The organism is Bacillus luti (assembly GCF_001884105.1).
In the GTDB taxonomy this organism is placed as follows: Bacteria; Bacillota; Bacilli; order Bacillales; family Bacillaceae_G; genus Bacillus_A; species Bacillus_A luti.
The window spans coordinates 57,143-114,813 of the sequence record NZ_MACI01000093.1; the positions used below are offsets into that span (position 1 = coordinate 57,143).

Below are 57,671 nucleotides of genomic sequence, written 5' to 3' on the forward strand. Positions count from 1 at the left end.
TGCTGCTCTATTGATATAATCAGTGCTAGTGTATATTGGCGAGACTATTAGGAGTTGAGAACATAGATGAACAAAGAAGAAAGAGCAAAAAGACAGTCCAAAATCCGTAATTTCTCTATCATTGCTCATATTGACCACGGAAAGTCAACGTTAGCAGACCGTATTTTAGAGAAAACAAACGCGTTAACACAACGTGAAATGAAAGCTCAATTGCTTGACTCTATGGATTTAGAGCGTGAGCGTGGTATTACAATTAAATTAAACGCAGTACAATTAAACTATACAGCAAAAGACGGTGAAGAGTATATTCTTCACTTAATTGATACACCAGGACACGTCGACTTTACGTACGAAGTATCTCGTAGTTTAGCGGCTTGTGAAGGCGCGATTCTTGTAGTAGATGCAGCGCAAGGTATTGAAGCGCAAACGTTAGCAAACGTATACTTAGCGCTTGATAATAATTTAGAAATCCTACCGGTTATTAATAAAATCGACTTACCAAGTGCAGACCCAGAACGTGTGCGCCAAGAGGTAGAAGATGTAATTGGTTTAGATGCATCAGAAGCAGTACTTGCTTCAGCAAAAGCTGGAATCGGTATTGAAGAAATTTTAGAACAAATCGTTGAAAAAGTACCAGCACCAACAGGTGATTCGGAAGATCCGTTACAATGTATGATTTTCGACTCTTTATATGACCCATACCGCGGTGTAATTGCTTACATCCGTGTTGTAAATGGAACGGTAAAAGTTGGCGATAAAGTACGTATGATGGCAACGGGTAAAGAATTTGAAGTAACAGAAGTAGGTGTATTTACGCCGAAAACAACGCAGCGTGACGAATTAACGGTAGGGGATGTAGGTTTCTTAGCAGCATCTATTAAAAACGTAGGCGATACACGTGTTGGTGATACGATTACACACGCGAAACGTCCGGCTACAGAGGCGTTAGCAGGTTACCGTAAATTAAACCCAATGGTATTCTGTGGTTTATATCCGATTGATTCTGCGCGTTACAACGACTTACGTGATGCATTAGAGAAACTAGAATTGAATGATTCTGCTCTTGAGTTTGAACCAGAAACATCTCAAGCGCTAGGATTTGGTTTCCGTTGTGGTTTCTTAGGACTTCTTCACATGGAAATCATTCAAGAACGTATTGAACGTGAATTTAAGATTGATTTAATTACAACAGCACCAAGCGTTATTTATAAAGTTTATTTAACAAACGGTGAAGATGTTATTGTTGATAATCCATCTAATATGCCAGATCCGCAGTCTATCGATCGTGTAGAAGAGCCGTTTGTGAAAGCTTCGATTATGGTTCCGAATGACTATGTTGGAGCTGTAATGGAAATTTGCCAAGGTAAACGTGGAACGTTTATTGATATGCAATATTTAGATGAAACACGTGTTACATTGACATATGACATCCCGTTATCAGAGATCGTATATGATTTCTTCGATCAATTGAAATCAAATACGAAAGGATATGCATCATTTGATTACGAGTTAATTGGTTATAAACCATCTAAACTTGTGAAAATGGATATTCTTTTAAATAATGAACAAGTGGATGCTCTATCATTTATCGTACACCGTGATTCAGCGTATGACCGTGGTAAAGTGATTGTAGAGAAATTAAAAGAGTTAATTCCAAGACAACAGTTCGAAGTGCCAATTCAGGCGACTATCGGAAACAAAGTTGTAGCACGTTCTACAATTAAGGCGATGCGTAAAAACGTACTTGCGAAATGTTACGGCGGTGACATTTCTCGTAAGCGTAAACTTCTTGATAAGCAAAAAGAAGGTAAAAAACGTATGAAGTCTGTTGGTTCTGTAGAAGTACCGCAAGAGGCATTCATGGCTGTACTGAAAATGGATGACAACTAATATTTGAAATAAAAAAGAAGTCGTTTATGCGGCTTCTTTTTTCTGTATAATTACTTTTTAGACATCTTAGCATCTCTCATTTACAATAGTGAGAGAGCTTTTTAGTTCATACAGAGTTAGGAGATTGTTAATGTCCGAAAATATTCGAAAAGATATTCAAGAGAAAATACAAAATGGTAATTTTAATTGTGAAAAGGAATTGACGCTTTCTATTATTAGTGGAAAGTGGAAAGTTGTGATACTGTGGCATCTTGGTGTAGAAGGGCCTCATCGTTTTAGTGAATTACAACGATTATTCCCAAGCATTTCTCATAAAGTTTTGTCGAATCAATTAAAAGAGTTAATGGAGGATGGGATTGTTGATCGAACAGTGTATCCTGAAATTCCTCCTCGCGTTGAGTATTATATGACGGAACTAGGCATGTCACTGTTACCAATCGTTGAAATGATGTATGATTGGGGAAAAATGCGAATGGAACAAATTCGTAATACGTTAGAGAAGTAAAGAATCCTCCGGAGTGCGGAGGTTTTCTTTTTAGAAAGGTAGGAGTTATATTTGGTGCAAGCTGCATATATTCATATTCCGTTTTGTCAGCACATTTGTCACTATTGTGATTTTAATAAAGTGTTTATTGAACGCCAACCGGTTGATCAATATTTAGAGTATTTAGAGAAGGAAATAATAAACACGGTTCAAAAAGTGCCGTTTGATAGTATGAAAACGATTTTTGTGGGCGGTGGAACTCCGACAGCGTTAAATATGGAACAGACGAAAAAATTACTCGATATTATTAACCGTCGTTTACGTCCGTTTGCTCCGAATTGTGAACTAACATTTGAAGCGAATCCAGGTGATTTACCGAAAGAGAAGTTAAATGTATTGTTAGAAGGTGGAGTGAACAGAATTAGTTTTGGTGTACAAACGTTCCGTGATGAACTGCTTGAGAAAATTGGACGCAAGCATACGAGGGAAGATGCGTTTGTAGCAATTCGAGAAGCGCAGGAAGTGGGCTTCAAAAATATAAATGTAGATATTATTTATGCTTTACCAGGACAAACGATAGAAGATGTAAAAGAAACATTAGACATTGCTTTTACGCTTGGTGTACAACATTTCTCGGCATACTCATTAATTGTGGAACCGAAAACTGTGTTTTATAACTTAATGAATAAAGGGAAATTAAGACTTCCAGGTGAAGACCATGAAGCGAAAATGTACGAAATGGTAATGGATGAAATGGAGAAACACGGCTATACCCAGTATGAAATTAGTAATTTCTCAAAAGGTGATAATGAAAGTAGACATAACCTCACATACTGGAATAATGAAGAGTATTATGGATTTGGAGCTGGAGCGCATAGTTATGTAAATGGAGAACGTATTCAAAATGTAGGGCCACTCAAGCAATATTTCAATAAAATTGATGAAACCGGATTTCCGTATTTAGATGTTCACGTGGTGACGGAGAAAGAAAAAATGGAAGAAGAGTTGTTCTTAGGACTTCGAAAAACAAAAGGTGTATCTAAAATAGCATTTCAAAAGAAATTTAAGATGGAGATGGATCAAGTTTTCGCGAAGCAGTTACAAAACAACCAAGAACAAGGATTGCTTGAAGAGAGCGATGGATATGTTCGTTTAACGCGAAAAGGAAAATTATTAGGGAATGAAGTATTCCAATCATTTTTGATTGACTAATTAAATGTTCCATTAACGTGAAAAAGTTTCATTATTTCGTGACGTTTCCGTTGACAATTGAATGTCAATTTTGGTAAGTTATTAATAGATTTAGCACTCGAAGACAAAGAGTGCTAACAGAGGTGATGATGAGATGCTTACGGAACGTCAGCTCTTAATTTTACAAACAATTATTGATGACTTTATTGGATCAGCGCAACCTGTTGGGTCGAGGACGTTGGCTAAGAAAGATGAAATTACGTTTAGTTCAGCTACTATTCGAAATGAAATGGCTGATTTAGAGGAGCTAGGATTTATTGAGAAAACACACAGTTCTTCTGGACGTGTTCCTTCTGAGAAAGGATACCGATTTTATGTAGACCATCTTTTAGCGCCGCAAAACTTACCAAACGATGAAATTGTACAAATTAAAGATTTATTTGCTGAAAGAATTTTTGAAGCGGAAAAGATTGCACAGCAATCGGCTCAAATTTTATCAGAGCTTACAAATTATACGGCCATTGTTCTTGGACCGAAGTTAAGCACAAATAAACTTAAAAACGTACAAATTGTTCCGCTTGATCGTCAAACTGCAGTCGCTATTATTGTAACGGATACAGGGCATGTACAAAGCAAAACGATTACCGTTCCGGAATCTGTTGATTTATCAGATTTAGAAAAAATGGTTAATATTTTAAATGAAAAGCTATCAGGCGTACCAATGTCAGAACTCCATAATAAAATCTTTAAGGAGATTGTTACGGTATTGCGTGGGTATGTTCATAATTACGATAGTGCAATAAAAATGTTAGATGGTACATTTCAAGTTCCTTTATCGGAAAAGATATACTTTGGAGGAAAAGCAAATATGCTTTCGCAACCAGAGTTCCATGACATTCACAAAGTAAGATCCTTGCTGACGATGATTGATAACGAAGCTGAGTTTTATGATATTTTGCGTCATAAACAAGTAGGCATTCAAGTGAAAATTGGTAGGGAAAACTCTGCGACAGCCATGGAAGATTGTAGTTTAATTTCTGCAACATATTCGATTGGAGAAGAACAGCTTGGAACAATTGCTATTTTAGGTCCGACAAGAATGCAATACTCTCGGGTAATTAGTTTGTTACAATTATTTACGAGACAATTTACAGATGGACTTAAAAAGTAAATGAGAGTAATACATTCGCTCAAGTGATGAACTTTTCATTGCTGTGTGTAATATATAATGCTTAGGTAATTGTGTTTAACATGGTACCTAATACCTTTTAAGGAGGTGAATATTGTGGAAGAGCGTAACGAACAAGTGGTAGAAGAAGTAAAAGAAGCGCAAGTTGAAGAAGCTGTCACGCCAGAAAACAGTGAAGAAACTGTAGAAGCAAAAAGTGAGGCTGCTCTTTTACAAGAAAAAGTAGATGAGCTACAAGCGAAACTAACGGAAACGGAAGGTCGCACATTACGTCTACAAGCTGATTTTGAAAATTATAAGCGCCGTGTTCAAATGGATAAACAGGCTGCTGAAAAATATAGAGCACAAAGTCTAGTTTCAGATATTTTGCCAGCTCTTGATAATTTTGAAAGAGCAATGCAAGTGGAAGCAGCTGACGAGCAAACGAAGTCCTTATTACAAGGTATGGAAATGGTGCATCGTCAATTGCTAGAAGCGCTGACTAAAGAAGGTGTTGAAGTGATTGAGGCTGTTGGTAAACAGTTTGATCCTAATGAGCACCAAGCTATTATGCAAGTGGAAGACAGTGAATTTGAATCAAACGCGGTTGTGGAGGAATTCCAAAAAGGTTATAAACTAAAAGATCGTGTGATTCGCCCATCAATGGTAAAAGTAAATCAATAATTTACATAAAAGTAGGAGGATTCGCCATGAGTAAAATTATCGGTATTGACTTAGGTACAACAAACTCTTGTGTAGCTGTTATGGAAGGTGGAGAACCAAAGGTTATCCCAAATCCAGAAGGAAATCGTACAACACCTTCTGTTGTAGCTTTCAAAAATGAAGAGCGTCAAGTTGGGGAAGTTGCAAAGCGTCAAGCAATTACAAACCCAAATACAATCATGTCTGTTAAACGTCATATGGGTACAGACTACAAAGTAGAAGTTGAAGGTAAAGATTATACACCTCAAGAGATTTCTGCAATTATTTTACAAAACTTAAAAGCTTCTGCTGAAGCATACTTAGGTGAAACAGTAACGAAAGCTGTTATTACAGTACCTGCATACTTCAACGATGCAGAACGTCAAGCAACAAAAGATGCTGGTCGTATCGCTGGTTTAGAAGTTGAGCGTATCATTAACGAACCAACAGCTGCAGCGCTTGCTTACGGTTTAGAAAAACAAGATGAAGAGCAAAAAATCTTAGTATATGACTTAGGTGGCGGTACATTTGACGTATCTATCCTTGAGTTAGCAGACGGAACATTCGAAGTTATTTCAACTGCTGGTGACAACCGTCTTGGTGGAGATGACTTTGACCAAGTTATTATTGACCACTTAGTGGCTGAGTTCAAAAAAGAAAACAACATTGATTTAAGCCAAGATAAAATGGCACTTCAACGTTTGAAAGATGCAGCTGAAAAAGCGAAAAAAGATCTTTCTGGCGTAACACAAACACAAATTTCATTACCATTCATTAGTGCTGGAGCTGCTGGTCCATTACACTTAGAATTAACATTAACAAGAGCGAAATTCGAAGAGCTTTCAGCAGGACTTGTTGAAAGAACTCTAGAGCCAACTCGTCGTGCATTAAAAGATGCTGGTTTTGCTCCAAGCGAATTAGATAAAGTTATCCTTGTTGGTGGATCTACTCGTATCCCAGCTGTACAAGAAGCTATTAAACGTGAAACTGGTAAAGAACCATATAAAGGTGTAAACCCTGATGAAGTTGTAGCATTAGGTGCTGCAGTTCAAGGTGGCGTACTTACTGGTGATGTAGAAGGCGTACTATTATTAGACGTAACTCCACTTTCTTTAGGTATTGAAACTATGGGTGGTGTGTTCACGAAATTAATCGAGCGTAACACTACAATTCCAACAAGTAAGTCACAAGTATTCTCAACAGCTGCTGATAACCAACCAGCTGTAGACATTCACGTATTACAAGGTGAGCGTCCAATGTCAGCTGACAACAAAACGCTAGGTCGTTTCCAATTAACAGACCTTCCACCAGCACCACGTGGTATTCCACAAATCGAAGTAACATTCGATATTGATGCGAACGGTATCGTTAACGTGCGTGCAAAAGACTTAGGAACAAGCAAAGAGCAAGCTATTACAATCCAATCTTCTTCAGGTCTTTCTGATGAAGAAGTAGATCGTATGGTACAAGAAGCAGAAGCAAATGCTGACGCTGACCAAAAACGTAAGGAAGAAGTTGAACTTCGTAACGAAGCTGATCAACTTGTATTCCAAACAGACAAAGTTGTAAAAGATTTAGAAGGTAAAGTAGATGCAGCTGAAGTAGCAAAAGCAACAGAAGCGAAAGAAGCATTACAAGCGGCAATCGAGAAAAACGAACTTGAAGAAATCCGTGCGAAAAAAGACGCTTTACAAGAAATCGTACAACAATTAAGTGTTAAATTATACGAGCAAGCTCAAGCAGCTGCAGGGCAAGCGGAAGGTGCACAAGGAGCACAAGACGCTGGTGCGAAGAAAGACAATGTAGTTGATGCTGAGTTTGAAGAAGTAAAAGAAGACAAGTAATTCAACTGTAAACATAATAAGTAAGATGACAAAAAGTCAAAGTCAAGCGTGCCTTGGCTTTGGCTTTTTTCATGAATGAGGAGAAATGTGTGAGGAGCTTAAGTTTTTTATTTTGCATACTGTAAGTGAGGAAACTTTGTTGCAAAGCACTTTCTTTCGGTGTTAAAATTACGTTTATGTGAAAGATTCGGGGGTTGCAAATTTATGAGTAAACGAGATTATTATGAGGTCCTTGGACTTAGCAAGGGCGCTTCAAAAGATGAAATTAAAAAAGCGTATCGTCGTTTGGCTAAAAAATACCATCCAGACGTAAGTAAAGAAGAGAATGCTATTGAAAAGTTCAAAGAAGTACAAGAAGCATATGAAGTATTAAGTGATGATCAAAAGCGTGCGCAGTACGATCAATTTGGTCATGCTGGTGCGAATCAAGGTTTCGGTGGCTTTGGCGGCGGAGGAGACTTCGGTGGTGGCTTCGGTTTTGAAGATATCTTTAGTTCATTCTTTGGTGGTGGTGGCGGCAGACGTCGTGATCCAAATGCTCCGCGCCAAGGTGATGACTTACAATATCAAGTTACTTTAGAGTTTGAAGAAGCTATTTTTGGTAAAGAGCTAAATGTCGAGATTCCAGTAGAAGATCCATGCGATACTTGTAAAGGTAGTGGAGCAAAACCAGGAACTTCAAAAGAAACATGTAAACATTGTTCAGGATCAGGGCAAGTAAGTGTAGAACAAAATACACCGTTTGGTCGTATTGTGAACCGTCAAGCTTGTGGTCATTGTTCAGGAACTGGTCAAATGATTAAAGAAAAATGTACGACATGTCACGGTTCTGGTAAAGTACGTAAACGTAAAAAAATTAACGTTAAAATTCCAGCGGGTATCGATAATGGCCAACAAATTCGTGTAACTGGAAAAGGTGAAGCGGGCGTAAATGGCGGACCAGCAGGAGATTTATATGTTGTCGTTCATGTACGAAATCATGAATTCTTCGAGCGTGAAGGAGATCACATTATTTGCGAAATGCCATTAACATTTGCGCAAATGGCACTTGGTGCGGAAGTGGAAGTTCCTACTGTTCATGGTAAAGTGAAGCTGAAAATTCCAGCAGGAACACAAACAGGAACAGAATTCCGCTTAAAAGGAAAAGGAGCTCCGAACGTACGTGGTTACGGTCAAGGGGATCAATATGTAGTCGTTCGTGTTGTTGTACCGACGAAATTAACTTCACATCAAAAAGATTTATTACGTGAATTCGCGGGACAAGAAGAGCAGGATGATAGTTTATTCGGAAAGCTTAAACGTGCTTTCAAAGGGGAATAATGGAAATAAAAAATGGAGTTGGTAAATTGTGAAATGGTCAGAAATTAGTATTCATACAACAGAAGAAGCAGTAGAAGCTGTCTCTCATATTTTACATGAAGCTGGTGCTAGCGGAGTTGCGATTGAGGACCCAGCGGAATTGACGAAAGAGCGCGAGCAACAATATGGTGAAATTTATGCATTGAACCCAGATGAATATCCGGCGGAGGGTGTATTAATAAAAGCATACTTCCCGCAAACGGATTCTTTACATGAAACGATTGCAGGTGTAAAATCATCTATTGATATGCTTCCATCTTACGACATCGAAATTGGTACTGGAAATATTACCGTTAACGAAGTCAATGAAGAAGATTGGGCTACTGCTTGGAAAAAATATTACCATCCAGTACAAATTTCTGATACATTCACAATTGTGCCAACGTGGGAAGAATATACACCGTCTTCTCCGGATGAAAAAATCATTGAATTAGATCCAGGTATGGCGTTTGGAACAGGAACGCATCCAACAACAACGATGTGTATTCGTGCTTTAGAAAAAACAGTTCAGCCAGGTGACACTATCATTGATGTAGGAACAGGTTCTGGTGTACTTAGTATTGCAGCGGCAAAATTAGGTGCGTCTGCTGTTCAAGCATATGATTTAGATCCAGTTGCAGTGGAAAGTGCAGAAATGAATGTACGTTTAAATAAAACAGATGACATCGTGTCTGTTGGGCAAAATAGTCTTTTAGAGGGCATTGAAGGTCCTGTTGATTTAATCGTAGCTAATTTACTGGCAGAAATTATTCTTTTATTCCCTGAAGATGCAGCACGAGTTGTGAAATCAGGCGGATTATTTATTACATCGGGCATTATTGCTGCGAAAGAAAAAGTGATTTCTGAAGCGTTAGAAAAAGCTGGATTTACAATTGAAGAAGTGTTACGAATGGAAGATTGGGTAGCAATTATTGCACGAAATGCGTAATATAGATTTTAGTTTATAATGAAAAGGGGAGTCTCTCACTATAAGGTGAGGGACTTGCCGTTTGTTATATGAAAAATGATAACGTTTCGTTCTTTTCGTAAGTGTTGGCTTACGAAAGGAACGAAACTCTACTAAGGTGATTATATGCAACGTTATTTTGTAGAAGAGAAATATGTAAATGAGACAAGTATTCGCATTGTAGGTGATGACGTACATCATATCGCAAGAGTGATGCGTATGTCAGCTGGTGATCATATTTATTGCTGTGTAAACGGAAAAACAGCAGTATGTTCAATTGATGAAATTACCAGTGAATTTATTAATACGGCTATTGTAGAATGGGTAGAGGCGTCAAGTGAACTTCCTGTTTTCGTGACGATTGCAAGTGGACTGCCAAAAGGAGACAAGTTAGAGTTAATTTTTCAAAAAGGAACTGAGCTTGGGGCAGCTGCATTCTTACCATTTCAAGCATCTCGTTCTATCGTAAAATGGGATGCGAAAAAAGCTGATAAAAAAGTTGAGCGTTTGAAAAAAATTGTGAAAGAAGCTGCGGAACAGTCACATAGAAGTGAAGTTCCAGAAGTACATGCTCCGGCATCGTTTAAGCAATTGCTTTCAATGAGTAATGAGTATGATGTTTGTCTTGTTGCCTATGAGGAGGAAGCAAAGCAAGGTGAGAAATCCAATTTTGCGAAAGCTTTAACGACGATGAAACCAGGCCAAAAACTATTAATTGTATTTGGACCAGAAGGTGGCTTAGCCGAGGAAGAGATTGCTATGCTTCGTGAACATAAATTTGTACCATGTAGTTTAGGACCGAGAATTTTAAGAACAGAGACAGCGCCGCTATATGCGCTAAGTGCTGCTTCGTATCATTTTGAATTGATGGGGTGATGATCAATGTCAACTGTTGCGTTCCATACGTTAGGTTGTAAAGTAAACCACTATGAAACAGAAGCCATTTGGCAATTGTTTAAACAAGGTGGTTATGAAAGAACTGAATATGAAAAGAAAGCTGATGTATATGTTATTAACACATGTACAGTAACGAATACTGGAGATAAGAAAAGCCGTCAAGTAATTAGACGTGCTGTGCGTCAAAATCCGGATGCGGTTATTTGTGTAACAGGATGTTATGCACAAACATCTCCAGCGGAAATTATGGCGATTCCAGGTGTAGATATTGTAGTTGGTACACAAGATCGTGAAAAGATGTTAGGCTACATCGAAGAGTTCCGCCAAGAGCGTCAACCAATTAATGCTGTCCGCAACATTATGAAAACACGTGTATACGAAGAACTTGATGTACCTTATTTCACGGATCGTACACGTGCGTCTTTAAAAATCCAAGAGGGTTGCAATAACTTCTGTACATTCTGTATCATTCCTTGGGCGCGTGGTTTAATGCGTTCTCGTGATGGAAAAGAAGTTATTAAACAAGCGCAACAATTAGTAGATGCAGGCTATAAAGAAATCGTATTAACAGGTATTCATACAGGTGGATACGGTGAAGATATTAAAGATTATAATTTAGCTGGATTACTTCGTGATATGGAAGCGGAAGTAGGCGGATTAAAACGTCTTCGTATTTCTTCTATTGAAGCAAGTCAAATTTCAGATGAAGTAATTGAAGTGTTAGATAAGTCTGAAGTAGTTGTACGCCACCTGCACATTCCGTTGCAATCAGGATCTAATACTGTATTAAAACGTATGCGTCGTAAGTATACGATGGAATTTTTCCAAGAGCGTTTAGATCGTTTGAAAGAAGCATTACCAGGTCTTGCGATTACATCAGACGTAATCGTTGGCTTCCCAGGTGAAACAGAAGAAGAATTTATGGAAACATATAATTTCATTAAAGAGAATCGCTTCTCAGAGTTACACGTGTTCCCTTATTCAAAACGTACAGGAACACCTGCAGCACGTATGGAAGATCAAGTACCTGAAGATGTGAAGAACGATCGTGTCCATCGTTTGATTGAATTATCTAATCAATTAGCGAAAGAGTATGCGTCACAGTTTGAAGGTGAAGTGCTTGAAATTATTCCGGAAGAGCAATTTAAAGAGGGTGACCGTGAAGGGTTATATGTAGGTTATACAGATAACTACTTGAAAATTGTATTTGAAGGATCAGAAGACTTAATTGGTAAATTAGTGAAAGTGAAAATTACGAAAGCTGGTTATCCATATAATGAAGCGCAATTTGTTCGTGTTCTTGAAGATGATGTAAAAAAAGAATCAGCAAGCGCATAAAGTGAAACTTTAATCAGTGGGATAAAAAAGCATGCAAACGGAGACAGTTTGCATGCTTTATTTTTTATGAAAAAGTTAAATGTTTACAAGATGAGTGTGTTAAGTGAGTAGTTTTTTAGTGAATCCTTGTATTAAAAACGATGTAATGATAAAAATATGGTTGTCTTCAGGGGAAAAGGATAACCATATTTTAAAAAGGAAGAGCATCTATTCTTCTTTTATTCTGTCAAATAGTTGACCTGAAGTGATAAAATGTATTATAATCGTAAAAGACATGCTGAAGAAGTGTTTCTTTTTGCATGCTGAAGTTAGTATGTAAGTGTGATGTTTCGGAGGGAGGGAAAGAGAATGTCAAAAACAGTCGTTCGTAAAAACGAGTCTTTGGAGGATGCACTTCGCCGTTTTAAAAGATCGGTTTCTAAAACTGGTACACTTGCTGAAGCAAGAAAGCGCGAGTTTTATGAAAAACCAAGTGTAAAACGTAAGAAGAAATCTGAAGCGGCAAGAAAGCGTAAATTCTAAGAGAGGGTGTAAGTTATGAGTCTTCTCGGTCGTTTAAACGATGATATGAAACAAGCGATGAAGAATAAACAAAAAGAAAAATTAACCGTTATTCGTATGGTTAAGGCTGCTTTACAAAATGAAAGCATTAAACTGCAACATACTCTTACTGATGAAGAGGAATTAACAGTTTTAGCTCGTGAAGTAAAACAGTATAAGGACTCCCTCCTTGAATTTAAAAAAGCTGGTCGTGAAGACCTTGTTGATAAACTGCAAAGTGAAATTCAGATTTTAAGCGCATATTTGCCGGAGCAATTAACGGAAGAAGAATTAGCGAATGTAATTAAGCAAGTTATTTCTGAAGTTGGTGCTACATCTAAAGCAGATATGGGTAAAGTGATGACTGCTGTTATGCCGAAAGTAAAAGGTAAAACAGACGGATCACTAGTGAATAAGCTGGTTATCCAGCTATTAGCATAAAAAAGCGTCTCATTTCGTATGAGACGTTTTTTTATGCTTTTTTTCAGTTTGGACGTGATATTGCAAGCTCTTTTTTCATACATATGGGATGAGAGGAGGTCTTTTGAGATGAAAAAATTAGAACAAATGAAGAATTGGTTAACGAAGCAAATAGACCTGCCAGTGGATGTGCTAATGGATCTACCTCGGATTACGCTTGTTGGGCAAGTGCATATCTATATAGAAAATCATCGAGGTTTATTAGTATTTTCAGATAAAGAAGTGAGATTGTTGTTAAAGCATGGTCAGTTATTAATTAAGGGGAAATCCTTTGTTATTAAAACAATCCTTCCAGAAGAACTTTTGCTTGAAGGGATAATTGAACAAGTGACTTTTTTAGAAAATGAAAAGAAAAAAGAGTGAGGGAAACTTCCATATGTGAAGTTTTTCTTCTTATTCTTGTGAGTCGACTTTTCTATTCAGTTTATCGTTTTATTTAGGGTTAGGGGCGATAAAATTCCATATTTCATTTTCGTACGAGCTATTTTGTTAATTAACTTGAAAAGTAGTGTGTCTACTTTTGGAAAGGTAGTGAAGGTAGTAGATGAAAAACAAATGGTTTATAAAGTGGCTTGGATATGTGAAAGTACGAATTGAAGGTAGAGGAGCGGAACGGTTCGTTAACGAATGTGTGCGTAGAAAATTATTAGTTTGGGATGTTAAGAAGATTGCTGATGAAACGTTAGTCTTTTGTATGTTATTACGAGATGTGAAGAAAATAAAACCAATTTACAGAAAAAATGAATGTAAATTATATTTTATTGGACGTTACGGTTTTCCTTTTTGGAATAAGCGTTTAATTAAAAATAGTGGATTTTTAATTGGGTTTCTAATTTTCTTCTTTGGTATGATTGCATTATCAAATATGGTTTGGAAAATCGAAATTACAGGAGCGAAACCTGAAACAGAATATATATTGATGAAAGAATTGGACAAAATGGGTATTAAAAAAGGGAAATTACAGTTTCAAATGCCTAGTGTAGAAGATGTGCAACGTCATTTGACAGATAATATTAATGCAATTACATGGGCGGGGCTAGAAATAAGAGGAACGACATACCATTTTAAAATTGTTGAAAAAAATGAGCCGAAAAAAGAGAAAGAACAAAAAGCACAAAATTTAGTGGCGAAAAAAGAAGCGATTGTTACAAAAACATTTGTTGAAGTTGGAAAACCAGTCGTCCTGAAAAATGATCATGTAGAAAAGGGACAGCTTCTTGTATCAGGGATATATGGTAATGAAGAGGATCCGACGATTGTTTCAGCGAAAGGTATTGTATATGGAGAAACGTGGTACACATCTCAGGTGAATGTCCCGCTCAAGACGCAATTTCAAGTATATACAGGTAATGCGTATAATGAATATTTTCTTACATTTGGGAGTGCGAAAATAAAAATATGGGGATTTCAACATGATAAGTATAAACGTTCTCGTACGGAAAATGTAAAACACGATGTGAAATTATTTGGTTTTACATTACCGATTGCATACGAAAAAGATATAGTGCGAGAAGAGGAAGAAGCGAATCGAGAATATACAGAAAAACAAGCGATGAAAGTAGCAAAAGAGATGGCAGAAAAAGAACTAAAGAAAAAATTGGATGAACATGCTATGATTGTAAGTGATAAGATTTTGAGTAAAGAGGTTGAGGCGGATCAACTAAAAGTTACATTGCATTATACGGTAATTGAAAATATTGCAGAGCCACAACCGATATCTGAATCCGATATTCAAGGAGACTGAGTAATGGCAGAACAATTAGTAGAAATGAACCAACAACTGGAAAATCCTAACGAAGCAATCGCTCTTTTTGGAGTAAATGATGCTCATTTAAAAGTAATTGAAAGAGAACTTAATGTATCGATTGTAACTAGAGGAGAAACTGTTCATGTATCTGGAGCAGATGAAACTGTGACACTCGTAGAAAAAATCTTGCAGCAATTACTTGTTGTGATCCGTAAAGGTGTATCAATTACAGAAAGAGATGTCGCGTATGCGATCCAGCTTGCGCAACAAGGGAAAATTGCTCAATTTGAAGAGTTATATGAAGAAGAAATCTTTAAAACTGCAAAAGGTAAATCGATTCGTGTAAAAACGATGGGGCAAAGACGATATATTCATGCAATGAAGAAGAATGATATTGTATTTGGAATAGGACCTGCAGGGACTGGTAAAACATACTTAGCTGTAGTAATGGCTGTTAGAGCTTTAAAGCAAGGGTATGTAAAGAAAATTATTTTAACGAGACCTGCTGTAGAAGCAGGGGAGAGCTTAGGTTTTTTACCAGGTGATTTAAAAGAGAAGGTAGATCCGTATTTACGTCCATTGTATGATGCACTGCACGACATTCTTGGACAAGAATATACGCAACGTATGATGGAGCGTGGAGTAATTGAAATCGCACCTCTTGCCTATATGAGAGGGCGTACGCTCGATGATTCATTTGTTATTTTAGATGAAGCACAAAATACAACGGGTGCCCAAATAAAAATGTTTTTAACAAGATTAGGTTTTAGTTCTAAAATGGTTATTACGGGAGACCCTTCACAAGTAGACTTGCCAAAAGGGGTAAAATCAGGACTTTCTCTTGCTTCTAACATTTTATCTGGTGTATCGGGGCTATCATTCATTACATTAGAACAAACGGACGTTGTAAGGCATCCACTGGTGCAACGTATTATTGAGGCATATGATAAAATGGAATGATCCTATTTGTCAGGATCATTTCTTTTTGTATGATAAGGTTGGCGAATGGCCAATTTTTTACTATCATGAAAGAAGAAGAAAATAAGCGATAGATGACGTGTTATTTCGAAAGCGTCGTTGGTTACAAGAAATGAAAGCTATAAATAGTTTCACTTTATTTCTGGAGAGGAGAAGGTATTGAAATCATGTCAAGATCTCAAGAAATTTCTAAGTGGTTTCGTAATTTACAACATTCGAAAAAACTAAGTTGGATTTCTTACGTTGTATTAGGAGCAGTGCTGTTTTTTGCACTTATGAATAATGTAAAACCGGAGCAATTAGATGTTGAAATATATTCTATTGCGAAAAAGACAATCCATTCTCCTATAAAAATTGAAGATAAAGTTACAACAGACAAAAAGAAAAAAGAAGCGGCTACAAAAGTTGAAGATCAATATACATATAAAAGTGAGTACAAACAAAATAAAGTGGATATTGTGAATGACGTCTTTGCAAAAGTAGATGAAGTGGTGCAAGAGATAAAAGCTATTGGACCAGATGAACAAAAGAAGATAACTGATGCTGAGAAAGTGGACAAGCTGAAAAAGAAATTACCTGTTGAATTAACGAAAGAGTTATCTGATTCAAACTTACTGAACTTGATTAATGCGGATCCTAGCCAGTTAGTATTAGCGAAAGATGCAGCGGTTACAGCTATTAATAGTATTATGAGCGGGCATATTAAAATGGACGAATTGAAGGATGCGAAAGATCGATATGTAAGTGAGATGAATAGTGTTAATGTCGATAATGGTTTAAAGGAATCTATTAAGGCATTAGGGAAGTATGCGATCTCAGCCAACTATTTTTATGATCCAACTTTAACAAAAGAGAAGAGAAAAGCGGAGGAAGACTTAGTTCCGCCCGTTTATATTCTTCAAGGACAAGTTCTTGTTAGAGAAGGTGAAACGATTTCAAGTGATATGTATAATCAGTTGAAATTAGTCGGCTTGTTAGAGAAAGGTAATAGCTTTCAACCTTATGTTGGTTTAGTGGTACTGATCGGTGTGCTACTATACTTTATGCATAAGCAATTTGAAGTGTTTTTACAGAGGAAACGAGAAGATAGACCGTACATTTTAGCGTATATTACGATTTTATCTATCACGATTGTTTTAATGAAGATTATTAGTTTATTTCAAAAGCTTGAATATGCAGGAATCGCATATGTTGTTCCAGTTGCGATGGGGACAATACTAGTAAAACTAATGATTGGTGATCGGTTTGTATTTTTAACAAGTATGATTTTTTCTGTGTGCGGAAGCATTATGTTTAATGAAGGGGTAACAAGTACACTGAATTATAGTGTAGGTATTTATGTGTTATTAAGTTCGTTATCAGTGAGTATTTTCTTGAGAGAGAAAAATCGTCGTACGATGATTTTACAAGCTGGTATACTCGTTTCTGTATTAAATGTGGTCGTATTGGCGGCGTTATTATTATTACGTAATGGGAATTTTTCACCTCTTGAAATTGGTACGCAATTATTAATGGCATCCCTTTCTGGAATTATCTCTTCGGTTCTTGCTATGGGGATTTTACCATATTTAGAGAGTGGGCTTGGAATTGTATCAAGTATGAAGCTGATGGAGCTATCCAGTCCGAATCATCCGCTTTTGCGTAAAATTTTGTTAGAAGCGCCAGGGACATATCACCATAGTGTAATGGTGGCAAACTTGTCTGAATCGGCTTGTGAAGCGGTTGGAGCAAATGGTGTATTAGCTCGCGTAGGGGCATATTATCATGATGTAGGGAAAACAGTGCAACCACGATTCTTTATTGAAAATCAGATGGGGATTGAAAACCCGCATGATAAATTAGATCCTGTAACGAGTAAAGATATTATCATTGCTCATGTAACGGATGGGGTAAAGATGCTCGAAGAATACCATATTCCGCAAGAAATTATTGATATTGCGGGACAACATCATGGTACAACGTTACTTAAGTATTTTTATTATAAAGCGATTAAAGAAGATAAAGAAAAATATACAGAAGAGATGTTCCGTTATCCAGGGTCAAAAGCAACTTCTAAAGAGTCGGCAATTGTTGGTATAGCTGATAGCGTAGAGGCTGCGGTACGTTCCATGAATCATCCTACTCCAGATCAAATTAATAATTTAGTGCAAAGTATTATTAAAGATCGTCTGCAAGATGGACAATTTAGTGAATGTGATTTGACATTTAAGGAACTACAAATCGTTGGAAAAACGTTATGTGAAACGTTAAATGGTATTTTCCATTCGCGTATTACATATCCGGAACCACCGGAAGAGAAGGAGAAAGAATGAGTTTATTAATCGATTTTATTGATGAAACAGAAGAAGTGAAAGAAGAATATGTGAATTTAATTCGTGAGATATTAGGAAAAGCAGCTCAAATGGAAAAAATAGAGGATGGCGCGGAGTTATCAGTGACATTTGTAGATAACGAACGCATTCGTGAGATTAATCGTGATTATCGAGATAAGGATCAGCCTACTGATGTAATTTCCTTTGCAATGGAAGAAATGGGAGAAGGAGAACTGGAAATTGTAGGTGCAGAAATGCCGCGCATGTTAGGTGATCTTATTATTTCTATTCCGAGAGCGAAAGAACAAGCGGAAGAGTATGGACATTCTTTTGATCGTGAACTTGGCTTTTTAGCATTACATGGCTTTTTACATTTGCTTGGTTATGACCACATGACAGAAGAGGATGAAAAAGAAATGTTTGGAAGACAAAAAGAAATTTTAGAAGCATTTGGATTAGGACGATGAAAAAAGGAAAACTTATAGATAGTTTTGGATATGCTATAGCTGGTATATTCTTTTGTCTTCGTCAGGAACGAAATATGAAAATTCATTATTTAGCCGCAGTCATTGTTATGTGCTGCGGCTTTTATTTCCATATTACGAAAATAGAGTGGACAGTATTACTTATTGTAATAGGAATTGTAATGAGTTTAGAAATGGTAAATACGGCTGTGGAAAAAACAGTAGATTTAGCGACTACCGATATTCATCCGTTTGCAAAAATTGCAAAGGATGTTGCAGCGGGAGCGGTTTTATTGTTTGCAATAATAGCTGTTATAATTGGTGCTATTATCTTTTTACCGTATATGGTATAGTTGCATTCCAAAGCTTTTCTTAAGCCTTGGGAGCGCCATAAGGGCCTTTAATGAAAGAATGTATCTATTCACAGCTGTGAACAGGAAGGATGCGGGAATATGAATAGTAAACAATTAATTCAAGAAGCAATCGAAGCGCGTAAACAAGCGTACGTACCATATTCAAAATTTCAAGTAGGTGCAGCATTATTAACGCACGATGGAAAAGTATATCGTGGATGTAATGTTGAGAATGCGTCATATGGCTTATGTAACTGTGCAGAAAGAACAGCTTTATTTAAGGCAGTTTCTGAAGGAGATAAAGAGTTTGTAGCTATTGCGATTGTAGCAGACACAAAGCGTCCAGTACCTCCTTGTGGAGCATGTCGACAAGTTATGGTAGAATTATGTAAACAGGATACGAAAGTATACCTATCAAATTTACAGGGTGACGTTCAAGAGACGACAGTTGGAGAATTGTTACCAGGAGCATTTTTAGCGGAGGATTTACATGAATAGAAAAGGTTATAAATCAGGTTTTGTCTCTATTATTGGCAGACCGAATGTTGGAAAATCTACATTTTTAAACCGTATTATCGGCCAAAAAATTGCTATTATGAGTGACAAGCCACAAACGACTCGTAATAAAATTCAAGGCGTATATACAGAAAATGATTCACAAGTAATTTTCATTGATACACCAGGAATACATAAACCTAAACATAAACTAGGTGACTTCATGGTGAAGATGGCTCAAACGACATTAAAAGAAGTTGATATTGTTCTGTTTATGGTTAATGCAGTTGAAGGATTTGGTCGTGGTGAGGAATTCATCATTGAGAAATTAAAAGAAACGAAACAACCAGTATTCTTAGTAATTAATAAAATTGACCAACTTCATCCAGAGCAATTATTAGAGTTAATTGATCAATACCGTAAACTACATGAGTTTGCAGAGATTGTACCAATTTCTGCATTAGACGGTAATAATGTGGACGCTTTAATTGGAACAATTAAAAAGTATTTACCAGAAGGGCCACAATACTATCCAGATAATCAAGTAACGGATCATCCAGAGAGATTTATTATTGCAGAGCTTATTCGTGAGAAAGTACTACATTTAACACGTGAAGAGGTCCCACATTCTGTGGCTGTTGTGATCGATGCGATTCAAAAGCGCGAGGGCGGGGCAGTTTATATAAATGCAACGATTGTTGTTGAACGTCCATCGCAAAAAGGAATCATCATCGGAAAGCAAGGGAAGATGTTAAAAGAAGTCGGTAAGCGCGCTCGTTTTGATATTGAATCGCTACTTGGTTCTAAAGTATTTTTAGAAGTATGGGTAAAAGTGCAAAAAGATTGGCGTAACAAGATGTCACAGCTTCGTGACCTTGGTTTCCGCGAAGACGAGTACTAAAATAGAGTAAGGCTGTAATCAGTGGATGGTTCGTTCGTCCGCTGATTATTGGTTTTTATGAACTTTGATAAATTAGGAAAAATTTTTCTCACATGAAAATGGACAAAATGGGTCAATTTAATAACAACAAAGGAAATTGGTTTATAGGCTACGCTTATTGAGAAAGGTGGATTCTTATGCTAGATTTTACCTGGAAGTTTTTCTCCAAAACAGGAAGCATTGAAACGTACTTGCTTTTGAAAGAGATGGAAAAAGACGTAAACGATGAGATGGATCAACATGAAGAGGAGCTAGCGCATCTAGACTCTCCAATTTCTTGACCCGTTTTGTTCAAACCTTGGATGGTGACGAACATGTTTCAAAAAGTTGAGGGCATCGTTATCCGTACGACAGATTACGGAGAAACGAACAAGATTGTTACAATATTCTCAAGAGAATTGGGTAAGGTAAGTGCAATGGCAAGAGGGGCGAAAAAACCGAAAAGTCGGTTAGCATCAGTTTCGCAACTTATGACACATGGTCAGTTTCTTATTCAAATGGGATCTGGACTTGGAACTTTACAACAAGGCGAGATTATTTCAACTATGAAAGAAATTCGCGAGGATATATTTTTAACTGCTTATGCATCATTTATTGTTGAGTTAACGGATAAAGCAACAGAAGATAAAAAACATAATCCATATTTATTTGAAATGTTATATCAAACGTTGCATTATATGTGTGAGGGTGTTGATCCAGAAGTATTATCATTAATTTATCAAACGAAAATGCTTCCGGTATTAGGGATGCGCCCGTACTTTGATACATGTGCGATTTGTCATCAAGAAACAGATTTTGTCGCCTTCTCTGTCCGAGAAGGCGGTTTTCTGTGCTCACGTCATGCTGAGCAAGATCAGTATCGTATACCAGTGGGAGAAGCCGTTCATAAATTATTGCGTCTTTTCTACCACTTTGATTTACATAGACTTGGCAATGTATCAGTGAAGGATAGCACAAAAAAACAAATGCGTTTAGTATTGAATACATATTATGATGAATATTGCGGGATTTATTTGAAATCAAGACGTTTCTTAGAGCAACTTGATAAGTTTCAAATATAATTTTGGGCCGTATACGGTCCTTTTTACATACTTTCTTTTTCGAATAGCATATTTAGTATATAATATTTAAGAGATAGTATAACTTTTTTCGTTGTGCATTAAAGGTGGTGATTATCATAGAGCTGAATAAACGGCAAGAACATATCATTCAGATTGTAAAAGATCACGGTCCTATTACAGGGGAATCAATTGCAGCGCAATTGGGTTTAACACGTGCAACGCTAAGACCAGACTTAGCAATTTTAACGATGGCTGGTTATTTAGAAGCGCGTCCGCGCGTAGGTTATTTTTATACGGGTAAAACTGGGGGACAGCTATTATCTGAAGCTGTTAAGAAAATTAAAGTACAAGATTACCAATCTAGACCGGTTGTAATTGATAAAAATGTTTCTGTATACGATGCAATTTGTACGATGTTTTTAGAGGATGTTGGTACATTATTCGTTGTAGATCAATCGACTCTATTAGTTGGTGTTGTATCTCGTAAAGATTTATTAAGAGCTAGCTTAGGGAAGCAGGATTTAACCTCTCTTCCGGTTAATATTATCATGACAAGGATGCCAAACATTGCGATGTGTCGCAGGGAGGATTCTTTATATGATATTGCGATGGAATTAATAGAAAGACAGATTGATGCGATGCCAGTTGTAAAAGATACGAAGCAAGGACTAGAAGTAATTGGACGAATTACAAAAACAAATATTACACGTGCGTTTGTAAACTTAGTAAATAACGAATAAGTGTAATTTGTTTAAAGTGAGGTAATGTAATGGATAATAAAATCGTATATGTCGTATCTGACTCTGTGGGAGAAACGGCGGATTTAGTTGTTCGAGCAGCGATGGGCCAGTTCCCATTTGCTCCTGATATTAGACGTGTACCGTATGTAGAAGATACAGGGACATTAAAAGAAGTGATTTCAATTGCTAAGAGTAATCAAGCAATTATTTGTTTTACGTTAGTGAAGCCTGACATGCGTCAATATTTAGTAACAGAGGCTGCAAAAGAAGGTGTAGAGGCGTACGATATTATCGGACCTCTAATCGATCAAATTGAAAAAATTACAGGACAAGTGCCGAGATATGAGCCAGGTGTTGTTCGTAGGTTAGATGAAGAATACTTTAAAAAGATTGAAGCAATTGAATTTGCTGTGAAGTACGATGATGGTAGAGATGCGCGTGGTATTTTGAAAGCTGATATCGTATTGATTGGAATTTCACGTACGTCGAAAACGCCACTTTCACAATATTTAGCGCATAACAAACGTTTGAAAGTTGCCAATGTACCGCTTGTACCAGAAGTGGATCCGCCTGAGGAATTATATCAAGTGGCAAAAGAAAAATGTTTCGGTTTGAAAATTACGCCAGATAAGTTGAATCATATTCGAAAAGAGCGATTAAAGTCACTTGGATTAAGTGATGGAGCGACATATGCAAACATTAATCGTATTAAAGAAGAAATTGATCACTTCGAGAATGTAGTTAGCAAAATAAATTGTCAAGTAATTGATGTATCGAATAAAGCGATTGAAGAAACAGCAAATATTATTGTGAATGCAGTGCAGAACCAAAAAATGTTTTAGCACATTTACCAAAGGTGAATGTGCTTTTTTCGCTCGCGAGAAATGTGGTACTTGTTATCTTCGTAATAGATTATGGCAGAGTGGTTATACTTATATTCTTCTGCTTTTTTATTATGTTAAAGGTAGGGTTTCGTTATCCTGAAATGTCAGATGAAAAAATAAAGGGATATGTAGCGTAGTTGAAGAAAATATATTATAATAAAAAATTGTGATAAAAACCTATATTTTACGTTTAGACTTTAATTTTTCAGAATAAACTAGGGATAGGATTTACAAAAAGACATGTAATTACGTTAAATCGACAAAATCTATACAAGAAAACGCACATTATGGAAGGATTCACAGAAGGGATGTAGAATACAGAAATATGCAAAACATCAATTAAGATATTAGTTGATGCAGATGCATGTCCCGTGAAGGCTGAAATTGTGCGAGTTGGAACGAAATTTTATGTCGAGATTTTGTTTGTCACATCGTATGCTCATCACTTAGGAAAACAGCAAGGCGATTGGATCTATGTAGATTCTGAACAAGATAAAGTTGATTTTTATATCGATCAACATATAAAAGTAACAGATCTCGTGATCACACAGGATATGTGGCTTGCTAGTCTTCTTGTAAAAAAGGTGTATATGTATTGTCTCAAAGGAGGCACATTTGTAACGGATGAGCAAATGAATACAATTTTATATAGTAAGTATGTATCTGCGCAGTTACGCAGATAAGGGACTGATGTGAAAGGTCCAAAATCGTTTATGAAACATAATCGACAACACTTTCTAACAAATTTAGAAAAAATATTGTCGAATTATAAAGGAATTTTTTAATTTATATCGAATACAAAATACGACACGGAGATGGAGTTATGGGGAACAGAATTCCCGAAGAAGTTGTTGAACAGATTCGGACATCATCCGATATTGTTGAAGTGATTGGTGAATACGTTCAACTTAGAAAGCAGGGGCGTAACTATTTCGGCCTTTGTCCATTTCATGGTGAGAATTCTCCTTCGTTCTCTGTTTCATCTGATAAGCAGATTTTTCATTGCTTCGGATGTGGAGAAGGTGGAAATGTATTTTCCTTTCTAATGAAAATGGAAGGACTGGCTTTTACTGAAGCTGTTCAAAAGCTTGGTGAAAGAAATGGAATTGCGGTTGCAGAATATACATCAGGGCAAGGACAACAAGAAGACATATCTGATGACACTGTCATCATGCAACAGGCTCATGAACTTTTGAAAAAGTATTATCATCATTTATTAGTAAATACAGAAGAGGGAAATGAAGCACTTTCGTATTTGTTAAAACGTGGTATTACGAAAGAAATGATTGAGAAGTTTGAAATTGGTTATGCGTCACCTGCTTGGGATGCGGCAACGAAAATTTTACAAAAAAGAGGTTTATCGCTATCTAGTATGGAACAAGCGGGTCTTCTCATAAGAAGTGAGAAGGATGGGAGTCATTACGATCGCTTCCGTGGAAGAGTTATGTTTCCAATCTATACGTTACAAGGCAAGGTGATAGCGTTTAGTGGAAGGGCGTTAGGAGATGATACTCCGAAATATTTAAATAGCCCTGAGACACCGATTTTTCACAAAAGTAAATTGTTGTATAACTTCCACCAAGCAAGACCGTTCATTAGAAAACGTGGGCAAGTAGTTCTTTTTGAAGGGTATGCTGACGTACTAGCTGCGGTAAAAAGCGGTGTGGAAGAAGCTGTTGCGACAATGGGAACAGCTTTAACTGAAGAACAAGCAAAACTTCTGCGACGTAACGTTGAAACTGTTGTTCTTTGCTATGATGGTGATAAAGCAGGACGAGAAGCAACGATGAAAGCAGGGCAATTATTATTGCAAGTTGGTTGCCAAGTGAAAGTTACATCTTTACCAGATAAGCTCGATCCTGATGAATATGTGCAACAATTTGGAACTACTGCTTTTGAAAATCTTGTGAAATCAAGTATAAGTTTTGTTGGTTTTAAAATAAATTATTTGCGTTTAGGGAAAAATTTGCAAGATGAGTCTGGCAAAGAAGAATATGTGAAAAGTGTTTTAAAAGAGTTATCGTTGTTACAGGATGCGATGCAGGCGGAATCCTATTTGAAGTCATTATCGCAAGAATTTTCGTATTCAATGGAAACACTTTTGAATCAATTGCACCAATATCGCAAAGAACAAAAGGTACAGCAAAAACAAGTAAAGCAGGTTTCTAAGCCGTCTCAAATTGTTCAAACAAAACCGAAGTTAACAGGTTTTGAAAGGGCAGAAAGAGAAATTATTTATCATATGTTGCAAAGTGCAGAAGTAGCCGTTCGTATGGAACCTCATATAGAAGATTTTCATACAGAAGAACATAAAGGGATTTTATATGAACTATACGCATATTATGAAAAGGGAAATGAACCTTCAGTCGGAACATTTTTAAGTTGGCTCTCTGATGAAAAGTTGAAAAATATTATAACTGATATTTCGACGGATGAATTTATTAATCCAGAATACACAGAAGAAGTGTTACAAGGCCATTTGGAGACGCTCAGCCGTCATCAGGAAAAACTGGAGAAGATGGAAATCATCTTTAAAGTGAAACAAATGGAAAAAACAGATCCTGTAGAGGCTGCTAAATATTATGTGGCATATTTACAAAATCAAAAAGCGAGAAAATAGCTTTTTTGACAAAGTTTTAGTATAATGAATGTTTGTATCTCGCGTAAGGAGGGGAACAGATGGCTGATAAACCAGCTCGTTCTAAACAAATTGAAACTGAAATGACCCTTGAGCAAGTGAAAGAACAACTCACTGAGCTCGGAAAAAAACGTGGCGTTCTTACATATGAAGAGATTGCAGAACGCATGAATGGATTTGAAATTGAATCCGATCAAATGGATGAATACTATGAATATTTAGGTGAACAAGGGATTGACTTAGTTGGCGACAATGACAACGACGAAGGCCCTAATAATCGCCAAATAGCAAAATCGGAAGAAGAATTTGATCTCAATGATTTAAGTGTACCACCTGGGGTTAAAATCAACGATCCTGTTCGTATGTACTTAAAAGAAATTGGTCGTGTAGATTTATTATCTGCAGAAGAAGAAATTCGACTTGCAACGCGTATTGAAGAAGGCGATGAAGAAGCGAAACGTCGTCTTGCAGAAGCAAACTTACGTCTTGTAGTAAGTATTGCAAAGCGCTACGTGGGCCGTGGTATGCTTTTCTTAGACTTAATTCAAGAAGGGAATATGGGTCTAATTAAAGCAGTTGAAAAGTTCGATTATCGTAAAGGTTTCAAATTTAGTACGTATGCAACTTGGTGGATTCGCCAAGCGATTACACGTGCCATTGCAGACCAAGCGCGAACAATTCGTATTCCAGTTCACATGGTTGAAACAATTAATAAGTTAATTCGTGTACAACGTCAATTATTACAAGATTTAGGACGCGAACCATCTCCAGAAGAGATTGGTGAAGAAATGGATCTTGCACCAGAAAAAGTACGTGAAATCTTAAAAATTGCACAGGAGCCAGTTTCTCTTGAAACACCAATCGGTGAAGAAGACGACTCCCATTTAGGTGACTTTATTGAAGACCAAGAAGCAACATCGCCTGCGGACCATGCAGCGTATGAATTGCTAAAAGAACAATTAGAAGATGTGTTAGATACACTAACAGATCGTGAAGAAAATGTTCTACGTCTTCGCTTTGGTTTAGATGATGGACGAACTCGTACGCTTGAAGAAGTTGGGAAAGTATTCGGCGTAACGAGAGAGCGTATCCGTCAAATCGAAGCAAAAGCACTTCGTAAGTTAAGACATCCGAGCCGTAGTAAACGTCTTAAAGATTTCTTAGAATAGGTTCTGTTTAAGTTTACTTCACTTTTGTGAAGTAAACTTTTTTATTTTGTTAATTTTTGTTAAAATTTAGCTATCGGCAACGATTACAATTTCTTGTAATTTATTTTACAGAATTGTCTTTTGATTTGCAAATGCTCATTTTTCGATTTTTCGATTAATTTTGTTTATTCTATACAAAATTATATGTAGAAAAGTGAAAAATATGATGAGAAACGTTAATAATTATCGAAATAATAAGCGATATGACAACAAAAAACAATAAACTGAATTTATGGAATATTTTTAACAAGTGGTAGTTTACTCTTTTCTGATAGAGCGTTTTCAAGTACAATGGAAATGACTGAATCATCTAACTATTTAGGGGTATAGAGGGGGGAGAAGAGATATGAAACGTAATCCGCTGATTCCGTTCGCTCTTATTGCAGCATTGGGTATTATCGTTATGTTTGTATTTTCATTTCAGGGGCTAAATAAATCTAAAGAGTTAGCTGATGCAAAAAATGGCGGGAAGCCAGCACAAACAGCATCAAAACCAGAGGATATTGTGAAGCAAAGCTGTACGAGCTGTCATGGTGATCAGTTACAAGGGGCAGTAGGACCTAATTTACAAAAAATTGGTGGAAAGCTTTCGAAAGAAGAGATTCAAGAAGTTATTTCGAAAGGAAAAGGAAATATGCCGCCAAACATAGTTCCGGCTGATCAAGCTGCTAAAGTAGCTGATTGGTTATCGAAGAAAAAATAAAGTTCCGTATGACAAGTCTTTTGCTTATGCAAAGGGCTTGTTTTTCTATATTTTCTAAAATACGATGAATGATAAAGAAGTGAATTGTTGTTATAGGCTTGCAACAACTACTATAAATTCATTATCATGGAGACAGACTGACAAGAGAAGGAGTAATGGAAATACATGAATGAAGTAAAGCTTTCAAAACGATTAGAAGAAGTTGTACGTGAAATACCGGTAGGGTCTACAGTTGCTGATATTGGATCGGATCATGCGTATTTACCGTGTTATACAATTATAAATAATATTGCTACAAAAGCAGTTGCTGGAGAGGTTGTAGATGGACCATTTCGCTCTGCGCAAGCAACTGTAGCTGAAAGTGGCTTACAAGATAAAGTAGATGTACGTAAAGGGAATGGATTAGCGGTAATCACACCAGGAGAAGTAGATGTAATTACGGTTGCCGGAATGGGCGGAGCGTTAATTCGTGACATTTTAGAAAGTGGTAAAGAAAAATTAGAAGGTGTAACGCGTTTAATTTTACAGCCGAATATTGCAGCACATCACATTCGTGAATGGTTTATTGAAAATGGTTGGGAGCTTATCCATGAAAAAATCGTAAAAGAAGATGGGAAAATTTACGAGATTTTAGTAGGTGAGCGAGGAAATGTTGTAGCGCCTTACTCTGAAAATAAACAAGCTGAATTGTTTATGGGATCATTTTTAATAAAAGAAAAAAGTGAAGCTTTCGTTGAAAAATGGGAAGGAGAATTAAAAAACTTCCAAAATATTTTAAAACAGTTAGAACGTGCGGCTGATTCTGAAGAAACAAAAGCGAAGCGTGAGGAAGTAGAAGCGAAAATGAAAATGATAAGGGAGGTTTTATCATGAGTAAAATTCCAAATGGCCATGAAATTATTTCTTTATTTGAAAGTATGTATCCGAAGCATTTGGCAATGGAAGGAGATAAGATTGGCCTGCAGATTGGAGCACTTAATAAACCCGTGCAGCACGTATTAATTGCGTTAGATGTAACGGAAGAAGTTGTGGATGAAGCAATTCAATTAGGAGCGAATGTCATTATTGCTCATCATCCTTTAATTTTTAACCCGTTAAAAGCGATTCATACAGATAAGGCGTATGGGAAAATTATTGAAAAGTGTATTAAAAATGATATTGCAATCTATGCAGCACATACAAATGTGGATGTTGCTAAGGGCGGGGTAAATGATTTACTTGCTGAGGCGTTAGGATTGCAAAATACAGAAGTTTTGGCACCGACATACGCAGAAGAAATGAAAAAAATCGTTGTGTTTGTACCTGAAACTCATGCAGAAGAAGTAAGAAAAGCATTAGGAGATGCAGGAGCTGGTCATATCGGCAATTACAGCCACTGTACGTTTAATAGCGGGGGTACAGGCACGTTTGTACCTCAAGAGGGGACAAATCCTTATATCGGGGAAACTGGGCAGTTAGAACGCGTAAACGAAATGCGAATCGAAACGATTATTCCAGCTTCACTACAGCGAAAAGTGATTAAAGCAATATTAACGGCACATCCATATGAAGAAGTAGCGTATGATGTGTATCCACTGGATAATAAAGGCGAAACATTAGGGCTTGGAAAAATAGGATATTTACAAGAAGAAATGACACTTGGACAGTTTGCAGAGCATGTAAAGCAATCATTAGATGTAAAGGGTGCGCGCGTTGTTGGGAAATTAGATGATAAAGTGCGCAAAGTAGCTGTACTTGGTGGTGATGGTAACAAATATATCAATCAAGCTAAATTTAAAGGAGCGGATGTATATGTAACAGGTGACATGTATTATCATGTTGCTCATGATGCGATGATGCTCGGTTTAAATATAGTTGACCCAGGACATAACGTTGAAAAAGTAATGAAGCAAGGTGTGCAGAAGCAATTGCAAGAAAAAGTAGATGCAAAGAAAATGAATGTAAACATTCATGCTTCGCAGTTACATACAGATCCATTTACATTTGTATAAGAAAAGTAAAAACCGTTGCTCATATAGGCAACGGTTTTTATTATTGTTCTTTTTTCACTTTCACGCGAGGTAATATTTTTTGTAACGGTACTTTTCGAACTCTCTCCCATGTAGCGGGATTCATTGGGTCATATTGATCTAAGAAAGCGATAACTTCTTTTGTAATTGGTGTTGGAGTAGAAGCGCCTGCTGTAACAGCTACGTTTTCTACACCTTGTAGCCATTCTAATTTGATTTCACTTACGTCAGCAACGCGGTATGCTTTCGTACCAGCGATTTCTTGTGATACTTGTGCTAAACGGTTTGAGTTGTTACTTTTCGGATCACCAACAACAATTGTTAAGTCGGCAACATCTGCTTGTTTAGCGACAGCTTCTTGGCGAACTTGAGTTGCTAAGCAAATTTCTTTATGGAATTCTGCTGTTGGGAATTTCTTCTGAATGTCCTCCATTAAATGTTGAACATCCCATTGGCTCATCGTTGTTTGATTCGTAACTAAAATTTTATCAGTTGGAATTTCTAACGTTTTTAAATCATCAGCTCTTTCGATAAGATGAACGATATCAGGTGCAATACCAACCGCGCCTTCTGGTTCGGGATGGTTTTTTTTACCGATATAAATGACATGGTATCCTTCAGCCTTCTTTGCTTCAATAAGATCATGTGTTTTTGTAACGTCTGGACAAGTGGCATCGATTGTTGTTAAACCTTTTTCTTTTGCACGTTGTTTAACTTCTGGAGAAACACCGTGTGCAGTGAAAATAACAGTACCCGATTCGATTTTATCCAAAATTTCTAATCGACTTGGACCGTCTAATGTAATGATGCCATCTTCTTCGAATGCATCTGTTACATGTTTGTTGTGAACAATCATACCTAAAATATAAATAGGTCTTGGTAATGATGTATCTAATGCGGCGTTACGTGCAATAACCATCGCGTCCACAACACCGTAGCAATAACCACGAGGGGAAATTTTAACAATTTTCATATGAGTAATCCTCTCCTTCTAAACAAGGGATACTTTTGTGCATAGTCTTTTACATTATAAAGGAGGAGTGGATAGAAAACAAAGGATTGTTACACATATAGTTTTGGTTTTGTTGCTATTTTTTGAACAGGCTCCTCTCGTACTTCTTTTTCTATGACTGGCTCAATCACTATTTTTTTTCTTTTTCTTTTTTTTTGTGGAGGAGGTGAAGTTGCTACCTCAACCTTTTCTGCTACGTCTTCAGCCTGATTTTCAGCCTGATCTTCTTCCGTACTTTTTCCAGAGGTGAGGATTTTAACAATGCTTGGTAGGTTACGCATAATAGGACCGTACTGTTCGACGACAGGGCTTACAGATTGAACGACTTGGGATACTTTTTCAATATTGTTTATCATATTAGTTGGATTCGAAATTAAGTTCGCAAAAAAACTACCGATGCCGCTACTCGATGCTGCTGTAGTTGCTGCACCGCCGCGCGTTTCATTTGATTCATACATTTGAGGGGGCATCATTTGCTCAGGATGCTGCTGCATGTATGGCTGATATTGCTGTGAGTATTGCTGCGGATATTGTTGTTGGTATTGCTGTTGATATTGCTGCTGGTATTGTTGTTGATATTGGGGTGGCGGTTGCTGCTGATGTTGATGCATCATTGGAGGCCCTTCCATTTGTCGATAAGGTGAGACCATTTGCATGAAAGGCTCGGTTGGATCGTGTTTTTTAAAGAGTTTAGCAAGAAATCCTTTCTTTTTTTGTGCCATCGGTGGTAGTTGTGGAATTGGATATGGTGTGTAAGGTTGCTGTCCTGGATTCGGATACATTTGCCTTATAGGGGATTTCGGAAACATGTGAGAAATCCTCCTTTCTTCAGTTAGGTATATACACATACAATATGCAATGAAAGGGAAGAAGGTTAGTTTTTAAAGGAAAAACCTAAACTAAAGATGGATTTTACTTGTAGATTTCGATATAATGTAGACTTGACTGATTTGTGCGCGCAGTAGAAATTTAGAAAGAAGGTGTAACTTATGACACAACAAACTTTTACACAGTATGATTTTAAACCATTTTTAATAGATGCAGTTCGTGAACTACGCTTTACAGAGCCGACAGGAATTCAACAGAAAATTTTCCCGGTCGTGAAAAAAGGTGTAAGTGTAATTGGACAATCCCAAACAGGTTCTGGGAAAACACATGCATATTTACTTCCTACACTGAACAGAATTAATCCAAGTCGTGAAGAAGTACAACTTGTTATTACAGCGCCTACTCGTGAGTTGGCACAACAAATTTACGAGGAAATCGTGAAATTAACAAAGTTCTGTGCGGAAGATCAACTGATTACAGCGCGTTGTTTAATTGGTGGAACTGATAAACAACGATCAATTGAAAAGTTGAAAAAACAACCTCATATTGTAGTTGGAACACCAGGACGTATTAAAGACTTAGTAGAAGAACAAGCGTTATTTGTTCATAAAGCAAATACGATTATTGTCGATGAAGCAGACTTAATGCTTGATATGGGATTCATTCATGATGTAGATAAAATTGCAGCACGCATGCCTAAAAACTTGCAAATGCTAGTTTTCTCTGCAACAATTCCTCAAAAACTAAAACCGTTTCTGAAGAAATATATGGAGAATCCAGAGCATATTCATATCAATCCAAAACAAGTTGCGGCTGGAAATATTGAACATTATTTAGTACCTTCTAAACATCGTAACAAAATCGATTTAGTGAACAAAATGTTGCTACAATTTAAACCGTATTTAGCAGTTGTTTTTACGAATACGAAGAAGATGGCAGATCAGGTTGCTGACGGATTAATGGAACGTGGCTTAAAAGTTGGACGAATTCACGGAGATTTATCACCGCGTGATCGTAAAAAAATGATGAAACAAATTCGTGACCTTGAATTCCAATATATTGTTGCAACTGATTTAGCAGCACGTGGTATTGATATTGAAGGAATTAGCCATGTTATTAACTATGAGCTTCCATCAGATTTAGATTTCTTCGTTCACCGCGTTGGAAGAACAGCACGTGCAGGTCATTCAGGTATTGCTGTGACAATTTATGATCCAGCAAACGAAGAAGCGTTAGATAGCTTAGAAAAACAACGTCATATCGAGTTCAAACATGTAGATTTACGTGGAGATGAGTGGGCAGATTTAGGTGAACGTCGTCGTCGTAAGAGTCGTAAAAAACCAAATGATGAAATGGACGTTATGGCAACAAAAGTTGTTAAAAAGCCGAAAAAAGTAAAACCGAACTATAAACGCAAACTTGCAACAGAACGTGACAAAGTGAAGAGAAAATATAGCAATAAAAAAAGATAAGGGACTTCCCTTATCTTTTTTTATCCCGCTATTTGCGGGGGCAATAATCAGTGGAGAATGGAAAAAACAATTCACTACATATTTCTACAAATTATGCTATCATTATATCTATTGTATATTGAAGAGGTGATTGTATGTTAAAGATTGGATCTCATGTTTCCATGAGTGGTAAGAAAATGTTATTAGCAGCAAGTGAAGAGGCTGTTTCATACGGTGCAACGACGTTTATGATTTATACAGGTGCACCGCAAAATACAAGAAGAAAACCAATTGAAGAATTGAACATAGAAGCAGGAAGAAAACATATGGAATTAAACGGTATTGAAGAAATTATCGTACATGCGCCATATATTATTAATGTTGGGAATACGACGAAGCCAGAAACATTCCAATTAGGTGTAGACTTCCTTCGCATGGAAATTGAAAGAACATCAGCATTAGGTGTGGCGAAACAAATCGTCCTTCACCCAGGTGCGCACGTTGGTGCAGGAGCAGATGCTGGTATTCAACAAATTATTAAAGGGCTTAATGAAGTATTAACGCCAGACCAGACGGTTAACATTGCGTTAGAAACGATGGCAGGAAAAGGAACGGAATGCGGCCGTAGTTTTGAAGAAATTGCAAAAATTATTGATGGTGTAAAATATAATGAAAAACTATCAGTATGTTTTGATACGTGTCATACGCACGATGCAGGATATGACATTGTAAATGACTTTGACGGTGTATTAAACGAATTTGATAAGATTGTTGGTATCGATCGTTTACAAGTACTTCATATTAATGATAGTAAAAATGTACGCGGCGCAGGAAAAGACCGTCATGAAAATATCGGTTTCGGTCATATCGGTTATAAAGCGTTGCATCACATTGTACATCATCCGCAGTTAATGAACGTGCCGAAAATTCTTGAAACACCGTATGTAGGTGAAGATAAAAAAGATAAGAAGCCACCATATAAATTTGAAATCGAAATGCTGAAAAATGGTACGTTTGATGAGGGGATTCTTGAAAAAATTAAAGCGCAATAATAATAAGGAGGGGGACTTTTCCCCTCCTTATTTTAGTAGTTGTTGAAATAAAGTATTTACTTGTTGAGCGGTAGTAGGAGAGGTTACTTTTGCGATTTGTTTTAAGAGCTCTAGTCTCTCATTGTTATCGTAAATGTTAATATTCTTTCCTTTTATAAGTACAACAATTTGATCAGCTTGTGCAGCCGTAATTGGAACTTCATATTCTTTACTATATTTCAATAACTCTTTTGTGGAAATGTGATTTAATTTTTTATTTACAAGTTGTTTAATGAGGTTCATCGAGTTATCCTCCTTCACACGTTCTTCTATCGAAATATATGAGTACGTAGCTTGTACATATTCGTATAGAGTTTCTTTTTTCATGAGAAAAAGAAGCGTATGTTATAATATAAGGACAAAACTATAGAAAAAGAGTATGGGGAGGATTTATGGAGCAAAAGCAACATCGAAAAGAAAGTGTTATTCATCTTATTTATCGTTTAGTTATGATTGTTTTTGGGGCAGCATGTGCGGCGGTAGCAATTGAACTATTTTTAATGCCAAATAAGATTATTGATGGTGGAATTATTGGTATTTCTCTTATTTTAGATTATCTTACTCCTAATATTTGGTGGTTAAGTTTCTCAACTTTGGTTGTTGTTCTCAATATTCCGTTTATGTATTCAGGTTATAAGCAAATCGGAAAAACATTCATGCTATCTTCGGCGTTCGGTATTGTAGCTTTAGCGTTTATTGAATCAACGTTACATGCTGTTCCGCCATTTACAACAGAGCCTATTTTAGCGACAGTGTTTGGTGGTCTTATTTTAGGGCTTGGTGTAGGACTCGTTATTCGTCATGGTGGATCAATGGACGGAACAGAAATTATGGGTATTTTATTAACGAAGAAATTACCTTTCTCCGTTGGCGAATTTGTAATGTTTGTGAACTTATTCATTTTTGCATGGGCAGCATTTGTATTTGGTGTTGAACAAGCTATGTATTCTGTTATGACGTATTACATCGCATTCAAAACGATTGATACAGTCATTCAAGGGTTAGATGAAACGAAAGCCGTTTTAATTGTATCAGATCAATATGAGGAAGTATCAAATGCGATTTTGCATCGTCTCGGTCGTGGAACTACAAAGCTTGTAGCGAAAGGCGGTTACACGGATAAAGAAAAAGAAGTGATCTATGCAGTTGTAACGCGTCTGGAAGTGACAAAGTTAAAATCAATTGTGTATGAAATTGATGCGAATGCGTTTGTTACGATTATGAGTACACAAGAGACAAATGGTGGTAAGTTTAAATCGGCAATTCACTAAAAATGTATCCGGTAAAAGCCCTCACCAATCGATAGAGGATGGCCTTATCTAATTAAGGTTTCACTTTATAGGAATATTTTTCGAAAGCAGAGAATTTTTCTCTGCTTTTTGTTATAATAGTAAGGTTTCTTGAAATAAATGATATATTTTAGGCAGATTGGTTTACAACTATAATAAGCTGTACTATAATTCAAATAGATATAAATCGGAATCATTCTGAATTAAAATAGGTGAGATGCTATGAATAATATATTGGAAATAGAAGGATTAACGTTTCGATACGAAGATCGCAACGTGTTAGAAGATATTAATTTGCAAGTTCCGAAGGGAGCTTTTTTAGGTTTAGTTGGGCCGAACGGTTCAGGGAAATCGACTTTACTTAAATGTTTATTGGGTGTTTTAAAGCCGAAACAAGGAAGCATTCGATTGTTTGGTATTGATAGTAAGAAGTTTAAAGAATGGAATAAAGTTGGTTATGTATCACAAAAGGCAAGTAGTTTTAACTCAGGTTTCCCAGCAACAGTTTTTGAGGTCGTGTCAATGGGACTTGTTTCGAAAAAAGGTCTTTTTCGCTTCTTTACGAAAGATGATAAGAAAAAAGTAGAAAAAGCAATTGCTGATGTCGGTATGAGTGAATTTCAAGGACGCAATATTGGAGAACTTTCTGGTGGACAACAACAACGTGTATTTATTGCTCGCGCACTTGTAAGTGATCCACAATTGCTTATTTTGGACGAGCCTACTGTTGGGATCGATGTGAAAAATGTAGAAAGCTTTTACGAGATATTAGAGGATTTAAACAAAAGGTTGGGCATCACGTTAATTCTTGTTACGCACGATATGGGAGCAGTTACCGAGAAGGTAACACATGTTGCATGCTTAAACCAACATCTACATTTCCATGGTAATGTAGAGAAATTCCGAGAGTTAGAAGATGCAGAAATGTCTATTTTATATGGGCATCATGTTCACCGTTTAGAACACGAACATGAGCATCACGGGAGGATATAATGATACAAGATTTTTTACAATATGACTTTTTACGTAACTCTTTATATGCAGGGATTTTAATAGGACTTGTCGCGCCACTTATTGGTGTGTTTGTTGTCATTCGCCGCATGTCGCTTATTGCAGATGCATTAAGCCATGTGACGTTATCAGGTATTGCGGCAAGTTTATTACTTGAAAAAACAATTTTTACAGGTGGATTTTTAAATCCTCTATATATGGGGATGATTTTCTCAATAGGTGGAGCGTTACTAATTGAGAAGTTACGAACTGTATATAAGCATTATCAAGAATTAGCGATTCCAATTATTCTTTCAGCGGGAATGGGAATCGGTGTTATTTTCATTTCGCTTGCCAATGGATTTAACACAGATTTATTTAGTTATTTATTTGGTAGTGTAAGTGCTGTTACAAGTACGGATTTAATTATTATCGGTATTGTAGCAATTGTTGTTATTGCAACGATTATTTTATTATATAAAGAGTTGTTTTTACTATCATTTGATGAAGAATATGCTGTATCAACTGGTTTGAGTGCAAAGTGGATTCACTTTATTTTTATTATTTTAGTTGCGCTTGTTATCGCGGTATCAATGCGTGTTGTAGGTGTTCTTCTCGTATCATCTTTAATGACATTACCAGTTGCAGCAAGTATTCGTATTGCAAAAGGATTTAAACAAACCATTTTCTTTTCCATTTTATTTGGTGAAATTGCAGTAATTGGTGGAATGTTTGCTTCGTATCAACTTGATCTAGCACCAGGTGGTACAATTGTTATGATAGCAGTTCTTATTTTAATCGGTGCAATTTTATGGAAGAAGAAAAAAACTGCATAAAGTAGGGATAGGTATGAATCTAACAGAAGCTTTACGCCTAATGAAGGAAAAAGGATACAAACATACGGGGAAAAGGGAAGAGATGCTGAGATTATTCGCAGCTCATAATCGTTATTTAACTGCAAAAGATGTTTTAGAGCATATGAAGGATGATTATCCAGGACTCAGCTTCGATACGATTTATCGTAACTTAACGGTTTTTGCTGAAATTGGTGTTTTAGAGCAAACGGAATTAAATGGTGAAAAGCATTTTCGTTTTACATGTTCAATTATGGAACATCATCATCATTTTATTTGTTTAGATTGTGGAGGGACGAAAGAGATTACTTCCTGCCCAATGGATTTTATGAATAAAGATTTTAACGGTTATGAAGTAACGGGTCATAAGTTTGAAATATACGGCCGTTGTCCAAAATGTGCAAAATAAAAGCTCGTCGGTTATAGAACTGACGAGCTTCTTTTTATTGTTCTTGTGTTTCTTTTTCTTTTTCTCGTTCAGCAGCCATTTCAGCAGCAATTACATCGATTTCTTTTTTCAGTTCTTCTACCATTGTTTCCTCTGGTACTTTACGAACGACTTGCCCTTTACGGAATAATAATCCTTCTCCGCGTGCACCAGCAATACCGATATCAGCTTCACGAGCTTCACCAGGACCGTTTACAGCGCAACCAAGTACTGCAACTTTAATTGGTACTTGAAGTGTAGAAATATATTCTTCTACTTCATTAGCGATGCTAATTAAATCAATTTCAATACGACCACAAGTTGGACAAGAGATCAGTGTTGCTGCATTAGATGCAAGACCGAATGACTTTAATAGTTCACGCGCAACCTTTACTTCTTCAACTGGATCAGCACTTAATGAAATACGTAGTGTATTTCCGATACCTTTGCTTAAGATTGCACCAAGACCAGCGGCACTCTTTACAGTTCCGGCAAATAATGTTCCAGATTCTGTAATACCTAAATGTAATGGATAATCAAAAGCGCGAGCAGCTTTCTCGTATGCTTCGATTGCTAAGTTAACATCAGAGGCTTTCATTGATACGATAATATCATGGAAATCTAGGTCCTCTAAAATTTTAATATGGTGTAGTGCGCTCTCAACCATACCATCAGCAGTTGGATAGCCATACTTCTCTAAAATATGGCGTTCTAATGAACCAGCGTTTACACCGATACGGATTGGAATACCGCGCTCTTTTGCCGCATTTACAACAGCTTCTACTTTATGGCGACGGCCAATGTTACCTGGATTGATACGTACTTTATCAATGCCACCTTCAATTGCTTTTAAAGCAAGGCGATAATCAAAATGAATATCAGCAACAAGTGGAATGTTGATTTGTTTTTTAATATCAGCAATAGCATTTGCTGCGCGTTCATCTGGAACGGCAACACGAACAACTTGACAGCCAGCTTCTTCTAAACGTTTAATTTCAGCAACTGTTGCTTCAACATCATGTGTTTTTGTTGTTGTCATACTTTGTATAATTAATTCATTATTACCGCCAATTGTTAAATTACCGACTTTAACTGGACGTGTTTTTGTACGATGAGTCATTTCATTCACGAATAGATCGCTCTCCTTATAAAAGAAGTTTCTTATTTAGTCCCTCATATCAATGATAGTATACGTGATACAGGGCTATAGAAACCGAAGTGCTCGGTTTCACTTTTACTATTGTATCAGCGCCTTTATGTAATTGACAAGGATTAAGTGATAGCTTATTGATATAACGGGAATTTATAAGACTTTCCAATTTGTATTTTTGTAGCAGTGGTACTTTTATTTAATTGTTTAAAATCATCAATCACTTTTTCAATAGAAGGAATTTTTTTCTTATTAATTTGTTCTGTAATCGAGAGGACTGTTTCACCAGTTTTTACTTCGATTGTTTTATAAGCTACATCAGTTTCTTTTTCTGCTTTAGTATCTTTATTCTGTTTTGTATCTGTGTCTTCTTTTTTTATAGTTTGAGCAGCGGTTGTTTTTTTATATGAACTTAACATCGGTAAAGTGCCGATTTTTATGTCGTAATAAAATATATAGCCGAGAACAAGCACGAATAAGAATATACCTAATCTTTTCATATTCTTCACTCCTTTGCTAGGAATATATGCTTGTCCAAAAAAAAAATGCCTATTTAGGCATTTTTTATTTTTCTTTCGGTTTGGGTACTTCTTTAATCGTTAAGTATAGAACGATTAAAACAACTGCGATATAAATGAACGTTGCCCCAGGTACGACGATCTTAAATAAATCCATAATCATGAAGAAAATGGTTGGAATTGTGTAGCTGTATGCAGTTAGTGTCCAAACTTGTTTATAGGATAGTTTACGTTGACCGCTCATTGCAGAACCGATGAACGCAAGTAAAGTCACGCCTACAAAAGTGATGAATAATTGGAATAGGTACACTAAGAATCCAATAACAAATAATAAAATTGGATAAATATTATCGAATAAAGAAATAAATTCTTGTAGATCTTTTTTCTCGAGAGATGCACCTAACAAATCGTTATAAGAATACGTTTGTATTTGACCATTTCCCGTAGAGACTACTTTATCTTTTAAAACAAATAAACCTGTTTTATTTTGATACTTCTCTATGTCTGTTGAATTTGGATCAAATACGAAAAGTGCATTTCCTTCTTCTTTTTCAATAGGTTGATCAATATCAGCTTTTAGTTCACCATTTTCAATTTTAAAATCAGGTAAATCTTTATCGATGACTTGATTTACCATGCTTACACCATCTTGGATAAAACTACCGTACAAAAAAGTTCTTGGAATAGTAGTGATTAGGCAAAGTAGCATAATATACAAAATGGTTTTACCGATTTTTTGAAAACGGAATAACGCCATATCTTTAGGCGAGTATACACTTTTTGCGAATTGGGTAAATATGGACATGGATTCACTTCCTTTATGTATGTATAAAATCATTGTAACGTACGAATCTAGGGAATCTCAAGTTATATTATATATAGAGGAGGGAACTGAATTTCTCTTTTATTAATTTTCTACTTTTAAAAGAGAAAAATACAATTGACACTTTTCTTTTGTATATGGTAAATTTATCTTACATTTCTTAAAGAATATATCCGATAGGAATTCAGTTATTTGATATATTGTTACATACATAATTGTGGACCCTTAGCTCAGCTGGTTAGAGCAGACGGCTCATAACCGTCCGGTCGTAGGTTCGAGTCCTACAGGGTCCATATCCATTTCATAAGTTTATTACGTTAGCAGGAAGCTTCCTTGTAGAAGGGAGCTTTTTTTTACGGAATATATGAGCATTTTAATTGAAAAGAAATGGGAATTTTGCTACTTTAATGATAGCAAGACAATGTGATTTATTTGTTTGCACCCTATGGCAATTAGGGTAGAATGAAGTTGTATGTCGCATATTAGTGGCAATACATAAACTGGGAGGAATATAACAATGGCAAAACACGAATTACCAAATTTACCTTATGCGTATGATGCATTAGAGCCTCACTTTGACAAAGAAACAATGAACATCCATCATACAAAACATCACAACACGTACATTACAAACTTAAACGCTGCTTTAGAAGGTCATGCAGAATTAGCTGACAAAAGCGTTGAAGAATTAGTTGCAAACTTAAATGAAGTACCAGAAGCAATCCGTACAGCAGTACGTAACAATGGTGGCGGACATGCGAACCATACATTCTTCTGGACAATCCTATCTCCAAACGGTGGCGGACAACCAGTAGGCGAACTTGCAACTGCAATTGAAGCGAAATTTGGTAGCTTCGATGCATTCAAAGAAGAATTCGCAAAAGCTGGCGCAACTCGCTTCGGTTCTGGTTGGGCTTGGTTAGTAGTAAATAACGGTGAGATCGAAGTAACAAGCACTCCAAACCAAGATTCTCCTTTAACTGAAGGTAAAACTCCAGTTATCGGTTTAGATGTTTGGGAACATGCTTACTACTTACATTACCAAAACCGTCGTCCAGACTACATCGGTGCATTCTGGAACGTTGTAGATTGGAACGCTGCTGAAAAACGTTACCAAGAAGCAAAATAATTGTAACAATTATAGAAAAAAGCTAGGAGAATGCTCCTAGCTTTTTTTCTATGCTTTCCTTTTACATAATTGGGCTTGTCTTTGGAAGACTAGAACATGAAGTAAAGGAGAGTTGTGTATGAAGTGGAAACATATAATTGGTGACGTTGAAGTGAATCGGGATTTAGTGTTATTGCTCCTTATTGGAGGCTTATACACGCTCGCAATTTCTTTATCGAATACATTTGTTAACATTTATTTATGGAAACAAACACAAAATTATGTGAATCTTGGCTTGTATAATTTGGCCAGCGTTGTATTACAGCCTCTCACATTTCTTGTAGGTGGGAAATTTGCGAAACGTATTGATCGCTCGATCTTGTTACGAATAGGTGTGGGAACGTTAGCTGTGTTTTTTATCGTTGTTTTAGTGGCGGGAAAAAGCGCTTCTCACTATATTTTATTAATGGGAGCTCTCTTAGGAGTCGGATATGGTTTTTACTGGTTAGCGTTTAACTTATTGACATTTGAGATTACAGAACCAGAAACAAGAGATTTCTTTAACGGGTTTCTCGGGCTCCTTACATCCTTCTCTGGAATGATTGGACCAATAGCGGCAGGATATACAATTTCACGTATGGAAAAATGGAGTGGTTATACTGTCATATTCTTTCTTTCATTAGTGTTATTTGCAATTGCAGTCGTTTTAAGCTTTTTTTTATCTAAGAGGGAATGTGAAGGACGTTATGAAGTCGTGGAAGTATTGAAAGAGCGACGGATTGATAAAAATTGGGGGAGAATTACACGGGCTCATTTTTTTCAGGGATTGAGAGAAGGTACGTTTATTTTTGTCATTTCTGTGTATGTTTATTTAGCAACTGATAGTGAGCTTGCATTAGGGAAATATAGCTTAGTAAATTCTACAGTATCATTTATATGTTACTACTTAGTCACTCGTATGTTAAAGAAAGAGTGGCGAAAAAAAGCAATTTTACTTGGAGGCATTATTTTATATGCTGTCGTATTTTTAGTTATATTCAATGTTACATATACAAAATTACTTATTTATGCAGCATGTATCGCGGTTGCATACCCTATTTTACTCGTTCCGTACGGATCAATGACATATGACGTAATTGGTAGAGCAAAAAATGCGAGAGAGTGGCGTGTAGAATATGTAGTTGTCCGAGAACTATGGTTAAATGCCGGTAGAATTTGTTCCATTTTAAGCTTTTTGTGTGCGGTTCTATTTTTCCCACCTGAAAAAAGTTTACCTTTCTTATTATGCATTTTAGGTGCTGGACATTTTCTTATCTATTTTGCAGTTAAAAATGTCAAATATGAAGAGGGAAATGCGGGGAAAACAAGTGTTGTAGCGCAAGGGAACGCGCAAAATCAAACAGAACCAGAAGGTTAACTTCTCGTTTATTTTATGCTAGAATAGAAAAAGATGTAAGACAGCAGTGAGGACACCTGTATGAAGGTGTCCCTTTCACATTACATAGCTGTTGGTAGAGGGGGTTTGTATGAGTAAGAAGCAGAAGCAACAAAAGAAAAAGACCCACGTTCCATTTCGGTTAAACGTGCTGTTTTTTTGCGTGTTTTTAATGTTTTCCGCGGTTATTGTAAGGCTCGGGTATGTACAAATTGTTCGCGGCGAGGAATATAAGAATGAAGTGGAGAAGAAAGAGAACTCCACGGTAAGTAATCCAGTACCGCGTGGGAAAATATTTGATCGTTATGGGCGACCTGTAGTAGATAATGCAGCCGTTCGTACAATTACATTTACAAAGATGAAGGGATCAACTTCAGAAGATCGCTTAAAAACAGCGGAAAGATTAGCAGAGTTGATTGAAGTACCAACAGATAAATTAACAGATCGTGATAAAAAAGATTATTGGCTTGCTATGCACAAAGAGGAAGCAAAAGAAAAAATTACGAATAAAGATCGTCAAGAATTGAAAGACAACAAAATTGACGATAAACAATTAGACGAGCGTCAAAGAAGTCGTGTGACAGAAGAAGAAGTGAATCAATTATCCGCAAAAGATCTAGAAATATTAGCGATTAAAAGCAAAATGGACGGCGGATATGCAATGACACCTCAAGTTATTAAAAAAGATGCTACAGAAGAAGAATATGCGATTATTAGTGAAAATCTAGCGACATTACCAGGTGTAGATACGAATGTTGATTGGGAACGAAAATACGCATATGATGGTGATTTGTTCCGAAGTGTACTTGGAGGCGTAACAACTTCTGACGAAGGTTTACCGAAAGAGCGATTAGATTACTACCTTGTTCGTGATTATAACCGAAATGACCGAGTAGGAAAAAGTTATCTTGAACAGCAATATGAAGATAGCCTGCACGGTACGAAATCAGAAGTGAAAAATGTTACCGATAAAAATGGTAATATTTTAGAAACAATTAATGTATCACAAGGACAACGAGGCAATGACCTAAATTTAACAATCGACATGGAATTACAAAAGCGTGTGGAAGAAATTATCACTAAAAATTTATTGAAATATAAAGGGGGACAACCTCTTTTAGATCGTGCATTCGTTGTAATGATGAATCCGAAAAATGGTGAAGTTTTATCTATGGCTGGGAAACAGTTAGTGAATGAAAATGGGGAAACGAAAGTACAAGATTTCGCACTAGGAACGATGACAAGTTCTTATCCGATGGGATCGACTGTAAAAGGTGCGACAGTACTTACAGGATATCAAACAGGCGCGATTCAACCGGGATCAGTTCAACTCGATGAACCGATCATATTAAAAGGAACGCCGAAAAAATCTTCTTGGAAGACGATGGGATATATTAATGATTTGACAGCATTAAAAATGTCTTCTAACGTATATATGTTTAAAACAGCGATGAATATTGCAGGTGTTCCATATGTAAGAGGCGGTACGTTAGATATACCACAAAAAGCATATGATACGATGCGTTATTATTTTGGACAGTTTGGACTTGGCGTGAAAACAGGTATTGATTTACCGAATGAATCTTCTGGACAACAAGGTAGAACAGACAATATTCCAGGTTTCTTATTAGATTTATCAATTGGACAGTATGATACGTATACACCGCTTCAATTAGCGCAGTATGTGTCAACAATTGCAAATGGTGGTTACCGTATGCAGCCGCAAGTTGTGAAGGAAATTCGTCAACCATCGGCGAAACCAGAAGAAGTTGGAAAAGTTGTTCAATCTATGGAACCGAAAGTATTAAATCGTGTTGATATGCCTGAATCACAAATTAAACGTGTGCAAGAAGGGTTTAAGCAAGTATTTAACAGCCCGGGTGGTACGGCATTAAGTTACTTCTCGACTGCAAAATATACAGCTGCTGGTAAAACAGGTACAGCTCAAACAGTGTATGGCGGAGATAAAGAGATTGGTAGAAATGCAAAAGGTGAGCGTAAAGAGACATATAACTTAACATTAGTAGGCTATGCGCCAGCTGATGATCCAGAAGTAGCGTTCTCTGTAGTTGTACCTTGGGTAGATGATAAATCAGGTATTAACGGTTATATTAGCCGTGATATTATGGACGCTTACTTTGAGTTGAAAAAGCAAGAAAATGGCGAAGCTCCAAAAGATGAAAAAGATAATAAAAATAAAGAGCAAGATGCTGAATAAAATAGTTGTAAAAAAAGCACACTATCTGAAAAGATAGTGTGCTTTTTTTTATAGTTTATGCATATCGTGTAATAAATGTGGACAAGTATAAAAGATTGAAAAAAGTACGCAATCTCACAAATGATACTTGTATATTGTGTGATGGGAGGATAACGATTTTACGGGCTAATAATCAGTGTGGATGAACAGTTTGCTATGGATTAAAATTTCACCTTATGTTGGTTCTTGTGGAACTTTACAAAACTTTTACAAACAATTAAAACCGAATTAATAGTTTAGCAGTATTCTTATATCTGTAATCCTGTTATTTCCGGTTACTTCTAGGAGGAAGAACACGTGAAATGGATGAGTACGTCGATTAAAGTTTTCATATTACCGATATGTTTCCTTTGTTTTGGCATGACTACTGCATTTGCTGTGAGTGAAATGGGAGAAGTGAGAGTTGATGGATCCTCAACAGTTTTTCCTATTATAGAAGCAGTAGCGGAGGAATACACAAAGGTGCATCCAAATGTGAAAATTTCGATCAGTGTATCTGGAACAGGAGGAGGATTTAATCGTTTCAGTAAAGGAGAAGTAGATATAAATAATGCTTCAAGAGTAATGAAACAAGTGGAAGAAAATGAAATGAAGAAAAACTCCGTTCAGTTTACACCGTTTGAAGTGGCTTACGATGGTCTTACGATCGTTGTAAATCGTCAAAATCATTGGGTAGATGATATGTCAATAGACGAGTTACGTCTATTATGGAGTGAAGATGGAAGAGAGAAGCGATGGTCACAAATTCATTCATCATGGCCACGTGAACAAGTGAAGTTTTATGCGCCAGGTGTAGATTCTGGTACTTATGATTATTTTCAAAATGTCATCTTACAAAAAAGTCGCATTGTAAAAAAAGTCTCTTTGTCTGAAGATGATCAAGTTATTATGCAAGGAGTAATGAATGATAAAAATGCCATTGCTTTTGTAGGATATGCTTATTATATGGCCAATCGAGATAAGGTGAAAGCGATAAGAGTAAATGGTGTATTTCCGACGAAAGAGACCATTCAATCAGGTGAGTATAAGCCTTTATCTAGATCGCTATTTACTTATGTGAATGATGCATCAATCCGAAATAAAATGAATGTAGCAAGTTATGTTGAGTTTATGATTCATCATGTTGGTAACCTCGCTGAAGAGGTAGGATATGTGAAATTACCAAAAGAAAAATATAATGAACAGCTGCGAATGTTAACAGAAATAAAAAGGTAATGTCAGGGTGGAAAGGGGTTTTCATCTTTGGCTCATAATGACAAAAGTCAAATTACATTTTCTGTACAACATTTGATTGAAAGAAATACAAAACAAAGAAAAAAAACGCAGCGAATCAATCGAATGGTTCCGTTATTACTAAAAATAATTGCTAGCGTGTCTATTGTGACGACACTTGGAATTATTTTTACACTTGCCAATGAAACAATGATGTTTTTTCAAAAAATACCATTATACTCCTTTTTGACGGGGAAAGAATGGTTACCTTTTTTTGAAGATCCTAAGTTCGGTATATTACCACTTATATGTGGAACGTTCCTTGTAACAGTAATCGCTATGTTCATAGCAATACCTATTGGTTTAGCTTGTGCCGTATTTTTAAGCGAATATGCTTCAAATAGTGCACGGAAAATATTAAAGCCAATGTTAGAGCTATTAGCAGGCATTCCGACAATTGTATATGGCTTTTTTGCATTAACAATTATCACGCCGCTTTTACAACGGATTATACCAGATGTACAGTTTTTTAATGCAATTAGTCCAGGGGTTGTTATTGGATTTATGCTGATACCTACAATTGCATCTCTGTCTGAAGACGCGATGAGAGCTGTAGCGAAAGGGACGAAAGAAGCTTCGTTAGCACTCGGAGCAACTCGATTTGAGATGGTAAAACAAGTCGTGTTTCCTTCGGCTTTTACAGGGATTATAGCGGCGATTATATTAGCAGCTTCCAGGGCAATTGGTGAAACGATGATCGTTGTAATTGCGGCGGGATCCACACCGAATATATCGCTTGATCCGACACATTCGATTCAAACGTTAACAGCCTATATTGTGCAAGTGAGTTTAGGTGATGCTCCGCATGGAACGATTACTTATTACAGTATGTACGCTGTAGGCGCAACGTTATTCTTGTTTACTTTTATAATGAACATCATTTCGCAGTCTATTATGCGCCGCTTTAGGAGGGTGACATAATATGCGAATGTTGAATCATAAAAAAATACAAGAAAATATGGCATCACGTTTTTTAAAAGACCGAATTTACAAATTGTCATTTTATATAGCAATTTGGTTTTCAATAGTAATACTGTTTATTTTGCTTTTTCAAATCTTTGAAAAAGGTATAAGTTATCTTTCAATAGATTTTTTTACAAACTTCGCTTCACGTAATCCGAAGGAAGCTGGGATTGCTGCAGCTTTGTCAGGAACAATATTATTTATGAGTATTGTTATACCAGTCTCCTTTATATTTGGAGTCGGGACTGCTCTTTATTTAGAGCAATATGCGAGGGAATCTATATTTAAAAAGGTAGTAGAAATTAATAATCAAACGTTAGCAGGGGTACCTTCCGTTGTATTTGGACTACTCGGCTTAACTATTTTTGTATATGCTCTTCATTTAGGAGAGAGTATCGTCGCAGCGGCATTGACGATGAGCTTACTCGTCTTACCGACAGTTGTTGTGGCTAGTCAAGAAGCAATTAGGTCTGTACCAAGTTCATTATTAGAGGCTTCTTACGGATTAGGTGCTACGAAGTGGCAAACGATGTATCGGGTTGTACTGCCGTATGCTTTCCCGGGAATTATAACGGGTTGTACGTTAGCCATATCAAGAGCAATTGGAGAAGCGGCACCGCTGTTAGTTATCGGAGCGCTTGCATTTGCAAACTATGTTCCATTTAGTATGTTTGATCGGTTTACAGTTTTACCAATTCAAATTTTTAATTGGATGAGTAGACCACAAGAAGAATTTCAGTACGTAGCAGCAGCTGGGATGATTGTTTTGTTAGGTTTGTTGCTCTTTATCAATATATTTGTCTTATGGTTACGAAATCGAAAATAAGTTGGAAGTGGATGAAAGGGGAATTCAAATGGTAGCAACAGTAGTAAATGTACAGGTGAAAAACGAAGAGAAAATCGAGACTGCACCAAAGAAAGTAGTATTTGATACGAAAAACTTAAATTTATGGTACGGCGAAGACCATGCTTTAAAGGATATTAACTTAAGTATTCATGAGAATGAAGTTACAGCAATTATCGGTCCAAGTGGTTGTGGTAAATCAACGTACTTAAAAACATTAAATCGTATGGTAGAGTTAGTACCGATCGTTCGAACTACAGGTGTAATTGAATATAGAGAACGCAACATATTTGATAAATCATATCCAGTTGAAGAATTACGAACGCATGTAGGAATGGTATTCCAAAAGCCAAATCCATTTCCAAAATCTATTTATGAAAATGTAGCATACGGCCCGAAAATTCATGGTATTCGTGATAAAAAAACATTGGATGAAATTGTTGAAAAAAGTTTACGTGGAGCAGCGATTTGGGATGAGTTGAAAGATCGTTTGCACGATAATGCATATGGTTTATCTGGTGGACAGCAACAACGTTTATGTATTGCACGTTGTTTAGCGATTGAGCCAGACGTTATTTTAATGGATGAGCCAACGTCGGCGTTAGATCCAATCTCAACATTAAAAGTAGAAGAACTAATTCAAGAGTTAAAGAAAGACTTTAGTATTGTTATCGTAACGCATAACATGCAACAAGCAGCTCGTATTTCAGACAAAACTGCTTTCTTCTTAAGTGGAGAAGTTGTGGAATATACAGATACAAACAAATTATTTACGACACCTTCAGATAAACGAACAGAAGATTATATTACAGGCCGATTTGGTTGATGTCGCTAGCAAGGCTAAGAGTAAATGCCCTCTTAACAGAGGGCGTTTCTTATTTTTACCTCATTTAAATAGAGAATGAATACTTCTCCTATCTTTAAGCTTATTACAGGCGTAAGGGGCTACGTAGGAGATTTATATATAATGGCACATAATATTGAGGGGGAAGAAACAATGGTAAGAGAACAGTTTCAATGGGATTTAAAAACGTTACAGCAAAAGGTGATTGAGCTTGGTGAGCTAGCGAGAGAAGCTTTATTACTTGCGATGGAAGGTTTGCATACAAGAGATGTAGAGAAAGCGTTAGAGGTTATAGACGGTGATTATCGTATGGATAATTTAGAAGAGGAAATAAATGATCTTGCACTTATGCTTATTACGAAGCAGCAGCCGGTAGCGAGTGATTTACGAAGAATTTTTATTTCAATTAAAACAGCAACAGATTTAGAGCGTATTGCAGATCATGCTGTAAATATTGCGAAATCTACAATTCGTCTCGGGGAAAAAGAAGTGACAGTTAGTTTGCAAAATCTTGACGAAATGTTTGAGATTGCTCATAAGATGTTAAATTTAGCACTGGAAGCATATGAGCAAGAGAATTTAACTATTGCAAAACAAATTGCTGAAATGGATGATTCAGTTGATGAAATATATGGAAAAGCAATCCGTGAATTTATCTCTTCAATTCCGGAACAACCAGAAACAATTACGCAAATTACACAGTTATCGTTTGTGGCGAGATACATTGAGCGTGTAGCAGATCATATTACGAATATTGCTGAAAATGTATTTTATTTAGTAAAAGGAAAGCATTATTTATTAAATGAATAAATAAAAAAAGCAGGTGAAACATTACCTGCTTTTTTTAGTCAAAACATGACAAAAAAAGCTCGTTGTTTCCTTTAGTTTATGATGATAAGATGTATCATAATGTAATCGAAAAATTAGTACGTATAGGTTGGTTACATAGTAAACATTATTTTACTAAGTTAATAGTAAGCGCTTTCTTTTTGGTGGAATGTAAAAGGTACATTTATATAAGAAATCTTAATCAGCGTTTCCCCCCAGTGGTGATTCGTTGAAACAATCAAACTTAAGCTAGTTAATGCGGGGTAGAAAATATACATAACGTATATGGAGTTACTGAACATTATATAAGTGGAGGCTGAAGTATATGAAGGGGGTTATTTTAGCTGGAGGAAAAGGAAGACGCCTTAGACCATTAACATGTAATACTCCAAAACCGATGTTGCCATTATTAGAAAAACCAGTATTGGAATACAATATTGAATTATTACGTCAGCATGGTATTCGTGAAATCGCAATTACAGTTCAATATATGAGTACAGCCATTAAGCAATATTTTGGTGATGGTAGTAAATGGGGAGTAAACTTGTACTATTTTGAAGATTCTCCTCCGCTTGGAACTGCCGGAAGTATTAAACAGGCGGAAAAATTTTTAGATGAAACATTTGTTGTGATAAGCGGGGATGCATTAACTGATTTTCAATTATCAGATGGAATTGCGTTTCATGAACAAAAGAAAAGAATGGTAACTATGTTTGTGAAGGAAGTAGAAAATCCGCTCTCCTTCGGTTTAGTTGTAATGAACAAAGAACAAGAAGTGACACGATATATAGAAAAACCGAGCTGGAATGAGGTAGTCTCTAATATTGTGAACACAGGGATTTATATTATGGAGCCAGATATTTTTTCTTACATACCGCCTAGGCAGTTTTTTGATTTCAGTCAAGATGTGTTTCCATTATTGGCAAATAAAAACGCGTTATTTGCATATTTATCAGAAGGTTATTGGTTAGATATCGGTACATTTGATCAATATCGCCAAGCGCAATTTGACTTGTTAACGAAAAAATTGCAAGTACCTATTCCATATACGGAAGTATTACCGCTGGTATGGATGGGAGAAGGTGTGACTATTGGGAAGGGAACGAAAATTCATGGCCCTTCTTTTATTGGAGAAGGAGCAACGATTGGTGCAGGAGCTGTAATTGAGCCCTATTCCATTATCGGAAAAAATAGTGTTATTTCAAGTTATTCTCATCTTCAAAAAAGCATTGTTTTTGCAAATACGCACATTGGAAAGTATTGTGAGCTATTAGAAACGACAATAGGAGAGCACACAATGGTTGAAGATGATGTCACGCTGTTTCAGCGAAGCATTGTAGCGGATCGTTGTCATATAGGGAAAAGTACGATAATTAAGCAAAAGGGAAAACTATGGCCTTATAAGGCGATTGATAGTCATTCGATCGTAGCATCAGCTGGTGTGCAAGAAAGTGAAAAGGGTGCAGGGTGGTTACAAAAAAGTCGCATTGTAGGAAGAGGTAATGTTGAGATTACTCCTCAATTCATTGTGAAAGTTGCGATGGCGTATGGATCTCTTTTTGCAAAAGGGGAAAGTATATTAATTGGAAGCCAAGAAAATATAGAGACAACTTCTTATAAAAATTTATTCCTTCATGCTATTCATGGTATCGGGATTCATACGATGGAATGCAAAGAAATGAACGAGTCACTGTTTCAATATAGTATTCAAAATTTGCAATGTGCAGGTGGGGTTTTCGTTCAAGTGGAAAATGAGAAAGAGGTTGTTATAAAGTTGTATGGTAAGGATGGGATGCTGTTAACGTATAAGCAGCAAAAGGCGATAGAGCAAGTATATATGTCTGAGTCTTTTTATTACGTATGTGAGAAAGAAATGGGACGAAATAATTTGGTCCATGTTTCGTTACAGGATTATATAGAAGCAGTATTAGAGCACATTGATATTGAGAAAATACAAACACAGAAGTTCCATCTTTTAATTAATAAGAGAAATGACATGTTACAACAGTTAATTATGCTCTTTTTGCAAAGGCTTGGGTGCACAGTTACATGGATTTATGCGGGGGAACAAAAAGATCATGTGAAAGCTTTGATGAAATCAAGTAAAGCAAATATGGCACTTATGTTTTCAGAGCAAGGAAATTATTTTGAGTTATATGATAACCATAGTAATATTTACCAAGGTACAGATTTTGAGGAAGTAGATATTCCAGATTTATTACTTGAATCGACAGGAAATATTTACCCGATGTCTTTGAAATTAGGAGAGTGTTACCTACTATTTTATACACATGATGAAAAAAAGTCTTTTCAAGTAAGATGGAAGCGAGATATTTTATACCGAATTGGAAAATTATTCGAGTTAATAGCGCTGCAAGGAAAAACGTTTCGCAGCATAGTAGAGCAATCCCCTCCGCTCTATTTACTTTATGATGAAGTTGTATGTTCATGGAATGAAAAAGGGAAAGTAATGAGGAAATTATTGGCCGATATGGAAAGGCAGGAAGAAGGTATATTTGAAGGAGTACAATTCAAATATGCAGAAAAAGAGTGGTCGTATATCGTTTCTGACACAAAACAACCAAAATTTTTAGTGTATTCACATGCTAGAAACCCAGTGATAGCAAGGGAAAACATGAAAAATCTTATAGAAAAAATTAGACAATATCAAAAGGTGTAGAATTTTTATTTTAAAAGTGGTATTATAGTATAGTCTGATTTAAGTTATTAGTACTGGAGGGAAATAAGAATGCGTGTGAATATTACTCTAGCATGTACAGAATGCGGAGATCGTAACTATATCTCAAAGAAAAACAAACGTAACAACGCTGAGCGTATCGAGCTTAAAAAGTATTGCAAGCGTGACAAGAAGTCTACGTTACACCGTGAAACAAAGTAAGCAGTAGGAATATTTTCCTACTGTTTCTTTTTTTATTCGATTCCTCTCTTAAAAGTGATACACTATCATCGTAGAGCAAAGTATCACTGTGAGGGGGAAAATGTGTGAGAGAAGAGAAACTACGTTTACGTAAACAAATAATAGAGCACATGAATTCTTTATCAGAAGAACGGTATACAACTTTATCAGAGCAAATTGCATTTTCGTTGTATGCGCAAAAAGAGTGGGCTGAAGCTAAAACAATTGGAATCACTCTTTCAATGGAAAATGAAGTGAATACATATCCTATTATCGAAAAAGCTTGGGAAGAAGGAAAGAAAGTTGTTGTTCCGAAGTGTAACAAAGAAACAAGAACAATGTCTTTCCGACAAATTAGTAATTTTGATCAATTAGAAACGGTGTATATGAATTTACGGGAGCCAATTCCAGTACTTACAGAAGAAGTGGATGCGGATGAAATCGACCTTCAAATCGTGCCAGGTGTAGCTTATACAGAGCGAGGAGAACGGATTGGATACGGCGGTGGCTATTATGATCGTTATCTCGTGCATTATAAAGGGAAAACGCTATCATTAGCCTATGAATTTCAAATGGTACAACATATTCCAGTAGAGCCATTTGATAAAAATGTAGAAAAAATTATTACAGAAAAAGGAACAATAGTCATAAATGGGCTTGTATAGACAAATAAAAATTGACGAGACTTTTTCTTCTTGATTATAATAAAATATGTGAACGTTTTCTTATTATAATTTTTTTATAGTAAGTGAGCATAGAGGGTGATGAAATGGTATCTATTTATGATATTCAGCAATTGCTAAAGAAATTTGGTACGATTATTTATACGGGTGATCGAATTGCAGATTTACAATTAATGCAAGATGAATTGCGTGAATTAAATCAATCACAGCTAATCGATCCGCAAGACTATCAAACAGCTTTATTTTTATTGAAGCAAGAAATTCAAAAAGAGCTAAATAAGAATTAGATAAAGGTAGGTAAGCAATATGGAAGAGAAATGGTTAGTTGGTGTTGACCTTGGTGGTACAACGATTAAATTAGCATTTATTAATGTGTACGGTGAAATTTTACATAAGTGGGAAATCCCTACGAATACAAATGAGCAAGGAAAACATATTACACTTGATGTAGCGAAAGCTATTGATAAGAAGTTAGAAGAGTTAGGCGAATTAAAAAGTAAGTTAATCGGTATTGGTATGGGAGCTCCTGGTCCTGTACATGTGGCGTCTGGAATGATTTATGAAGCGGTTAACTTAGGATGGAAAAACTATCCGTTAAAAGATTTATTAGAAGTAGAAACAGGATTACCTGTTGTGATTGATAATGATGCAAACTTAGCGGCGCTTGGTGAAATGTGGAAAGGTGCTGGCGAAGGAGCAAAAGATTTAATTTGTATGACACTTGGTACAGGTGTTGGTGGCGGCGTAATTACTAATGGTGAGATTGTACACGGCATAAGTGGTGCTGCTGGTGAGATTGGACATATTACAGTCGTTACAGAGAATGCTTTCCCATGTAATTGCGGAAAGTCTGGTTGCTTAGAAACAGTAACATCTGCAACAGGTATTGTACGTGTTGCTATGCAAAAAATACAAGAGACTGATAAAGAGAGCATGTTACGTTCTATGTTAGCAGAAGAAGGGCGTATTACATCAAAAGATGTGTTTGAAGCGCATGGCCAAGGTGATGAACTAGCAGGCGAAGTAGTAGAGAAAGTAGCTTCTTATTTAGGATTAGCTGTAGCGAACCTTTCTAGTACGTTGAACCCAGAGAAAATTGTTATTGGTGGAGGCGTATCTAAAGCTGGAGATGCACTATTAGAGCCAATTCAACGTTATTTCGAGCAATATGCGTTCTCACGCGCTGTAAAGAGCACGAAGTTAGCTATTGCGACACTTGGTAATGATGCAGGTGTTATCGGAGGAGCTTGGCTTGTAAAAAAGCACAAATACGAAGCGAAGATGATATAAGTTGTGAAATATAAAAAAGGAAGGGGGAAGCCCTTCCTTTTTTTTGTGCGAAATCTTGATGAAGAATAACATGTACATGAATTAAGCTGCTGGAGGGTACCCGTTATAGAGAACAGTCATAATCGTAAACCATCCGAAAACGAGTACAGTTGCAATTGCAAAGCCGCCCGCGAAAAAGTTCTTCTCGCGAAGAGTTCTAAGCGTAGCAAATACAGCTAACAGAGTGACAAGCGCAAAAATAATAACAAGGCCCATACAATATCCTCCTCTGTCTACCCATTCCTTAATATGAGTTTTTAGAATATTTACTCTTTTATATTGTACATGTTTTAAAAATGATTGTCGAGATAACATCCTTTCTTTTCCTAAGAGAAAGAAATGTTGTATCATTAAAAGTAAGTTTAATAACTGGAGGAGATTTTTATATGAAATGGACACAAATGCCGTTAGGCCCATTACAAACAAATGCTTATATTTTAACGAACGATCAAAATGAGTGTATTATCTTTGATCCTGGTCACGAAGGAGAAAAGCTCGTGACATATTTGCAAGAAGAACAATTAAAACCTCTTGCGGTTTTATTAACACATGCTCACTTTGATCATATTGGTGCTGTCGATGCGGTAAGAGACGCTTTCCATATTCCTGTATACGTACATAAAGAAGAAGCAGATTGGCTAGGGGATGCAACTGTAAATGGCTCTCAAATTTTTATGATGAACCGCAGTATTACAGCAAAACCAGCCGATCATATTATTAATGCAGAAGGTGCATTAACAATTGGTTCATTTAATTTTGAAATCTTTGAGACGCCAGGACATTCTCCAGGAAGTATTTCTTATTATTGTAAAGAGGCGAATGCGGTGTTCTCTGGAGATGTATTGTTCCAAATGAGTATCGGAAGAACGGATTTACCTGGTGGAAGTTTTGCTGAATTAATTGGAAGTATTGAAGAGAAGTTATTTGTCTTACCAGATGAAACAGCGGTGCTATGTGGACACGGTCCTGAAACAAGTATTGGTTTTGAAAAAGAAAATAATCCATTTTTACAATAAGGAGTCATGATGGGGATGGAGCTTATTTTAAGAGAATGGATGGGGAAAGAAAAAGATTATTCTATTTCATATAGTACGTATATGAACCTTGTATTATATACAGAAGGACATGGTTATTATATGAAAGAGCGTAAAAAGATTGGAAGACAAGGGGATTTTTTTACAAGTAGCAATGTATCCTCTGTTTTTGCAAAAACTTTTGCTAAGTTTTTTATTCGTCTTGTGGAAAATGGTGAAGTTGCTCCAAATATTTGTGAGATTGGTGGGGGAACAGGTAAGTTTGCCTATGACGTTTTACAAGAATGGAAGCAACTATCTCCGGAAACCTTTATTGATGTAAACTATTCAATGATCGAAGTGAGCCCTTTTCATAAAAAATTACAGCAGGAAAATCTTTGTTCGTTTTCTAATGTGTCATATTATACGTCACATAGTGAAATGGGAGATTTGTTCGAAGGGATTCTTTTTTCGAATGAGTTATTTGATGCATTTCCTGTTGAAGTAATTGAGAAGAGAAATGGAATATTGTATGAAGTACGTATTACGTATACAGAGGAAGGGAAACTTACAGAAGTATGTAGACCTTTAGAAAAAAGAATCGGTCAATATTTATTGAAATATAATATTCATATTGCTGAAGGGCAGCGTTCTGAAGTACCGATTGCGATGGAAGGTTATATAAAAGAAATTGCGAAATGGTTTCAAAAGGGAATATGTATTACAGTTGATTATGGATACACAAAAGAAGAGTGGATGCACCCTGCGCATCACGAAGGAAGTTTACGAGGGTATTACGAGCATAAGCTAATACGTAATCCTTTAGCATATCCGGGGGAAATGGACCTTACTACTCATATTCATTGGGATGAGCTGAAGGAGATCTTTAGCTTACAAGGAATGCATGCAGTATGGCATAAGAAGCAATCTGAATTTTTGTTAGCGGCAGGAATATTAGAGCAGCTTACGAGTCATCAAGATCGGGATCCTTTTTCAGAAGCTCAAAAACAAAATCGAGCAGTTCGTTCTATGATTTTGAACGGAGGATTAGGGAGTGCCTTTGATGTTGTGATACATACGAAAGAGATGCAACATTTACAGTTGAATCGGTATGTCACCATATAAAAAACAAGACACAGTATATATTTCTGTGTCTTGTTTTTTAATACGACTGTTAATTATGTAGCATCATATATTTTCTCTCATGATATATATATATTAAAGATATGAGATGAAAAATATAGAATACGTCCTTTTTCTCTGTCTATTAGTCCCTAACCTAATAATACGCGAACGAGTTGAATAATTGTTTCGTTTTCTACTTTGTAGTAAATTTCTAATCCTTTTCTTTCACTAGAAACGATTTTAGCGCTTTTTAACTTTGCTAAATGCTGTGAAATTGTAGATTGTGGCATGTTTAAGCCAGTGTACATTGTAGAAACGTTGCTTGGACCACGCTCGATTAATCCTTTTACGATACATAAACGAACAGGGTGAGCAAGTACTTTCAATAATTCTGCATTGCTTTCATATAGTTCTAATTCTTTTTGAAAGGTTTCTAACATGTTCTTTTCCACCTCCGTGTGAGCTGTTATACCATACTATACATACCAAAAAATTAACGAAAAGAAAACAGTTGTTGCAGAAAAAAAGTCCTAAAGTAAAGAAATTGTAAGAAAAGAGACCCTGATGTAAATAAAGTAGATAAAATTGCATGGTTTTGTAAAATGACATTTTTGGGTGAAAATTTCGATGCGTTTTAAAAATTGAAAGATATAGATATATTTGTAACACAATCTTATCATGATTTTCTTATTCTTTCAAATGAATATACTAAATTTTTAAAATAATATGACAAAGGAATTATAATGATATATATAGAATATAAAACAGGTTAAAAGAAAAGAAGCTGAATGTACTCAGCTTCTTTTTTTCATTTATGCATTTACGGGTTCTTCTACATAAGAAAGGGCATTTTCGAAATCGGATATTAAATCGTTAACATTTTCCAGGCCGACGGATAACCGAAGTAATGAATTGGAAATACCTCTTTCATCACGAGCTTCTTGCGACAGTGCTGCATGTGACATTTTAGCTGGATAGGAAAGGATCGATTCGACAGCTCCTAAACTAACCGCAAAGACCGGTAATTTTACTTTTGATAAAAATTGGCGGAGTGCATCTTCTGACTGCAAAGTAAATGATAAGACCGCTCCAGCTGACGTTGCTTGTGATTGCTGAATATCAAAACCAAGATGTGTTTGTAATCCTGGATAATAGACATTTTTAACTTTAGCGTGCTCTTGTAAATAATGTGCAATTTTATTGGCATTTGCAGCGGAATGTTCGAGACGTACATGCAATGTTTTTAGAC

General features: G+C 36.4%; 60 protein-coding genes and 1 tRNA gene (1 of these 61 cut by a window edge). 52 read left to right on the forward strand and 9 right to left on the reverse strand.

Annotated features, from left to right (window positions below):
• Positions 1 to 66 precede the first annotated feature (66 nt).
• From lepA to BAQ48_RS23125, 30 genes are all read left to right on the forward strand, one after another.
• Positions 67 to 1,890, forward strand: coding sequence for an elongation factor 4 (lepA, locus tag BAQ48_RS22980; protein ID WP_001030958.1), 1,824 nt, complete (start codon positions 67 to 69; stop codon positions 1,888 to 1,890).
• 130 nt (positions 1,891 to 2,020) lie between these two features.
• Positions 2,021 to 2,395 (forward strand): winged helix-turn-helix transcriptional regulator, encoded by a 375-nt coding sequence (locus BAQ48_RS22985; RefSeq protein ID WP_001293546.1) that lies wholly within the window; start codon positions 2,021 to 2,023, stop codon positions 2,393 to 2,395.
• Positions 2,396 to 2,446: 51 nt separating this feature from the next.
• Entirely contained in the window at positions 2,447 to 3,586 is a 1,140-nt protein-coding gene (gene hemW, locus BAQ48_RS22990) for a radical SAM family heme chaperone HemW (RefSeq protein ID WP_071712968.1), read from the forward strand.
• A gap of 133 nt (positions 3,587 to 3,719) precedes the next feature.
• Positions 3,720 to 4,736, forward strand: coding sequence for a heat-inducible transcriptional repressor HrcA (gene hrcA / locus BAQ48_RS22995; protein ID WP_061658308.1), 1,017 nt, complete (start codon positions 3,720 to 3,722; stop codon positions 4,734 to 4,736).
• A 114-nt stretch (positions 4,737 to 4,850) separates the two neighbouring features.
• The gene (gene grpE, locus BAQ48_RS23000; protein WP_071712969.1) at positions 4,851 to 5,417 is read left to right on the forward strand and encodes a nucleotide exchange factor GrpE; all 567 of its coding nucleotides are present in this window, start codon (positions 4,851 to 4,853) and stop codon (positions 5,415 to 5,417) included.
• A gap of 26 nt (positions 5,418 to 5,443) precedes the next feature.
• On the forward strand, positions 5,444 to 7,279 hold the full coding sequence (gene dnaK, locus BAQ48_RS23005; RefSeq protein ID WP_000034698.1) for a chaperone protein DnaK: 1,836 nt from the start codon (positions 5,444 to 5,446) through the stop codon (positions 7,277 to 7,279).
• Between the two features lie 204 nt (positions 7,280 to 7,483).
• Positions 7,484 to 8,599, forward strand: coding sequence for a chaperone protein DnaJ (gene dnaJ, locus BAQ48_RS23010; protein WP_000043941.1), 1,116 nt, complete (start codon positions 7,484 to 7,486; stop codon positions 8,597 to 8,599).
• A gap of 28 nt (positions 8,600 to 8,627) precedes the next feature.
• Positions 8,628 to 9,566 carry a 50S ribosomal protein L11 methyltransferase gene (gene prmA, locus BAQ48_RS23015; RefSeq protein ID WP_000872095.1) on the forward strand — a complete coding sequence of 313 codons (939 nt, stop codon included), beginning with the start codon at positions 8,628 to 8,630 and terminating at the stop codon, positions 9,564 to 9,566.
• A 144-nt stretch (positions 9,567 to 9,710) separates the two neighbouring features.
• The gene (locus BAQ48_RS23020; RefSeq protein ID WP_071712970.1) at positions 9,711 to 10,460 is read left to right on the forward strand and encodes a 16S rRNA (uracil(1498)-N(3))-methyltransferase; all 750 of its coding nucleotides are present in this window, start codon (positions 9,711 to 9,713) and stop codon (positions 10,458 to 10,460) included.
• A 6-nt stretch (positions 10,461 to 10,466) separates the two neighbouring features.
• Positions 10,467 to 11,819: a tRNA (N(6)-L-threonylcarbamoyladenosine(37)-C(2))-methylthiotransferase MtaB gene (mtaB, locus tag BAQ48_RS23025; RefSeq protein WP_071712972.1), complete on the forward strand. Its 1,353-nt coding sequence runs from the start codon at positions 10,467 to 10,469 to the stop codon at positions 11,817 to 11,819.
• 348 nt (positions 11,820 to 12,167) lie between these two features.
• On the forward strand, positions 12,168 to 12,341 hold the full coding sequence (rpsU, locus tag BAQ48_RS23030; protein WP_000048061.1) for a 30S ribosomal protein S21: 174 nt from the start codon (positions 12,168 to 12,170) through the stop codon (positions 12,339 to 12,341).
• A 15-nt stretch (positions 12,342 to 12,356) separates the two neighbouring features.
• Positions 12,357 to 12,800, forward strand: coding sequence for a GatB/YqeY domain-containing protein (locus tag BAQ48_RS23035; protein WP_000054584.1), 444 nt, complete (start codon positions 12,357 to 12,359; stop codon positions 12,798 to 12,800).
• A 108-nt stretch (positions 12,801 to 12,908) separates the two neighbouring features.
• Positions 12,909 to 13,202, forward strand: a complete 294-nt coding sequence (gene yqfC / locus BAQ48_RS23040; protein ID WP_071712974.1) for a sporulation protein YqfC — start codon at positions 12,909 to 12,911, stop codon at positions 13,200 to 13,202.
• Between the two features lie 181 nt (positions 13,203 to 13,383).
• Positions 13,384 to 14,583 carry a sporulation protein YqfD gene (gene yqfD / locus BAQ48_RS23045; RefSeq protein WP_071712975.1) on the forward strand — a complete coding sequence of 400 codons (1,200 nt, stop codon included), beginning with the start codon at positions 13,384 to 13,386 and terminating at the stop codon, positions 14,581 to 14,583.
• Positions 14,584 to 14,586: 3 nt separating this feature from the next.
• Positions 14,587 to 15,546, forward strand: a complete 960-nt coding sequence (locus BAQ48_RS23050) for a PhoH family protein (protein ID WP_071712976.1) — start codon at positions 14,587 to 14,589, stop codon at positions 15,544 to 15,546.
• A 185-nt stretch (positions 15,547 to 15,731) separates the two neighbouring features.
• Entirely contained in the window at positions 15,732 to 17,876 is a 2,145-nt protein-coding gene (locus BAQ48_RS23055) for an HD family phosphohydrolase (protein ID WP_071712977.1), read from the forward strand.
• A complete protein-coding gene (gene ybeY / locus BAQ48_RS23060; protein WP_071712978.1) occupies positions 17,873 to 18,343 on the forward strand; it encodes an rRNA maturation RNase YbeY in 471 nt (156 codons plus the stop codon). The genes BAQ48_RS23055 and ybeY overlap by 4 nt, the downstream gene beginning before the upstream one ends.
• Positions 18,340 to 18,693: a diacylglycerol kinase family protein gene (locus tag BAQ48_RS23065; RefSeq protein WP_071712979.1), complete on the forward strand. Its 354-nt coding sequence runs from the start codon at positions 18,340 to 18,342 to the stop codon at positions 18,691 to 18,693. Before ybeY ends, BAQ48_RS23065 begins: the two co-directional genes overlap by 4 nt.
• 99 nt (positions 18,694 to 18,792) lie before the next feature.
• Entirely contained in the window at positions 18,793 to 19,191 is a 399-nt protein-coding gene (locus tag BAQ48_RS23070) for a cytidine deaminase (protein ID WP_071712980.1), read from the forward strand.
• Positions 19,184 to 20,089 (forward strand): GTPase Era, encoded by a 906-nt coding sequence (era, locus tag BAQ48_RS23075; protein WP_001080238.1) that lies wholly within the window; start codon positions 19,184 to 19,186, stop codon positions 20,087 to 20,089. Before BAQ48_RS23070 ends, era begins: the two co-directional genes overlap by 8 nt.
• 176 nt (positions 20,090 to 20,265) lie before the next feature.
• A complete protein-coding gene (locus BAQ48_RS23080) occupies positions 20,266 to 20,409 on the forward strand; it encodes a YqzL family protein (protein ID WP_000883924.1) in 144 nt (47 codons plus the stop codon).
• Between the two features lie 33 nt (positions 20,410 to 20,442).
• On the forward strand, positions 20,443 to 21,189 hold the full coding sequence (gene recO, locus BAQ48_RS23085) for a DNA repair protein RecO (RefSeq protein ID WP_071712981.1): 747 nt from the start codon (positions 20,443 to 20,445) through the stop codon (positions 21,187 to 21,189).
• 107 nt (positions 21,190 to 21,296) lie between these two features.
• Positions 21,297 to 21,929: a transcriptional regulator CcpN gene (gene ccpN, locus BAQ48_RS23090; protein ID WP_000583758.1), complete on the forward strand. Its 633-nt coding sequence runs from the start codon at positions 21,297 to 21,299 to the stop codon at positions 21,927 to 21,929.
• 29 nt (positions 21,930 to 21,958) lie between these two features.
• Positions 21,959 to 22,771 (forward strand): pyruvate, water dikinase regulatory protein, encoded by an 813-nt coding sequence (locus BAQ48_RS23095; RefSeq protein WP_000368934.1) that lies wholly within the window; start codon positions 21,959 to 21,961, stop codon positions 22,769 to 22,771.
• 413 nt (positions 22,772 to 23,184) lie between these two features.
• Positions 23,185 to 23,496, forward strand: a complete 312-nt coding sequence (locus BAQ48_RS23100) for a DUF188 domain-containing protein (protein ID WP_084065034.1) — start codon at positions 23,185 to 23,187, stop codon at positions 23,494 to 23,496.
• Between the two features lie 140 nt (positions 23,497 to 23,636).
• Positions 23,637 to 25,433, forward strand: a complete 1,797-nt coding sequence (gene dnaG / locus BAQ48_RS23105; RefSeq protein WP_071712983.1) for a DNA primase — start codon at positions 23,637 to 23,639, stop codon at positions 25,431 to 25,433.
• 59 nt (positions 25,434 to 25,492) lie between these two features.
• Complete coding sequence (gene rpoD / locus BAQ48_RS23110) at positions 25,493 to 26,620, forward strand: RNA polymerase sigma factor RpoD (protein ID WP_000764060.1); 1,128 nt, start codon at positions 25,493 to 25,495, stop codon at positions 26,618 to 26,620.
• A 385-nt stretch (positions 26,621 to 27,005) separates the two neighbouring features.
• Positions 27,006 to 27,362, forward strand: a complete 357-nt coding sequence (cccA, locus tag BAQ48_RS23115; RefSeq protein ID WP_000828147.1) for a cytochrome c550 — start codon at positions 27,006 to 27,008, stop codon at positions 27,360 to 27,362.
• Positions 27,363 to 27,527: 165 nt separating this feature from the next.
• On the forward strand, positions 27,528 to 28,235 hold the full coding sequence (locus BAQ48_RS23120) for a tRNA (adenine(22)-N(1))-methyltransferase (RefSeq protein WP_071712984.1): 708 nt from the start codon (positions 27,528 to 27,530) through the stop codon (positions 28,233 to 28,235).
• On the forward strand, positions 28,232 to 29,353 hold the full coding sequence (locus tag BAQ48_RS23125; protein ID WP_071712985.1) for a Nif3-like dinuclear metal center hexameric protein: 1,122 nt from the start codon (positions 28,232 to 28,234) through the stop codon (positions 29,351 to 29,353). Before BAQ48_RS23120 ends, BAQ48_RS23125 begins: the two co-directional genes overlap by 4 nt.
• Positions 29,354 to 29,393: 40 nt before the next feature.
• Here the strand turns inward: BAQ48_RS23125 and BAQ48_RS23130 are convergent, their stop codons facing one another.
• Positions 29,394 to 30,344: a 4-hydroxy-3-methylbut-2-enyl diphosphate reductase gene (locus BAQ48_RS23130; protein WP_000706674.1), complete on the reverse strand. Its 951-nt coding sequence runs from the start codon at positions 30,342 to 30,344 to the stop codon at positions 29,394 to 29,396.
• A gap of 89 nt (positions 30,345 to 30,433) precedes the next feature.
• Positions 30,434 to 31,192, reverse strand: coding sequence for a VrrA/YqfQ family protein (vrrA, locus tag BAQ48_RS23135; protein ID WP_071712986.1), 759 nt, complete (start codon positions 31,190 to 31,192; stop codon positions 30,434 to 30,436).
• A 180-nt stretch (positions 31,193 to 31,372) separates the two neighbouring features.
• On the opposite strand from vrrA, the gene BAQ48_RS23140 reads away from it, so the two are divergent.
• Together BAQ48_RS23140 and BAQ48_RS23145 are read left to right on the forward strand one after the other, a co-directional pair.
• Entirely contained in the window at positions 31,373 to 32,683 is a 1,311-nt protein-coding gene (locus BAQ48_RS23140) for a DEAD/DEAH box helicase (RefSeq protein WP_000194033.1), read from the forward strand.
• Between the two features lie 134 nt (positions 32,684 to 32,817).
• Positions 32,818 to 33,714 carry a deoxyribonuclease IV gene (locus BAQ48_RS23145; RefSeq protein WP_000912452.1) on the forward strand — a complete coding sequence of 299 codons (897 nt, stop codon included), beginning with the start codon at positions 32,818 to 32,820 and terminating at the stop codon, positions 33,712 to 33,714.
• Between the two features lie 27 nt (positions 33,715 to 33,741).
• Here the strand turns inward: BAQ48_RS23145 and BAQ48_RS23150 are convergent, their stop codons facing one another.
• The gene (locus BAQ48_RS23150; protein ID WP_001048964.1) at positions 33,742 to 33,996 is read right to left on the reverse strand and encodes a DUF2624 domain-containing protein; all 255 of its coding nucleotides are present in this window, start codon (positions 33,994 to 33,996) and stop codon (positions 33,742 to 33,744) included.
• A 149-nt stretch (positions 33,997 to 34,145) separates the two neighbouring features.
• On the opposite strand from BAQ48_RS23150, the gene BAQ48_RS23155 reads away from it, so the two are divergent.
• From BAQ48_RS23155 to BAQ48_RS23170, 4 genes are all read left to right on the forward strand, one after another.
• The gene (locus tag BAQ48_RS23155; RefSeq protein ID WP_000435965.1) at positions 34,146 to 35,024 is read left to right on the forward strand and encodes a YitT family protein; all 879 of its coding nucleotides are present in this window, start codon (positions 34,146 to 34,148) and stop codon (positions 35,022 to 35,024) included.
• A 240-nt stretch (positions 35,025 to 35,264) separates the two neighbouring features.
• Entirely contained in the window at positions 35,265 to 36,035 is a 771-nt protein-coding gene (locus BAQ48_RS23160) for a metal ABC transporter ATP-binding protein (RefSeq protein ID WP_071712987.1), read from the forward strand.
• Positions 36,035 to 36,868 carry a metal ABC transporter permease gene (locus tag BAQ48_RS23165; RefSeq protein ID WP_071712988.1) on the forward strand — a complete coding sequence of 278 codons (834 nt, stop codon included), beginning with the start codon at positions 36,035 to 36,037 and terminating at the stop codon, positions 36,866 to 36,868. Before BAQ48_RS23160 ends, BAQ48_RS23165 begins: the two co-directional genes overlap by 1 nt.
• A 13-nt stretch (positions 36,869 to 36,881) precedes the next feature.
• On the forward strand, positions 36,882 to 37,295 hold the full coding sequence (locus BAQ48_RS23170) for a Fur family transcriptional regulator (protein WP_001054515.1): 414 nt from the start codon (positions 36,882 to 36,884) through the stop codon (positions 37,293 to 37,295).
• Positions 37,296 to 37,329: 34 nt separating this feature from the next.
• On the opposite strand, the gene ispG is transcribed toward BAQ48_RS23170, so the two are convergent.
• From ispG to yqgB, 3 genes are all read right to left on the reverse strand, one after another.
• A complete protein-coding gene (gene ispG / locus BAQ48_RS23175; RefSeq protein WP_161114734.1) occupies positions 37,330 to 38,433 on the reverse strand; it encodes a flavodoxin-dependent (E)-4-hydroxy-3-methylbut-2-enyl-diphosphate synthase in 1,104 nt (367 codons plus the stop codon).
• 164 nt (positions 38,434 to 38,597) lie between these two features.
• Positions 38,598 to 38,963, reverse strand: coding sequence for a hypothetical protein (locus BAQ48_RS23180; protein ID WP_000825412.1), 366 nt, complete (start codon positions 38,961 to 38,963; stop codon positions 38,598 to 38,600).
• Between the two features lie 64 nt (positions 38,964 to 39,027).
• Positions 39,028 to 39,786: a protein YqgB gene (gene yqgB / locus BAQ48_RS23185; protein ID WP_071712989.1), complete on the reverse strand. Its 759-nt coding sequence runs from the start codon at positions 39,784 to 39,786 to the stop codon at positions 39,028 to 39,030.
• A 237-nt stretch (positions 39,787 to 40,023) separates the two neighbouring features.
• Here yqgB and BAQ48_RS23190 point away from each other — a divergent pair.
• From BAQ48_RS23190 to glcK, 14 genes are all read left to right on the forward strand, one after another.
• A tRNA-Ile gene (locus BAQ48_RS23190) sits at positions 40,024 to 40,097 on the forward strand.
• Positions 40,098 to 40,321: 224 nt separating this feature from the next.
• Positions 40,322 to 40,933 carry a superoxide dismutase [Mn] gene (gene sodA, locus BAQ48_RS23195; protein WP_071712990.1) on the forward strand — a complete coding sequence of 204 codons (612 nt, stop codon included), beginning with the start codon at positions 40,322 to 40,324 and terminating at the stop codon, positions 40,931 to 40,933.
• Between the two features lie 118 nt (positions 40,934 to 41,051).
• Positions 41,052 to 42,329: an MFS transporter gene (locus tag BAQ48_RS23200; protein WP_071712991.1), complete on the forward strand. Its 1,278-nt coding sequence runs from the start codon at positions 41,052 to 41,054 to the stop codon at positions 42,327 to 42,329.
• Between the two features lie 109 nt (positions 42,330 to 42,438).
• Complete coding sequence (locus BAQ48_RS23205; protein WP_071712992.1) at positions 42,439 to 44,565, forward strand: peptidoglycan D,D-transpeptidase FtsI family protein; 2,127 nt, start codon at positions 42,439 to 42,441, stop codon at positions 44,563 to 44,565.
• A 336-nt stretch (positions 44,566 to 44,901) separates the two neighbouring features.
• On the forward strand, positions 44,902 to 45,819 hold the full coding sequence (locus BAQ48_RS23210; RefSeq protein ID WP_071712993.1) for a PstS family phosphate ABC transporter substrate-binding protein: 918 nt from the start codon (positions 44,902 to 44,904) through the stop codon (positions 45,817 to 45,819).
• Positions 45,820 to 45,846: 27 nt separating this feature from the next.
• Entirely contained in the window at positions 45,847 to 46,797 is a 951-nt protein-coding gene (pstC, locus tag BAQ48_RS23215; RefSeq protein ID WP_071712994.1) for a phosphate ABC transporter permease subunit PstC, read from the forward strand.
• A gap of 1 nt (position 46,798) precedes the next feature.
• Positions 46,799 to 47,665, forward strand: a complete 867-nt coding sequence (gene pstA, locus BAQ48_RS23220; protein WP_071712995.1) for a phosphate ABC transporter permease PstA — start codon at positions 46,799 to 46,801, stop codon at positions 47,663 to 47,665.
• Between the two features lie 28 nt (positions 47,666 to 47,693).
• Positions 47,694 to 48,509, forward strand: a complete 816-nt coding sequence (gene pstB, locus BAQ48_RS23225) for a phosphate ABC transporter ATP-binding protein (RefSeq protein WP_000226681.1) — start codon at positions 47,694 to 47,696, stop codon at positions 48,507 to 48,509.
• Positions 48,510 to 48,680: 171 nt separating this feature from the next.
• Entirely contained in the window at positions 48,681 to 49,337 is a 657-nt protein-coding gene (gene phoU, locus BAQ48_RS23230) for a phosphate signaling complex protein PhoU (RefSeq protein WP_033665537.1), read from the forward strand.
• 343 nt (positions 49,338 to 49,680) lie between these two features.
• Complete coding sequence (locus tag BAQ48_RS23235) at positions 49,681 to 52,035, forward strand: sugar phosphate nucleotidyltransferase (RefSeq protein ID WP_071712996.1); 2,355 nt, start codon at positions 49,681 to 49,683, stop codon at positions 52,033 to 52,035.
• Between the two features lie 69 nt (positions 52,036 to 52,104).
• Positions 52,105 to 52,254: a 50S ribosomal protein L33 gene (gene rpmG / locus BAQ48_RS23240; protein WP_001265616.1), complete on the forward strand. Its 150-nt coding sequence runs from the start codon at positions 52,105 to 52,107 to the stop codon at positions 52,252 to 52,254.
• Positions 52,255 to 52,358: 104 nt separating this feature from the next.
• Positions 52,359 to 52,937, forward strand: a complete 579-nt coding sequence (locus BAQ48_RS23245; protein WP_071712997.1) for a 5-formyltetrahydrofolate cyclo-ligase — start codon at positions 52,359 to 52,361, stop codon at positions 52,935 to 52,937.
• Positions 52,938 to 53,041: 104 nt separating this feature from the next.
• Positions 53,042 to 53,242 carry a YqgQ family protein gene (locus BAQ48_RS23250; RefSeq protein WP_000253699.1) on the forward strand — a complete coding sequence of 67 codons (201 nt, stop codon included), beginning with the start codon at positions 53,042 to 53,044 and terminating at the stop codon, positions 53,240 to 53,242.
• 19 nt (positions 53,243 to 53,261) lie between these two features.
• Positions 53,262 to 54,245, forward strand: coding sequence for a glucokinase (gene glcK / locus BAQ48_RS23255; protein ID WP_000391713.1), 984 nt, complete (start codon positions 53,262 to 53,264; stop codon positions 54,243 to 54,245).
• Between the two features lie 81 nt (positions 54,246 to 54,326).
• Here the strand turns inward: glcK and BAQ48_RS23260 are convergent, their stop codons facing one another.
• Positions 54,327 to 54,500, reverse strand: coding sequence for a DUF2759 domain-containing protein (locus BAQ48_RS23260; protein ID WP_000524846.1), 174 nt, complete (start codon positions 54,498 to 54,500; stop codon positions 54,327 to 54,329).
• A gap of 170 nt (positions 54,501 to 54,670) precedes the next feature.
• Here BAQ48_RS23260 and BAQ48_RS23265 point away from each other — a divergent pair, with 170 nt between their 5' ends.
• A complete protein-coding gene (locus tag BAQ48_RS23265) occupies positions 54,671 to 55,300 on the forward strand; it encodes an MBL fold metallo-hydrolase (protein WP_071712998.1) in 630 nt (209 codons plus the stop codon).
• 9 nt (positions 55,301 to 55,309) lie between these two features.
• Positions 55,310 to 56,422, forward strand: coding sequence for a class I SAM-dependent methyltransferase (locus BAQ48_RS23270; protein WP_071712999.1), 1,113 nt, complete (start codon positions 55,310 to 55,312; stop codon positions 56,420 to 56,422).
• A 149-nt stretch (positions 56,423 to 56,571) separates the two neighbouring features.
• Here BAQ48_RS23270 and BAQ48_RS23275 read toward each other — a convergent pair whose 3' ends face one another.
• Both BAQ48_RS23275 and metC read right to left on the reverse strand, forming a co-directional pair.
• Positions 56,572 to 56,862 carry an ArsR/SmtB family transcription factor gene (locus tag BAQ48_RS23275; protein WP_000894377.1) on the reverse strand — a complete coding sequence of 97 codons (291 nt, stop codon included), beginning with the start codon at positions 56,860 to 56,862 and terminating at the stop codon, positions 56,572 to 56,574.
• A gap of 372 nt (positions 56,863 to 57,234) precedes the next feature.
• A protein-coding gene (gene metC, locus BAQ48_RS23280) for a cystathionine beta-lyase (RefSeq protein ID WP_071713000.1) crosses the window boundary here: on the reverse strand, positions 57,235 to 57,671 show its final stretch. Its footprint extends 727 nt past the window's final position; only the last 437 of its 1,164 coding nucleotides appear in the window; its start codon lies off the right edge, out of view — the gene reads right to left on this strand; the stop codon is at positions 57,235 to 57,237.

Excerpts from the sequence above, each read along its gene's own strand:
- lepA (WP_001030958.1), top strand. The coding sequence starts at position 67 with ATGAACAAAGAAGAAAGAGCAAAAAGACAGTCCAAAATCCGTAATTTC.
- BAQ48_RS22985 (WP_001293546.1), top strand. The coding sequence starts at position 2,021 with ATGTCCGAAAATATTCGAAAAGATATTCAAGAGAAAATACAAAATGGT.
- hrcA (WP_061658308.1), top strand. The coding sequence starts at position 3,720 with ATGCTTACGGAACGTCAGCTCTTAATTTTACAAACAATTATTGATGAC.
- dnaK (WP_000034698.1), top strand. The coding sequence starts at position 5,444 with ATGAGTAAAATTATCGGTATTGACTTAGGTACAACAAACTCTTGTGTA.
- dnaJ (WP_000043941.1), top strand. The coding sequence starts at position 7,484 with ATGAGTAAACGAGATTATTATGAGGTCCTTGGACTTAGCAAGGGCGCT.
- BAQ48_RS23020 (WP_071712970.1), top strand. The coding sequence starts at position 9,711 with ATGCAACGTTATTTTGTAGAAGAGAAATATGTAAATGAGACAAGTATT.
- mtaB (WP_071712972.1), top strand. The coding sequence starts at position 10,467 with ATGTCAACTGTTGCGTTCCATACGTTAGGTTGTAAAGTAAACCACTAT.
- rpsU (WP_000048061.1), top strand. The coding sequence starts at position 12,168 with ATGTCAAAAACAGTCGTTCGTAAAAACGAGTCTTTGGAGGATGCACTT.
- BAQ48_RS23035 (WP_000054584.1), top strand. The coding sequence starts at position 12,357 with ATGAGTCTTCTCGGTCGTTTAAACGATGATATGAAACAAGCGATGAAG.
- yqfC (WP_071712974.1), top strand. The coding sequence starts at position 12,909 with ATGAAAAAATTAGAACAAATGAAGAATTGGTTAACGAAGCAAATAGAC.
- yqfD (WP_071712975.1), top strand. The coding sequence starts at position 13,384 with ATGAAAAACAAATGGTTTATAAAGTGGCTTGGATATGTGAAAGTACGA.
- BAQ48_RS23050 (WP_071712976.1), top strand. The coding sequence starts at position 14,587 with ATGGCAGAACAATTAGTAGAAATGAACCAACAACTGGAAAATCCTAAC.
- BAQ48_RS23055 (WP_071712977.1), top strand. The coding sequence starts at position 15,732 with ATGTCAAGATCTCAAGAAATTTCTAAGTGGTTTCGTAATTTACAACAT.
- ybeY (WP_071712978.1), top strand. The coding sequence starts at position 17,873 with ATGAGTTTATTAATCGATTTTATTGATGAAACAGAAGAAGTGAAAGAA.
- BAQ48_RS23065 (WP_071712979.1), top strand. The coding sequence starts at position 18,340 with ATGAAAAAAGGAAAACTTATAGATAGTTTTGGATATGCTATAGCTGGT.
- BAQ48_RS23070 (WP_071712980.1), top strand. The coding sequence starts at position 18,793 with ATGAATAGTAAACAATTAATTCAAGAAGCAATCGAAGCGCGTAAACAA.
- era (WP_001080238.1), top strand. The coding sequence starts at position 19,184 with ATGAATAGAAAAGGTTATAAATCAGGTTTTGTCTCTATTATTGGCAGA.
- BAQ48_RS23080 (WP_000883924.1), top strand. The coding sequence starts at position 20,266 with ATGCTAGATTTTACCTGGAAGTTTTTCTCCAAAACAGGAAGCATTGAA.
- recO (WP_071712981.1), top strand. The coding sequence starts at position 20,443 with ATGTTTCAAAAAGTTGAGGGCATCGTTATCCGTACGACAGATTACGGA.
- BAQ48_RS23095 (WP_000368934.1), top strand. The coding sequence starts at position 21,959 with ATGGATAATAAAATCGTATATGTCGTATCTGACTCTGTGGGAGAAACG.
- dnaG (WP_071712983.1), top strand. The coding sequence starts at position 23,637 with ATGGGGAACAGAATTCCCGAAGAAGTTGTTGAACAGATTCGGACATCA.
- rpoD (WP_000764060.1), top strand. The coding sequence starts at position 25,493 with ATGGCTGATAAACCAGCTCGTTCTAAACAAATTGAAACTGAAATGACC.
- cccA (WP_000828147.1), top strand. The coding sequence starts at position 27,006 with ATGAAACGTAATCCGCTGATTCCGTTCGCTCTTATTGCAGCATTGGGT.
- BAQ48_RS23120 (WP_071712984.1), top strand. The coding sequence starts at position 27,528 with ATGAATGAAGTAAAGCTTTCAAAACGATTAGAAGAAGTTGTACGTGAA.
- BAQ48_RS23125 (WP_071712985.1), top strand. The coding sequence starts at position 28,232 with ATGAGTAAAATTCCAAATGGCCATGAAATTATTTCTTTATTTGAAAGT.
- BAQ48_RS23130 (WP_000706674.1), bottom strand. The coding sequence starts at position 30,344 with ATGAAAATTGTTAAAATTTCCCCTCGTGGTTATTGCTACGGTGTTGTG.
- vrrA (WP_071712986.1), bottom strand. The coding sequence starts at position 31,192 with ATGTTTCCGAAATCCCCTATAAGGCAAATGTATCCGAATCCAGGACAG.
- BAQ48_RS23140 (WP_000194033.1), top strand. The coding sequence starts at position 31,373 with ATGACACAACAAACTTTTACACAGTATGATTTTAAACCATTTTTAATA.
- BAQ48_RS23145 (WP_000912452.1), top strand. The coding sequence starts at position 32,818 with ATGTTAAAGATTGGATCTCATGTTTCCATGAGTGGTAAGAAAATGTTA.
- BAQ48_RS23150 (WP_001048964.1), bottom strand. The coding sequence starts at position 33,996 with ATGAACCTCATTAAACAACTTGTAAATAAAAAATTAAATCACATTTCC.
- BAQ48_RS23155 (WP_000435965.1), top strand. The coding sequence starts at position 34,146 with ATGGAGCAAAAGCAACATCGAAAAGAAAGTGTTATTCATCTTATTTAT.
- BAQ48_RS23160 (WP_071712987.1), top strand. The coding sequence starts at position 35,265 with ATGAATAATATATTGGAAATAGAAGGATTAACGTTTCGATACGAAGAT.
- BAQ48_RS23165 (WP_071712988.1), top strand. The coding sequence starts at position 36,035 with ATGATACAAGATTTTTTACAATATGACTTTTTACGTAACTCTTTATAT.
- BAQ48_RS23170 (WP_001054515.1), top strand. The coding sequence starts at position 36,882 with ATGAATCTAACAGAAGCTTTACGCCTAATGAAGGAAAAAGGATACAAA.
- ispG (WP_161114734.1), bottom strand. The coding sequence starts at position 38,433 with ATGACTCATCGTACAAAAACACGTCCAGTTAAAGTCGGTAATTTAACA.
- BAQ48_RS23180 (WP_000825412.1), bottom strand. The coding sequence starts at position 38,963 with ATGAAAAGATTAGGTATATTCTTATTCGTGCTTGTTCTCGGCTATATA.
- yqgB (WP_071712989.1), bottom strand. The coding sequence starts at position 39,786 with ATGTCCATATTTACCCAATTCGCAAAAAGTGTATACTCGCCTAAAGAT.
- sodA (WP_071712990.1), top strand. The coding sequence starts at position 40,322 with ATGGCAAAACACGAATTACCAAATTTACCTTATGCGTATGATGCATTA.
- BAQ48_RS23200 (WP_071712991.1), top strand. The coding sequence starts at position 41,052 with ATGAAGTGGAAACATATAATTGGTGACGTTGAAGTGAATCGGGATTTA.
- BAQ48_RS23205 (WP_071712992.1), top strand. The coding sequence starts at position 42,439 with ATGAGTAAGAAGCAGAAGCAACAAAAGAAAAAGACCCACGTTCCATTT.
- pstA (WP_071712995.1), top strand. The coding sequence starts at position 46,799 with ATGCGAATGTTGAATCATAAAAAAATACAAGAAAATATGGCATCACGT.
- pstB (WP_000226681.1), top strand. The coding sequence starts at position 47,694 with ATGGTAGCAACAGTAGTAAATGTACAGGTGAAAAACGAAGAGAAAATC.
- phoU (WP_033665537.1), top strand. The coding sequence starts at position 48,681 with ATGGTAAGAGAACAGTTTCAATGGGATTTAAAAACGTTACAGCAAAAG.
- BAQ48_RS23235 (WP_071712996.1), top strand. The coding sequence starts at position 49,681 with ATGAAGGGGGTTATTTTAGCTGGAGGAAAAGGAAGACGCCTTAGACCA.
- rpmG (WP_001265616.1), top strand. The coding sequence starts at position 52,105 with ATGCGTGTGAATATTACTCTAGCATGTACAGAATGCGGAGATCGTAAC.
- BAQ48_RS23250 (WP_000253699.1), top strand. The coding sequence starts at position 53,042 with ATGGTATCTATTTATGATATTCAGCAATTGCTAAAGAAATTTGGTACG.
- glcK (WP_000391713.1), top strand. The coding sequence starts at position 53,262 with ATGGAAGAGAAATGGTTAGTTGGTGTTGACCTTGGTGGTACAACGATT.
- BAQ48_RS23260 (WP_000524846.1), bottom strand. The coding sequence starts at position 54,500 with ATGGGCCTTGTTATTATTTTTGCGCTTGTCACTCTGTTAGCTGTATTT.
- BAQ48_RS23265 (WP_071712998.1), top strand. The coding sequence starts at position 54,671 with ATGAAATGGACACAAATGCCGTTAGGCCCATTACAAACAAATGCTTAT.
- BAQ48_RS23270 (WP_071712999.1), top strand. The coding sequence starts at position 55,310 with ATGGGGATGGAGCTTATTTTAAGAGAATGGATGGGGAAAGAAAAAGAT.
- BAQ48_RS23275 (WP_000894377.1), bottom strand. The coding sequence starts at position 56,862 with ATGTTAGAAACCTTTCAAAAAGAATTAGAACTATATGAAAGCAATGCA.